Genomic DNA, 57671 nt, shown 5'->3' on the forward strand with positions numbered 1-57671 from the left:
AAATGAAGCTAAACCGCTTGAAACTATATTGAATGCTTTTGGCAGTGATTATCAAAAGGAATATTTGAATATGATGCGAAATAAACTCGGATTAAAAACAGCAAAAGCGAATGATGCTATTTTAATCGAAAGTCTGACGGAATTACTTCCATTAGTAGAAACCGATATGACAATTTTCTTTAGAAATCTGAGTAATGTTCAAAAAGGAGATACTCTAGAAGTTGCATTGGATAAAATTAAAGAAGCTTTTTATAATGAAAAAGCCTTTAATGAATCTATTCTGGATAAATGGCATCTATGGTTAGAACATTACAGCAATCGAATCAATCAAGAACTTTTTAGTGATAATGAAAGAAAAGAACAAATGAATTTAGTAAATCCCAAATATGTACTGCGAAATTATATGGCGCAGCTTAGTATTGATGCGGCGGATAAGGGAGATTATTCTTTACTGAATGAACTGTTTGAATTGCTTAAAAAGCCTTATGATGAACAATCCGAAAATCAAAAATGGTTTGCCAAAAGACCCGATTGGGCCAGAGATAAAGTGGGGTGTTCTATGTTAAGTTGTAGTTCGTGATTTTGTTTTTCCAAAAATAATTTTTGAAAATAAAAAAGGCCTGAACTCTCATTCAGGCTTCCATTTTATTATTTTCCAATCTCTTGAATCGAGTCCGATTCGTAAATTGTAAATCCTTTGTTGTTTTGTTGGGCTATTGTAAAAAGAGCCTTGGCAACTGTGGCACTTTCTATAGGCTTGTATTTTTTCATATTTCCAACAAACATAAAAGAGAATGCTTTCATGAAAAAAGTGCCTACTTTTTCACCCAATCTGAATTCTGTTCGATTGCCTAAAAGGAGTGAGGGTCGCAGAATACTCACTTTTTCGAGTGTTGAAGCTTTAAGGAAATTCTCAATTTCACCTTTCGTTTTCAAATAAAAATTAGATGAAGTTGCGTCCGCCCCAAGTGACGATATAATCAAAAACTGTTTTATTTTTTTCTCTGTAGCAATTTTTGCGAACTGCATTGGATACTCATAATCCACTCTTCGAAAAGCTTCTTTGCTTCCAGCTTTGTTTATGGTTGTTCCAATGGTGCAAAAGAAATCATCACCTTCAACCAAATCGTGATAATTTTCGGGTTTGTCAAAATCAATAATGTGTTGCTTTAATTTAGGGTGTTGAATGCCTGTATCTCTTTTTACGAAAGTGATAACCTTTGAATACTGATCACTTTTCAAAAGAAGCTGTAGTAGTTGTGAACCGATAAGTCCAGTGCTACCTATTATTAAAGCGGTTTTCAAAATGGATTACGATTTTTTGTTTTTTCCAAAATTGTATTTTACTTTCTCTACAACTGGTGTTTTTGAATTCCCTTTTGGATATTGTTTTTTTGCAGGTTTTTTTGCTGCAGTAGATTTTCCAGGAGCTTGATCACCTCTTGCTCTTTCTTCATCTTTTGCTTTTGGTTTAAATTCAGCTCTTTTTGAATCGCTTTCTTTTGCTGGAATTTGAGCTTTGTGTTTAGCCAAAACATCATTCGGGTTTTTAGGATTTTCTTTGGTCCCTCTCAAATGAATTACTAATCCGTTTAGAAAATTACGCAATACTTGATCGCCGCATTCCATGTAGTTTTCGTGTTTTTCATCACGAAAAAAAGCACCCAATTCTGATTTTGTAATTCTAAAATCTACTAATTCCAGAATTTCAACTATTTGATCATCGCGCAACATCAAGGCTACCCGAAGTTTTTTGAATATATCGTTGTTTGTCATTTTTATGTATTTAAAGTGCAAAGATAAGCATTTACAAAATGAATTTCCTGTTATTGTTTTTTTGTCAGTAAAAACACTTTATCAATAATTTGAAATTCAATTTAAATTCAATTATTTTTGGGTGTTGAAATGAGATTTAATCTTTTTTAAAAAATCTTTTATTATAAATGTCCCAAAGACTAGTGTTAATTATGAAGAAAATTATAGTAAGTTTCGTTCTCTTTTTTGGTTTAATGTTTGTGCAAGCTCAAACAGGTCACGAAATCAAAATTAATTTGAAGAATTGTAAAGATACAGTTGCTTATCTAGCCTTTTATCAATTCGATAAATTATATATATCTGATACTTGCAAAAAAGTGGTCAATGGGAATATTGTTTTTAGAGGAAAGAAAAATTTAGACAAAGGGGTTTATTTTTTGCTTAGTCAGGAAAAGGGTAATTATTTTGATTTTATAATAGATGATCAATCCCAAAGGCAACAAATTAATTCCGATAAATCCAATTTGCTTGACAATTTAAAAGCAGTTAATTCGAAACAAAACGATAATTTCTTTAACTATATTCGTTTTGTAACAACCAAAAACAAACAGTTTGATGCTTTTAAAAAGAATATAAAAGAACAAAAAAAGCCAGATTCTACAGCACTTTTGGCCAAGGAATTCAAAATTTTGAATGACGCGATTCTAGAAAATGATTTGAATTTTATTGACCAAAATAAAGGAACTTATCTTTCTGATATTATCAATTTAAAAACTGAAAAAGCAACCAAAGATATTCCAAAAGCTTCAAATGGTAGGCCAGATAGTATTTTTGCTTATCATTATTACAAAAAACATTTTTGGGATGGTGTCAACTTTCAAGATGATGCCATGTTATATAACCCATTTTTTGCCAATAAGGTTAAGCAATATTTTAATGCAGTGGTAGTGCAACACCCCGATTCGATTTGTGTGGAAATTGATCGCATGATGCTAAAAACCAAGCAAGGTACTAAAATGAATATGCTTTTGTTAGCCTATTTTACTTCGACATATGAAATACCAAAAATAATGGGCATGGATAAAGTGTTTGTTTATATGGTTAATAATTATTTTAAAACAGGCAAAGCCAATGGTGTTTATGACGATAGTGTAATCAAAATTATTATTAATAGAGGTAATGTTTTAGCGCCATTGCAACTCGGTAAAACCGCTCCAGAACTCTATATGATTGATATTCCAGGTCATGAAAAAATTTCAAAAATGGGTTTTGATAGTGCTAAAACTAGCGAAGAAATAACCAAAATCTATTATGAAAATAAATTAGAAATTGAAAAGTCCTACGTGACTTTATCTAGTATAAAAGCTGATTATTTGATTCTGCTTTTTTGGGATGTTGACTGTGGTCATTGTCAAAAAGAAGTGCCAAAAATACTGGAACTATATCACGATTTATTGAAGGAAAAGAAAGATGTCAAAGTTTTTGGGGTGTACACCCAAAACGAATTTGATAAATACAAGAAATACATCATTGATAATAAAATTGATTGGATCAATGTCTATGATGGGGTTCATATCAATAATCTCAAGGATAAATACGATGTTGTGACAACCCCCGTGATTTATATTCTAGACAAGAATAAAGTGATTAAGGCCAAAGGAATTGGTTCTGAAGCCATAAAAAGTATAATTACCCAAATGGAAAAAGAATATTCTAAAAAATAAAGTTTTAAGATTTTTGATTAACGATTTAAGATTTTTAGATGTTGTGAAAAGCTAAAATCGTTAATCAAAAGCAGGTCTCTACTAAAAAATTAAGATAAAATATAAAAAGTCTTTTTAGGTTTTGTCATTTCGACCTTTTGGGAGAAATCATATCATCTGAGTCACGTGATGAGATTTCTCCTTCGTCGAAATGACAAAATTGGGTAATTTTTATTGTTTTAAAATCAAAAATATCAATACCCCAGCCAAAGAATAGCATCTGCAAAGCCATCTCTCCATAACTTTTCATTGTGATGTCCTCCTTTTATAACTACTTTTTTGTTTAAATGCAGACAGTAGCAGCGGTTTGTATTTAACAGAGTTTCCATATGATTTAGGTCGGTTACCATACTGTCATCATCTCCTTCCGAATCACCGCAGAGAAAATAAATTTTGGCTTTTAGTTTTTTACTGTTTACCATATAATCATTTATATCTTTTCGGTTAATCCAAAAAGCAGGAGAGAAAATACCCGCTTTACCAAAAACTTGGGGGTATTTTATAACAGCGTAAAAAGAAGTCAAACCGCCCAAAGAACTTCCCATAATAGTCGTGTTTTTGGCATTTGGTTTTGTTCTGTACTTTTTGTCGATTTCAGGTTTTAAGGTATTAACAATAAATTCGAGGTATTTATCGGCATTTCCACCACCGTACTTTTCGTTTTTATATGGAGTTAATTCTTCCAGTCTTTTTTCGCCTCCATTTTCGATACCAACAACGATTACTTGTGTATTCAAACTATCTAACTTTTCATCCACGTTCCATTCGCCGGCAAACGAAGTTTTTGTATCAAATAAATTCTGAGCATCATGCATATAAATGACCGGATATTTTTTGGTTGAAGTTTCGTAATTTTTAGGTAAGTACAGCCAAATCTTTCTGCTTGTTTTCAGTTGGGGAGCTTCAATAATAAACGTGGAAACCTGTTTGGAAGCAGTGCTTTCTTGAGCTGTTGTTTTATTAAGAAATAGAAGAAGAGGGATTATGTAAATTAATTTCAAGATGATTTAATTTTTAGATTTAGAAAAAAAAAGAATATTTTAGCTAAAATATATAATTAGTATGGATACACATGAACAAAAAATCAATTTATTGGCAGAGATGATTGCATTTTCAGTTGTTGATGGAAGATTGCATGAACGAGAATACCAGTTTGTTTGGATTGTTGCTCAAGAACTAGGTATCAGTAAAAAAGAATTTAATGAGTTGTTTCATCAAGAATTACGAGCAGACGTTATAAAATCGGAATTTGAAAGAATTCAGCAATTTTATCGTTTGGCTCTATTGATGCACGTTGATGGGGTGTTGCATCAAAAAGAGGAAGAAGCTATTCGACAAATTGCTATCAATATGGGATTGAATCCAAGCGCCACTAATCGTATTCTTAAATTAATGAATACATCTCCCAGTACTATAATTTCTCCACAAGTGCTAATGAATCATTTTCAGGAGCAGCTTAATTAATGAATTTTTGCTTGTAGAGATTTAATCTCATCACGTAGTTTTGCGGCTTGCATAAAGTCTAAATCTTTTGCCGATTTTTCCATGGCTTTTCGTTTTTCACGAATGAGTTTTTCCAAATCGGGTTTTGATAGATAAGCTGTTTCAGGCTCGGCAGCAATATTCATAATATGTCCCAACTCATATTCTACCAATTTGTTATTGGTAAAAGCACTTTCTATTTTTTTGTTTAATGCTTGTGGAACTACATTGTTCTCGGTATTGAAATTGATTTGTTTGGTTCTTCGATAATTGGTTTCATCAATAGTTTTTTGCATGCTATTGGTGATTTTATCTGCATACATTATCGCTTTTCCGTTTAAGTTTCTGGCGGCACGACCTATGGTTTGGGTGAGTGAACGATGGCTTCTCAAGAAACCTTCTTTATCGGCATCCAATATGGCAACCAATGAAACTTCAGGTAGATCCAGACCTTCACGTAACAGGTTGACTCCAATCAAAACATCAAACAATCCTTTACGTAAATCTTGCATGATTTCAATGCGTTCCAATGTATCAACATCCGAGTGAATGTAGCGACAACGAATGGAAACTTTCGTCAGGTATTTGGCCAGTTCTTCGGCCATTCTTTTGGTCAGAGTGGTGACCAAAACTCGTTCGTCCAATTCGCATCGTTGCTGAATTTCTTCGATCAAATCATCAATCTGGTTCAAGCTAGGACGTATTTCAATTATAGGATCTAATAAACCTGTTGGGCGTATCACTTGTTCAACATACACACCATCACATTTTTGCAATTCATAGTCGGCAGGGGTGGCAGAAACATAAATGACTTGGTTTTGCATCGCTTCAAATTCGTCAAATTTTAAAGGACGGTTATCCATTGCAGCGGGTAAGCGGAAGCCATACTCCACTAAGTTTTCTTTTCGGCTTCTGTCGCCACCGTACATCGCTTGAACTTGTGATAAGGTTACGTGACTTTCATCAACAACCATCAAATAATCTTTTGGAAAGTAATCCAATAAGCAGAAAGGTCTTGATCCTGCTTCTCTTCCGTCAAGATAACGCGAATAATTTTCGATTCCGGAACAATAACCCAATTCTCGAATCATTTCCAAATCAAAATTAGTGCGTTCTTCGAGACGTTTGGCTTCCAAATGTTTGCCTATTTCTTTGAAATAATCAACTTGTTTGACCAAATCCTGTTGAATTTCCCATATTGCATTTTGTAACACATCCGGTGAAGTTACAAACATGTTGGCGGGATATATAGTAAGTTTTTCGAATTGCTCAATGACTTTGGATGTTTTTACATCAAAGCTTTCTATTTCTTCAATCTCATCCCCAAAAAAGTGGATACGGAAAGCATCATCGGCATAACTTGGGTACACTTCGACAGTGTCTCCCTTTATGCGAAAATTTCCTGGTGTAAAATCGGCTTCCGTTCTGGAGTAAAGACTTTGAACCAAACTTTTTAATAATCTGGTACGGGAAATCATTTGGTTTCTTTCTACGGCAATAACGTTTTTTTGAAATTCTACAGGATTTCCAATACCATAAATGCAAGAAACAGAAGCAACCACCAAAATGTCTCTTCGGCCGGAAAGTAGGGAAGAGGTAGTGCTTAAACGCATTTTTTCCAGTTCTTCATTGATGGATAAATCTTTTTCAATGAAAACACCTGTGACGGGCATAAAGGCTTCGGGTTGGTAATAATCGTAATAGGATACGAAATACTCTACGGCATTGTTGGGAAAAAACTGTTTGAACTCTGAATACAATTGAGCTGCCAAGGTTTTGTTGTGTGCCAAAACCAATGTAGGACGTTGTATTTCTTGAATAACATTTGCCACTGTAAATGTTTTCCCAGAACCAGTGACTCCCAGCAAAGTTTGAAATTGTTCTCCTGCCTCAAGGCCTTGAACTAATTTTTCAATGGCTTGTGGCTGATCGCCTTTAGGTTGGTATTCGGATACGACTTGGAAATTCATTTTATCTAGTTCTATGGTACTAAGTCGTAAAGATACAAAGTAAATGGCCTATTAAAAACCTAAAACTTCCAAGCTTTTTGTTGTGCTTCGGTCATAAAAGTCCAAGCGACGATTCGGCTTGTTTTCTGACCTTGAGCCATTTCTATTGTTCTATGGATGGCTGCCACATTGTTTAAGGTTTTGTAAATGGTATTCAAATTGGATTGTTTGGATACTAATGTTGTAAACCAAAGACATTGCATCGGATATTTGGCACTTTCAAAAATCATTTGCTTGATAAACCCCAATTCACCACCTTCACACCACAATTCTGCATTTTGTCCACCAAAATTGAGTACTGGTTTTGTGGTTTTGGGAGTATTTGGAGTCAGATTGTTTACTTTTCGAACACTGCTTTTTGTTGCTTCTTCGGATGAAGAATGAAAAGGAGGATTGCAAATCGTAAAAGTAAATCGATCTTCAGGAGCTATGATATTTTTGAAAATAAAACGAGAGTTAACCTGTAATTGCAGACTTATTGCTTCTGTCAATTTTGGATTTTGTTCTATGATTTTTTTGCAATTTTGAATCGCATTTTCATCAATATCAGTACCAACGAATGACCAGCCATAAATGGCATTACCGAGAATTGGATAAATGCAATTGGCTCCTATGCCAATATCGAGACCTACAACAGTTTCACCTTGAGGAATCACACCATTGTTTGTTGTTGCCAATAAATCAGCCAGATAATGAATGTAGTCAGCTCTACCGGGAATGGGCGGACATAGAAAATCCTTTGGTATATCCCAGTTTTGAATATCGTAGTTGGTAATTAATAATGCATTATTAAGCGCTTTTACCGCATCGGGATTGCTAAAGTCAATGGTTTGTATGTTGTGTTCATTAACAAAAACAAATTTTCCTAATTCGGGGTGATTTAGTGCTAATAGTTCAAAGTTATATCCAAATCGGTGAAGATTTCTTGGATGTAAAGTTGTCTTTTCGGTATTCTTTATTGATTTCATTTCCTAAATTTCGCTGCAAAGATAGTCAATCCTTTTTTGTAATCAGTAAAACACTTGTTTACAGTTGTTTTTGTTTGCATTTAAAATAATAGTAAATGAAAGTTATTGATATGTAATGGAATAGGCTTTTTGTTTTGGAGTAACAAAATTTGAGTTAATTTAAAAGAAGTCACTTTGTGCCATTATTTTAAAAGTAGTATGTTTTTTATTTTCAGCGTTTTGGAAATAACTGTCTTGCTAATCAATACATTCCATTAATAATAAATCACCATCGCTGTGGCTGATTGTAACGATACCATCCTGTGCTACTTCATTACTGCTTCCGGTTCTGTAACCCATGGTTAGGGTGTCATTTTCTAATGGATACACTAAATTTTTAGAGTAGATGCCATTTACAACTCCAATAGGAATTAATGAAATAGGTGTGCCTGCAGTATACCATTTTTCAAATGTATTAGGTAGCAAGAATATTTTGGAGTGATCGTCGAGGATGACAATTTTTATTAAATTTCTATAACGCACGATATTCGTGAGATTTGTAATGGTGTGATCGGCTCTTCTTCCGGTGGCCCAAACTACGTTTACGGCAGGGATTTTTCTTTCGATTAAATAATCTAAAGCTTTTTCTAAGTCGGTTTTGTTTTGATCCGGTGTGTGAACAATTTCTAATGGATATTGTGAAGTCAGGTATTTTTCAGGATTAAAATTTCTATCAAAATCTCCCAAAAGCACATCGATTTTGATGTCCAGTTCGATGACACGTTCTATTGCTGAATCCAGAACAATTACTAATGGAGACCATTCGAGTAGTTGTCCTAATAATTCTGGATGGCAAGCGGCTCCGTTTGCAATTATTAAAGCAGGTTCTTGGTCGTCGCGAACGATATGGTGTGAAGACATTTGATTTTTGATTTTAGAGTTCTGATTTTAGATTTCAGAATAAAGCGGATTGAATAGAAAAATTAGATTTTTTGTAAATGTATGAAAAATTTAAAATCAATAATTGTTAATCTTCAATCCTTAGCCCAGATGGGAATGAAAAGCCCGGAGTACAAAAAGCTAATTTTTCTTGTACTAAAAGAGCGACCAAAGGAAGCTCCTTTTAGGATTTAGAAAAATAGTTTTCTTGTACGAGGACTTGTAATGGAGAGCTGGATTGGCTTCTTATTGTATTACATAATTTTTGAAATCGACTTCACTTAGAGAAAAATAACCCAAAGCATAGTTATCGATATTATTTTGATTAACGATATTTCCTCTCACGGTTGCGGGAGGTGTTTGAAAAGGACTTCCTCCGCCGGAACTGCTGGCTATAGAAATTATTTTATTCATATAGTTGTAATAATCTTGCGAAATTCCATAATGGGTTATGGCAATGTTTGTTCCTTGCTTTAGATCAGAGTCGCTGAAATTCCATGCTTTTTCGTTCCCGTTTGTATATTGGTCGCCGATGACTTCGTAACTTGGTGCTTTATAGATATCGGGAAAAAATTTGACCATGTAATAATTTTTGGCCAGAGGATCTTTGAACGAAACTTCAATTTCATAATCTTTGCCCGAAAAGCCTCCATTGCTTTTTTGTGCAATGTTATCGATTGGAGTGACGGATTGCATTGTTTCGGTTGCCGTATAGGTTTCGCCTTTATAGATAATAGTTAAAACATAAGTTTCGCCAATAACAGGATCGAAATTAGTGCATTGGTATTCGCCTGCATTGGCTATTTCTGAAAAAACGAAATTAGTATTTTCGCTGTTTTTTATGGAAACACTGGCGCCGGACACTTTTGGAATTACAGCGCTGTAAAAATCGGTTGTGGTGGATAATACTATTTTTTGAGACGAACCATCAGTTCCTTTTTGCCAATTAATGGCTGCGTCGATTACCAATCTGGGAGCGGCGGTATTCAAATCGACATTGATAACATCCTCGCAACTGGCGAGAAAGAATAAGGTAAAAGCGAGGGAAATATATTTGGCGATTTTCATGACTTTAGAATTTGAAATTATAGCTTACAGATGGCACTGCTCCGAAAATAGACAATTTAACCGCTTCATTTGCACCAGTGGTTTGGTTTTCTCTGAAGCTTATAGATGCGGCGTTTTTTCGATTATAGACATTGTAAATACTGAAAACCCATTCGCTTTGCCAGTCTTTTCTTTTGTCGGGTTTAGGGACATAAGTTGCCGATAGGTCTAAATGGTGGTATAGCGGCAGGTTGTTTGCGTTTCTGGCACCATAACTGGGTATAACGATGTCTTGGTACTGGTATTGACCATTTGGAAAAGTTACAGGTTGTCCGGATTGTAAAATGAAATTCCCGCCCAATGTCCATTTTGGATTTAGGTTATATGTGGTGGTTACGGCCAAATTGTGTAATTTGTGATAACCGGATTTGTACCAATTTCCATTGTTGATTCCTGTTTCATTTGGAGTTCTTCCTGGAGTTTGTTGTTCTGAATTGGATAAAGTGTACGAAATCCAACCATTTAATTTGCCTGTGTTTTTGCGCAACAACAATTCTAAACCATAAGCCCTTAGTTGTCCATTGAGAATTACTTGTTCGATGGCATTGTTTGCAATTAAATCGGCTCCGTCTATGTAATCAATTCTGTTTTTTACTTTTTTATAAAAACTTTCCACTTCTAAGGAGTACATATCGTCCTTGAAATTTCGGAAGTAGCCTATTGCGACTTGATCTGCAATTTGAGGCTTGATATATTGGTCGCTCGGTGTCCAAATATCCAGAGGAGTTGGCGATGCCGTATTTGAAACCAACTGCAGGTATTGTACCATTCTATTATAGCTCGCTTTTATTGAGGACTTTTCATCTAAAACATAAGAACTAGAGAAACGGGGTTCAAGATTCGAAAAGGAGGTAATCACGTCGTTGTAACCGTAAGATTTGGTGCCAATAGGTACTCCTTTTTCGTAAATTTTAAGTTTGTCATTAAAAGTTACCGCTTGGTCGTTTTGGTATAAATTAACTGTGGAAGCTCCCAATCTGTAAAATAGACTGTAACGCAAACCATACATAAAAGATAGTTTTTGTGTGGCTTGGTGTTCTGCTTCCAGATAAAGGGAAGGCTCAAATGCATTTTTCTTGTCTAATTGATTGTAATTAATACTCGAATTGGCATCTGTTGGTTTGATGGTTCCTGGATTGAATTTATAATAAATAGAATTCAGACCATAGTTTAATTTTATTTTGTCGTTCAGATAGTATTTCAGATCGTATTTGAAATTGAAGTTTTTGATACTCGATTGCCAATCAAAACCAACTGACGACAAGGTTAAACCATAGTAATAATCACTAAAAATGGCGGATAGATTGGAGAAATGCCTTTCGGAAAATAAATGATTCCACCTCAAATTGAAGGTGCTGTTTCCATAAGTATTTTGAAACTCTTTGCTTATATTGAAAAAATCCCTTCCGAAATAACTGGAAACATAAAGGCTATTGTTAGCGTTTAATTTGTAATTCAATTTGGCATTCAAATCGTAAAAGGAAGCTGAGTTTTTATTGTCAGTCAATTTTAAGAATAGATGTGCGTAGGAAGTTCTGGCGCCTATCAGGAAAGAGCCTTTGTCTTTTACAATAGGTCCTTCAGCTAGTAATCGGCTTGAAATTAGGCCAATACCGCCATTCATGTGAAAAGAATTGCTATTACCTTCTTTTTGGTAAATATCCAAAACGGAAGAAGCTCTTCCACCATAATGTGCTGGAATGCCTCCTTTGTACAATTTTAAATCCTTGATGGCATCGGGATTAAAAACTGAGAAAAAACCAAAAACGTGAGAAGAATTAAAAATAGTGGCTTCGTCCAATAAAACCAAATTCTGGTCTGCACCACCACCGCGAACATTAAAACCGGATTGTCCTTCGCCAGCGTTTGTTACTCCAGGAAGCAATAAGATCGATTTCAAAACGTCAGTTTCTCCCAAGACTACCGGCATTTTTTTGATAGTTGTCATTGAGAGTTTGTTGACACTCATTTCAGGAGCTTTAATATTGGTGCTTTTTTTATTACTGGTCACCACAATTTCTTTCAATTGTTGCTCGCTGCTTACCAATTTAAAATTCTTTTTGATGTTTTGCGATAATTGAATTTTTTCATCCACATTTTGAAACCCCATAGAAGTAATTTGTATGGTATAATTTCCTTTCGGCAGGGTTATCGAATAAAATCCGTATTCATTGGTTGCTACACCTGTTTTTAATTCAGGGATTGCAATATTTACACCAATTAGCGTTTCATTACTGTTGGCATCGGTAATGGTTCCGCTTAGGGTGAATTTTTGTTTTGCCTGTTCGTTTGAGTCTTGCGAAAAGGAGGTTAATGATGTAAATAATAGCAGAAATAAATAAATAATTTTTCTTGAAATCATTGTTTTTGTTTTGAATTACAAATGTCATTAAATTAGGAGTCAATTCGTACATAACAAATGTTAATCTATCGTTAAGATAATGAAGCTTTTTTAACTAAAAAGAGTTTTTTTTGTGTCGTCTTTACAGAAATAAAAATTTAGATTAGGAACATTTTATACATTCACATTTAATAACTGATATTGCCTCTGTTTTTTTTTCAAGACTTTAAAAAAAAAGCACCCGCTTGTGACGGATGCTTTCAAATAAAAATTGGGTTGAATTTATCTTGAAGAAATTATTTTTTGAGTACTACTACCTCTGTTAGTAGTTAGTTTTACAATATAAACTTGCTCTTTGGTAGTATTTGAATTAAGATTTAGTGTGATTTCTTTGTTCAAATAACTGTTGCTGTCTTTTTTTGAAAGTACTAAAAGACCATGAACATTAAAAACTTCAATTAATACTTCAGAAGAATAATCAAAATTATATCTGAGAGTAAGTTGATCTTTGAAAGGAATAGGATAGGCAGTAAAACCTACTTCTTCAGCTTTTTGAGTAGCCAGTTCCTCTTTCGGAGCAATTGATTGAGTCATTTTTTCCGAAGATGATGTTCCGCATGTGTTCGCATCTGAATAACAGCCATTGTTTTGTACAGTAACCCAGTACCCAGATCCTGCAGGAAAACCATTAAATGTTATTCCATTAGTGGCATCTTGTGAAGTAGCTGTATAAGAAGAGGATACTAAAGGATTTCCATTTTTTGTTAATGTCGTAATCTCGGCTTCATTTTTATCTTTTACTATATAAGTGGCTCCACTAACTACACTTGAAAGAGTAATACTAAAAGTGTTTTCATCACAAGCAGGTGCATTATAAGTAACATTTGGTGCGGAAGGATTGCTGTTCACTGTTATTGTAGTTTCTGCTGATGAGGAACATGCATTAATGTCGGTGATAGTTACTGTGAATTTCTCATTATTAACGAATCCTGTTACTGTTGGACTATGTGAATTTGTACTAGTTATGGTAGCGCTTCCGTTGCTTGTCCAAGACCATGATGTAGCGTTGCCTCCAGTTTCATTTAACGTGAAACTTGTAGTACTTGAACAAACAGGGCCATTGTTCGTAGCCACTGCAGTTGGCAGCGGATTTACCACAATATTAATTGTACCCGTACAGCTGCCATCAGCACTAGTATAAGTAATCGTTTTTGTTCCTGCTCCGCCAGCATTGGAAGGTGTAAAATAGTAAGGGCCGGTACCACTAACTCCCGATCCACTAAAAGTACCTCCACTTGGTGTTGCAGACAAGAGATAGGCTGTTCCATCGTCAGCGCATTTTGCCGAAATTGGTGTAATATCGGTGGTGCCAAAATTTAGATCCACAGGAATAGGAGTTATGAAATCTTTGAGTGCAGCAGTTGAAGCAGCTGAAGCCTTTGTTTTAACCCATAGTGTTTTTATTTTGAGTCCACTGCAGCTTGAACCTCCGAGCGTTTGATTTATTAGGTAAGTGACATTGACTGCAGCTTCTACAAATGCGTATTGTTGGTATGTATTTGTACCGAATACGGAATATGGTACATTAGTTTCAGCACCCTGTCTGTTTGTTTCAGCAAATGCATTCGTTGCTAATTGTGGTAAAGTTACTAGTTGGTATGACCAAGTATTTCCGGTTAGTTCCCATTGATAAATATATACATTTGGTTTTGAACCTCCATTGGTATATTCCATTGAAATAATTATATCGTCTTTGGTTCTACCACCTCCATTTTGTTTACTTGCCAATGGAGTTCCCGTAAATGTTCCGTTGGTATTTTGTACAATGGTACCTTGCAATAATTCAAAGTCAATGTAGCTAGTTCCATTAGTAGACAAACGGTCACCAGATATAAAGATCCATTGATTATTACTGGGATCACGAGATACATGATACAATGCATTATCAATATCATTTTTATCAGGTGCCGAATTAGTAAACCATTTTAAAGCCGAAACATAATCATTAAATTTACTTCCATTTGTAAAAATATCATCATTGGATCCATAGGGTTCTTCTGAATCCACACGTCCACTGGTTTGGGAAGTAGCCGGTGCTATGGGATTGCCTGAAATGTCAAAAACAGATCCACCGGTACCATTAGATCCAGGATACCAATCCCCTTGATTGGCTGTAAATGGGCTAGGACTAGTAGGTGTATTAGCTCTTAAGCCTCCGTCAATAGCCAAACCTCCAGTTGGTGGATTCACATTGGCAAACTGTGCGAAAAGTTGTGTAGAAAAAAAGAGCAAAAATAGCAAAGTTTTCATTGCTATATTTTTAAAAGAGGGCAACATTCTTTCATACCACGTCGATTTTAGAACCCCGATATTTAAATACTGGTTTGCAGAGTGTTTGTTTTGTAGTTTAGGGCTGAAATGAAATGAATCAGGTTTAAAAAAAACTAAAGGAGAAATGTTGTTTCTTTTTGAAAAATAGCCTTTCATTTTATCGGATAAAATATCGAGAAACTCGAAAAATGTATTCTTTTTCATGATACTAAAGTTTTAACACCATACTTGTTAAAAAGCAGGAAACAAGTAGACTTGGAAATGCAAACTTGAAGAAATACCAAACATCTTCACAAATAGATTCATGAAGTACTCCATCATTAAAAGGTGTTTTATTTTGGGGGAATAAATAAACTTTTATTAACCGAAAGGGCTTTTAAAAAAAACCTTAGTTTAAATTAATAAATAAATATTGGAAAAACTGAAAGCTTACTGATTTGGGTGATATTGCTGTCAGACAACTTTAAACACCTTCATATAAATTTATGAAGTACTCCATCATCAAAAGGATATTCTACTGTGGGGAGCAATAACTAAATTCTTTTTTTACCAATGAACTGTTTTGTAAAACAGTTTTAAATTCAATTATTTTTGTAGATTAAAGTTAAGCAATTAGTTTGAAAACCGACAAATAGAGTCTCATAAATCTGATAAAAAACAGCAATATCCGATGAATAACTTTTAAATTAAGAAAACGCTGTTGTTTTTATTTTGTTGATTATAAGTAAGTTGTGTTTTATTTGTGTCGTTTTGTTGTTAAAAAACTAAAATTGTAATACAGAATTATTCCGTTGTCCACTATTTGCAATTCTAGGATTGTTAATCGAGCTATATTAAAATTGATATTTACTGTATTAGATAAATTTGTAAAAGGTATAATTTACAAAAAGGATTTTATGAAGCTATATTTTGTGAATTGTAAAAAGGTTTTCAGCCTTTTTCTTTATTTTTCATTTTGTTAATTTATTGATGTAATGTTCATAAATGTGGCAAATTTAAATTTTTGATAGGCTATAAAGGAGGTTGCTTTTATTTTTTGTTTCTTTATTTTTTCTGATTTATTCTAATACAGCGCATTCGAAATCTTGGCTGTAGATAAGATCAATTATTTGTACTTCGGATAAAGTGTTGCTCACGATCCTTAAAACACAATCAATATCTTCCTGGTCAATATTCCATTGATGGATTCCGGAATGATCATCCAGTAGATTGCTTACTTTTTGTTTGTCAACTTCTGTCTTTATATTGGTAGCAAATACCAATATGTTCTCTAAATGGTTTTCCATGGCTAAACTCTTTTTATAGTGTCAATGCTTTTAGTACCAATTCAAATGCTTCATCAGTTGTTTTTTGGGTGAGTTTAAATGGCCCTCCTCCAAAATTTTTACCTTCATTCTCAAAACGCAACAAAGAGTAGAGAGGTCCATAGGCAACACACCAGAATACTTCTGTTGAAATGGGAAGTAATTCTTTTTTATCAAGAGCATTTTTTAAAAAATCACTCATTATGATTTTAAAATCGGATAGACTTTCGTGCAAAATGTAGTCTCTATAACTGGAATGGCTCAGGAGTTCCCAACAGGCAACATTTGATGGGTATTTTAATGCAAATCGTGCTCTGTTTTCCCATTGTTTGCGTAAACCTTCTTTGAAAGGCATTGTTGGCGAGAAATCTTTGACCATTTCATTGAAAAAATTTTGTCCAATTTCAATGCCTATTTTTTTTATCAAGTCTTCTTTGTCTGTGTAATAAATATACAAAGTCGCTACCGATACACCACTTTCTTTTGCCAATCGATTCATTCCGAAGCCTTCTATGCCAAGTTTTACAAGCATTTCTATGGCTTTCTGTTTGACTAATTCTTCTTTATTTGTATCTCTTGTTCGCATTGTTTTATTTTATAACGAAGCAAATATATTATTTATAAATGAATGTTCGCTTATTTATGGATAAAAATTATAAAAAACACAAAACTGGTATTTGCAAAAAAAAAAAGACAACCGTTTCCAGTTGTCTTTTGAATATATAAAATAGAATGAACTATTTGAATTATGCTATTTTTGCTAAAATACCATTGAAAGTATCGCTTGGACGCATTGCTTTGTCTGTCAACACTGGATTTGGTTGATAGTAACCACCAATATTTTGAGGCTTACCTTGAGAACCAATTAATTCGGCATTAATTTTAGATTCGTTTGCAAAAAACTCAACAGCTATAGGAGTGAAGATTGCTTTCAATTCAGCGTCTTTGTCTTGAGCTGCCAAAGCTTCTGCCCAATACATTGCCAAGTAAAAGTGAGAACCACGGTTGTCAATTCCACCCACTTTACGTGAAGGCGATTTGTCAGTAGCTAAGAATTTTTCGGTAGCTACATCCAAAGTTTCGGCCAAAACCATTGCTTTAGCATTGTGTAAAGTCTGTCCTAAGTGTTCTAATGAAGCACCTAGAGCTAAAAATTCTCCAAGTGAATCCCAACGTAAATAACCTTCTTGAATAAATTGCTCTACGTGTTTTGGTGCCGATCCTCCTGCCCCAGTTTCAAACAATCCACCACCATTCATCAACGGAACGATAGAAAGCATTTTGGCTGAAGTTCCTACTTCCAGAATTGGAAATAAATCAGTCAAATAATCACGTAATACGTTTCCGGTTACCGAGATAGTATCCAATCCTTTAATGATACGCTCCAATGTAAAGTTAGTAGCCTCAATAGGATTTAGGATTTGAATGTCTAAACCAGTTGTGTCGTGGTCTTTTAAATAGTTGCGAACTTTAGTGATTATTTCTCTATCGTGTGCTCTGTTGTTATCCAACCAGAAAACAGCTGGAGTATTAGATAAGCGAGCTCTGTTTACAGCTAGCTTTACCCAGTCTTGAATAGGAGCATCTTTCGCTTGACACATTCTGAAAATATCGTTTGCTTCTACATCTTGTTCCATCAAAACGTTTCCGTTTGTATCGACTACACGAACAACACCATCTGCTTTCAATTGAAATGTTTTATCGTGAGAACCGTATTCTTCTGCTTGTTGCGCCATCAATCCTACGTTAGGAACACTTCCCATTGTGGTTGGTACAAAAGCACCATGTTTTTTACAAAAATCAATAGTAGCAGTATAAACACCAGCATAACATCTGTCCGGAATAATCGCTACAGTATCCTGTTGTTTGCCCTCTTTGTTGTACATCTGTCCAGAAGTACGAATCATAGCAGGCATAGAAGCATCTACAATTACATCCGAAGGAACGTGAAGATTAGTAATTCCTTTATCTGAATTAACCATTGCTAATGCCGGACCGTTCTCGATAGCTTGTGCAATTGCTGCTTCTACTTCGGCTTGCATTGGATTTCCTGCTATTTTTGCATAAACATCGCCAAGACCATTGCTGGTATTGATGTTTAATTCTGAAAATAAGGCAGCATATTTTTTGAATACATCCGCAAAATAAACTTCTACTATAGCTCCAAAAATAATCGGATCAGAAACTTTCATCATTGTAGCTTTCAAGTGAACCGAAAGTAAAATGTTTTGTTCTTTAGCCTCTTTGATTGTTTTGGCTACAAATGTTTTTAAAGCATTTAGGTGCAAAACAGAACTGTCGATAATTTCTCCAGATTTCAAGGGAGTGCTTGCTTTTAATACAGTGGTTGTACCATCTTTGGCTACAAATTCGATTTTCACATCGGTAGCATCAGCCAAAGTTAATGATTTTTCACTTCCGTAAAAGTCACCACTTTCCATAGAAGCTACATGAGTTTTTGAATCAGCAGACCAAGCGCCCATAGAATGTGGGTTGGCTTTTGCGTAATTTTTAACAGCTTTTGGCGCTCTACGGTCTGAATTTCCTTCACGTAAAACTGGATTTACTGCCGATCCTAAAATTTTAGAATATTTTGTTTTAATCGCTTTTTCCTCTTCGGTCTGTGGATCTTCTGGAAAATCAGGCAAAGCATAACCGTGTGATTGTAATTCGGCAATAGCAGCTTTCAGTTGTGGAATTGATGCTGATACATTTGGTAATTTTATGATGTTTGCTTCAGGGGTAGTAGCCAATTGACCCAATTCCAATAAAGCGTTTTTTGTTTTTTGATCTTCCTTTAAAAATTCCGAAAAATTTGAGATGATTCTTCCGGCAAGTGAAATGTCTCTAGTCTCTATTTCGATATCCGAAGTAGCAGTAAATGCCTGGACAATTGGTAGGAAAGAGTAGGTTGCCAATAAAGGAGCCTCATCTGTAAGTGTGTAAAAAATTTTAGCTTTTGTTGTCATTTTTTTATTTTTTTTAATCTAAATCACAATTTATTTAAGGCCTTTTGTAGAATTACATCGTTTGAGTTAAGGCGGGCAAAGATAAGAAATGCAGTTGTAATAGCGGTTTTATTTGTATATAAAAAAATAAATTTAAATATATATTCTGTGATATTTTTAATTTGATATTTTAAGTGCCATTTGATTCTTAAATTATAATTTTTTATACTATAAAATTATCAAAAAAAAAGTCCCAATCTCGATTTTCATCGGTTGGGACTTTTTTATCATTAAAGAAATAGCGTAAACTATCTTCTTTTATCTCTAATCTTAGCTTTTTTACCAGTAAGTTCTCTGAAGTAGAAAATTCTAGCTCTACGTACAGCACCTTTCTTGTTGATTTCAATTTTTTGCAAAGCTGGCAAGTTTACTGGGAAGATACGCTCAACTCCAATTGCTCCTGACATTTTACGAATTGTAAAGGTTTCTGTGTTAGCAGAACCTCTTCTTTGAATTACAACACCTTTAAAAAACTGTGTTCTTGTTTTTTCACCCTCTTTAATTTCGTAGTAAACTGTGATTGTGTCTCCAGCTCCAAATACAGGGAATTCTTTTCTTGTAACAAATTCGTCTTGAACGAATTTCATTAAATCTGCCATGATGTTTTTTTTATTATGGTTTTAAAAAGAGCAACATTCGCGGTTTTCGCCAGAGGTTGGTCTAATGAGGGTGCAAAAGTAAAAAATAAATATGAATTATAAATTATAAATTATAAAATATTTTGGGCGAAAACGCATAACTCATCATTATTTTTCTTCTAGTAAATCTGGTCTTCTGTTCTTCGTGTGTTCGTAAGCGGTATCTTCCCTCCACTTGTCAATTTTTGCAAAATGGCCACTCAATAAAACCTCGGGAACTTTCCAACCTTTATAATCAGCAGGTCTTGTGTAAATTGGGCCAGAGAGTAATCCATCCTGAAAACTGTCTGTCAATGCCGAAGTTTCGTCACTCAAAACCCCAGGGATCAATCGGATTAAAGCGTCAGATAAAACCAAAGCACCCAATTCTCCTCCTGATAAGACATAATCGCCTATTGAAATTTCTTTGGTGATAAAATGATCACGTACGCGTTGATCGACTCCTTTATAATGCCCGCAAAGGATGATAATGTTTTCATACATCGACATGGTGTTGGCCATTTTCTGGTTTAGCGTTTCGCCATCGGGAGACATATATATGATTTCATCGTAGGTTCTTTCGCTTTTCAAGTGCGTGATGCAAGCATCTATGGGCTGAACTGTCATCACCATTCCGGCCCCACCTCCAAAAGGATAATCGTCAACACTTTTTTGTTTGTTGGTAGTATAATCTCTTAAATTATGAAAATGAACCTCTACCAGTCCTTTGTCAATGGCGCGTTTCATGATAGAAGCTTCAAACGGACTTCTTAATAATTCTGGTAATACGGTAACGATATCAATTCTCATGTTGCTTTTTTATGAACAGCAAAGGTATAAATTTTTTAACCTAAAGCTACAAGTCTTTAACGCACAAAGCTTGGTATAATTCTTTGCGGACTTTGCGGTTAGATTCAAGCTAACTAAAACTCCATTCTTTATAACTCATCTCTTTTTCAATTTTTTCTTCAATTTTTTCAGAGAGTTTTTGGTTGAAATCAATTCCGGTGATTTGTTCAATTGTCTCGATTGTTGTTGCAAAAGTGTAAAGTGGAGCATCCGATTTTTCATTGGGAACCAAAAACGGAATCATAACCAATCCATCGTTTTGAACCCGAACCACGATTTTAAAAAAATAATCGGGAACCGAGACTTCTTCCGTGCCAATGGTCACCAAGTTATCGTGTAAAATACTTCCGGTTACTATAAACAGCGCTTTGTATTTATCAGCCCAATAGCGTATTTTCTGCTCGAGTCGATTCCAAATACCAGCATTAAATGCTCTGTTTTGAGGTGAAACGTTCGAGGTATAAAAAGTCTCATTGTATGCTTCTTCAGAGAATTTCATATCCGCTGCAGGAACCAAATGTCCTTTGTCGTATCCGGTATCTTTATAATTTCTCCAGTGTGCCGAGTCCGTATCAACCAAAGGATCTTGTTTGAAATAAGGTCTTTCAAAATGATGCTGATGTTGGGATTCTGCTACCAAATAATAGGCCGCCCACTCCGCTTGTTCGTGTTCTTCGGAATACGACAGAAAGAAATGTTTATGTCTAACTATAGTCATAGACGAATTTTTTTTTAAAGGTTTGTAAACTAAACTCCAAACTGTCTCAAATGATGATCCGTATGTCTCCACATCAATTTGTTCCAATCTTCATATGTCATTTTGCCCCAAAAAGGGTGATGCATAACTTTGATAACTTGAGTTCCTTGTGCAAATTGGGCAATACTTTCTGCAAACTCATTTCGACTTGATTCAAAATCATACGAGTTTTCAAATTTAAATTCGTTGGCCGTAGGGCTATTTTTTCCAAAGTCAGTATTAAAAGCTTTGTTTTTTAGCATTCTGCCCAAAAGACGCATCAGAAAATTGATTTTAAGCCCTTGTTTACCAAATGCAACTGGATGGTGGTGTTACAATGCTTGCACATTTGGTCCACCGTCATTTTACCCCACAGCGGTTTACTCTCTGCTGTAAGCGAATTTATTCGGGCAATCATAGCCGCATTATCTGCTTTGTCATATATTGAACCCATTTTTTTTCGGTTTAAAGTGTAAACAAATATAATCCATTGCGACCAAATATGCTATCAAAACACTATTGCCAAAAAGAATAAAGATCGTACTTATTAGGAGCAATTTCCTGCTGTTCGTTTCAAGCTTCCTAGTAGCCTTGTTTTTTCTAGGACAAAAAAGGAGCTTCCGTTGGTCGCTCTTTTTTGTCCAGAAAAAATTACAAGTCTCCTGCGCAAGGCTTTCCACTTCGATCAGGGCTAAGCTGTAGGGGAATTTAGAATTGTTAAAAAATATTTTCGTTTCATTGTCATGACTAGTATTTTTTTGTAGTTTAAATCCACTATATTTACTTTCGAATTATTATAAAAGTTCAATTAAAAGTTTTTTAACTTACGTTGAACTTCGATTATAAACAAAAATTTAAATCCTCATTTAATTAAATTCTTAAACTAAATCAAAATGACAAAGAGATTGTTTATTTCAATTGCATTAGTACTGATAGTAGGTTTGTCTTATTCGCAATCATCAGATGATTTTGCAAAGAGTATATACGGTAGGAATCCCAAAGCAGGACATTATGCCAAAATCAATGGATTCAATATGTATTATGAAACGTATGGAGAGGGAGAGCCTTTGCTTATTATTCATGGAAATGGGGGTTCGATTAATAATTTTATATACCAGATTCCCTATTTTGCAAAGCATTATAAAGTAATCATAGCTGATAGTAGAGCGCAAGGAAAATCAATTGACACAGGCGATGCCTTAAGCTATGAGATGATGGCAGATGACTTAAATACATTACTGGATTCACTTCACATAAATTCTTGTAATGTTATAGGGTGGAGTGATGGGGGAATAAATGGTTTGCTATTAGCAATTAAGCACCCTGATAAAGTAAAAAAACTGGCTGTTACTGGAGCCAATTTATGGCCAGATGCGACAGCTGTAGACTCCAAGGTCATAGATTTAGTTGTAAAAGAACAAGATATATTGTCTAAACAAAGTCCAACGGCCGAGACTAAGCATGCAATGAAATTAATGAATCTATTAATTAATGAACCGCACATTTCATTGGAACAATTAAATACTATTAAATGTCCGACTCTTGTTATCGGGGGTGATCATGATGTGATTCTTCCTATGCACACCTTGTTGATTGCTCAATCCATTCCAAAATCATATTTATGGATAATTCCTAATTCAGGACATTCAACACCTATTTTCTATAAAGATCAATTCAACAAAGCAGTTTATGATTTTTTTGAAAAGCCATTTAGAACTATAGATGGTCCAGATCGGTTTAATTAAATAATTTAAAGTAATTTATATTTTTTAGTGTGATATTATAAAAGACCAATAAATAAAATTAACATTTAAAAACTCATGATAATTACCATAGACAATACCCTTAAACTGGAATTAATAAATGAAATTCATGCACAACCCATATTTGAAATGGTTGATGCTAATAGAGCTCATTTAAGACCTTGGTTGCCTTTCGTAGACCGAATGCAAACGGTTGAATTTGCAGATAATTTTGTAAAAGGAACGATGCAACGCAATAACGATGGAAACGAATATGCTTTTGTTATTATTGAAAATGCAAAAGTAATTGGCCGAATAGGAGTGTATAAAATAGACAGTCAAAATAAAATTGGAGAAATTGGATATTGGATTATTGAAGGATTTCAAGGAAAGGGGATTGTCACCAAATCCTGTAAAGCCATTATCGATTTTTGCTTTTCGGATTTACAGCTGAACCGAATCGAAATTAAATGCGGTACAGGAAATTTCAAAAGCAAAACTATTCCGGAGAAACTAAACTTCACTAAAGAAGGAGTGATTCGACAAGGCGAATTGCTGCATGATAGGTTCATCGACTTGAATTTGTACTCCCTTTTGAAAGCGGATAGAAAATAATGAAAAGGATAATAATAATCTCAGCCACATTTTTGTCATTAAATGTTTTTGGACAGGGTAGGTTTCAATCTGAAAAGGAACCATTTCTTAAAGTTGTTTACCTAAATGAAAATTCTGTCGAAGAAAAGCCTGCTTGTTTTTTAAATGGAAAACACATTGACGAAAGTGTTCTTAATACTTTGCAACCAGAGGAAGTTGAAACTATAAAGGTTGAAAAGGAGGATGTTGAAATTGATAAAGTTAAATATTTTGGCAAAATTATTATTCAGACAAAAGAGAGTTACGAACCAATCTTTCTTTCATTAAATCAATTGAAGTCAAAATATACAAACTGTAAAGAAGGAGTAACTATTTTTGAAATTGACAATGAAGTAATCAAAGCAGATTATGATAAATATTCAGTTGATGCCAATTTTATATTGAAAATCACGGTAGATAAACTTGAGAACTCTATTGAAAATTTTAACTTAAATGTTGTAAAAATTTACACTAAATCGGAGGAGAATATTAAAAATGAAAGCCAAATAAAAATCCGCGGTTCTGAATAAGTATCAACAAGTAAATAATCATTAGTTTCATGTTGGGAACAACTCATTGTTTTAAAATGTATTTACCTTGATTCAAATCCTCAAATTTTCTCATTCTCTAAATTTATTCGTAAATTTGCACCTCAATAAAAATTAAATACAATGGAAAACGGAATATACGCTAAATTCAACACCGCAAAAGGGGCGATTTTGGTAAAACTAACACACGATTTAACTCCTGGAACAGTTGGTAACTTTGTTGCTCTTGCTGAAGGAAACATGGAAAACAAAATAAAACCTCAAGGACAAAAATTCTATGATGGTTTAAACTTTCACAGAGTAATTCCTGATTTTATGATTCAAGGAGGATGTCCTCTTGGAACAGGAACAGGAGATCCAGGATATAAGTTTGATGATGAATTCCATCAAGATTTGCGTCACGATGCACCAGGTGTTTTGTCAATGGCAAATTCAGGTCCAGGTTCTAATGGTTCTCAGTTTTTTATCACGCACATTGCTACTCCTTGGCTAGATGACAAACATACTGTTTTTGGAAATGTTGTAGAAGGACAAGATGTTGTTGATGCTATTGCACAAGGCGATGCATTAGAATCAGTTGAAATCATCAGAGTAGGTGAAGAAGCTCAAAAGTGGAACGCTATTGAAGCTTTTGTTGGTTTAAAAGGAGCTCGTTTGAAAAAATTGGCCGCTTTGAAAGCTGAATCTGAAGCAAAAATGGAAACATTAGCAGCTGGTTTCGAAAAAACAGAAAGCGGTTTGCGTTACCAATTCATCCAAAGAGGTTCTGGTAAAAAAGCAGAAAGCGGTAAAACGGTTGCTGTTCACTATGAAGGTTCATTGGAAAATGGTAAAGTTTTTGATTCATCGTACCCAAGAAAAAAACCAATCGAGTTCAGATTGGGTCAAGGTCAAGTTATTGAAGGTTGGGACGAAGGTATTGCTTTGTTGCAAGTAGGAGATAAAGCTCGTTTTGTGATTCCATCTGACTTAGGTTACGGACCAGCAGGAGCAGGTGGTGTTATTCCACCAAATGCTACTTTGATTTTTGATGTAGAATTGATGGACGTTAAATAGTCTTTATTTATATTCACTGATTATAAAAATAAAAAAAAATCCCAAAACGTGAGTTTTGGGATTTTTTTTATTGGTGTTGATTAGTTTTTTTAGTAAATACTATAACTTTAAAAAGGTAATTAGATCTTTGTTTAATTTGTCTTTTTCTGTGTAGAATAATCCATGGGGAGCATCTTCGTAGATTATATACGTATTGTCTTTTATCAGTTTTGAAGTTTTATCCGAAGATATTTCGATAGGAACAATTTCGTCTGCACTGCCATGAATGATTAGTGTGGGAACCTTTATTGTGTGCAGTTCGTCTCTAAAATCTGTTGTAGAAAAAGATTTTGCACACTCTAATGTGGCACGGGGAGATGCAAATGAACATAACATTCTATAGTACTCAAGCAATGGAGTACTTATAGGCTTGTTTGTAATGTCCATTGGTTTATTTGGAATGTTTACTCCAAAAAATAGTTTGCCGAAAATATCAATAAAACCAATTCTGTCGTCTTTAATTTTTTGTGCTGTCGCTTCGTTTTTTTCTTTTGGATGTCCTTCAGGATTGTCTTTTGTTTGTAGTAAAAAAGGAATTATAGAAGAAATCAATGCCGCTTTTACCACTTGTTTTCCACCATAACGACTAAAATATCGAACAACTTCTCCTCCTCCCATGGAGAATCCCACAAGTGAAACCTCTTTTAATTCTAATTGTTCAATTATTGAGTTTAGGTCATCCGTCAGCGTATCATAACTATAACTGTTCCAGGGTTGGGACGATTTGCCAAAACCTCGACGATCATAAGCAATTACTCTAAAATTATTTTCGACTAATGATGCAATTTGGTATTCCCACATTTCATTAGACAGAGGCCATCCATGAATTAAAATTACAGGTTTGCCTTCTCCGTAATCTTTCAGGTAAAGCTTTACATCTGGAGCAGTTTCTATATATTTATCCGTATTAAGAGTCAAAATAGAAGCATTGGATTCTTTTATGAACTCATCTGGTTTGATTTGAATATTTTCCATGTTTTATAAATTATAAAGAACCTATTTTGTTCTACGGTAAAATTAGAGCGTACTTTTAAAAAAAAGTTATATAATTTGGTTGTATAGTTATAAAATTGATATGTTTGTTTCTATTAAAAGTACAATCATGGATTTAAACTGGTCAGAATTTGAAAGGGTAGAAATGCGAGTGGGCACTATACTCGAAGTTAATGATTTTCCTGAAGCTAGAAAACCTGCTTTTCAACTCACCATAGATTTTGGTTCTGTCATTGGAATCCGAAAAACATCGGCGCAAATAACCAAGCGATACGCCAAGGAAGTTTTGGTGGGAAGACAGATTGTGGCTGTCGTCAATTTTCCTAGAAAACAAATCGGAAAGTTTATGAGTGAATGTTTGGTGCTTGGTGCGGTAGGCGAGGAGGGTGATGTGATTTTACTAGCGCCCGATTTTAAAATAGAAAACGGATTGCGAATAGGGTAGTGTTATGAAAATAAGACTACCCTTTTTATAAAAATTATTGTTTTTTTTACTTCTCAATAGGTAAATCAGTTGAACCCCATTCGGACCAAGAACCATCATAAATGGCTTTTGGATTATCCGAAATCAATTCGCAGGCCAATAAGACAATACAAGCAGTAATTCCTGATCCACAGGTAAAAAATAAAGGTTGATCGTTTATTTTTAGGATTTTCTTTAGCTCTTCTTTTGATTTGTATTTTCCATCTTGTTGTAACTCTGTGAAAGGAATATTAATGGAGCCGGGAATATGTCCGCTTCTTAAGCCAACTCTTGGTTCTTCGAGAGTGGCATGGAAACGGTCTGTTGATCTGGCATCCATCAATACTGCTTCTTTGGTAGTAATGTTTTTCAGAATCTGCTCTTTGTTTTTGATTAATTCAGGCTGAAATTTAGCTTCAAAATCTCCTTTTGGGTAAGTTGGCTGTTGTTGTTTTTCGGTTGGATATCCTTCTTTAATCCATTCCGGCAATCCTCCATCCAATACAAAAACATTGGAATGTCCCATCGCTTTGAACATCCACCAAGCTCTTGGGCTGGAATAAATTCCTAAAGTGTCGTAAACTACAATGATACTGTTTTTGTTGATGCCTAATTTTTGACTTTCGGCAGCGAATTGTGCTGCAGAAGGGAAAGTATTTGGCAACGGATTGCTGGTGTCACTAAAATTATTTTTGATGTCAAATAAGCGGGCACCTTTTATTTGTAAATCGGGATTTTGATTCTCTAGATTAGATTGGTTTTGGTCTAATCTTGCCTCAAGGATGATTAGATTTGAATCGTTTAAATGTTGTTGTAACCAAGCTGCGGAAACTATAGGATTTGTCATTTTAGTTGTTTGTTTTTGTAGTTATATTCTAAATAAACAGTATTTAATTTTAAACATATAAGTATAAAGTTATAGTTTGTCAAAACAGTGATTTAAAGGGAATATAAGCTAAAAAAATCTTTATAGGCTTAAGTGTCTTTGCTTAAATGAACTTTTGATTTAACTCGATTTTTTTAAAATTAAAAACTTATATGACTTATATGTTTACCAATATATTTGACGAAATGCTGTTACTTATAGAATTAAGCGATTTTTGCAATTAATTGTTGTAAATAGTTTTGTCCTTCTTCCCAATATTCAAGATTGGAATCAGAGTTGATGTGTCCTTTTTGGCCGACGTTTATAAAATCACTTCCCCAATAAGCGGCTAATTCTTTGGCTCTTTCGAGCGACATATACGTGTCGTTTTCGGTGCCAATAACCATTGATGGAAAAGGAAGTGCTTGTGTTGGAATGGGTGAAAAGTGTCTTAGGAAATCGGGTGTGTGTGCTGGAGAATCTACATCTGCGGGAGCGACAAGCATAGCGCCAATGATGTTTGGATTGTTATTTTGGGAAATCCAATGCATCACTAGGGAAACTGCCAGACTATGAGCCACTAAAATGGTTGGTTCATCTATTTGTTGAATGGTTTTTGAAAGTCTTTCAAGCCATTCCGCGAGTTGAGGTTCGTCCCAATTGTCTTGTATGACTTTTGTTGAATTGGTAAATTTTTGTAACCAAAAGCTTTGCCAGTGTTTTTCGCCAGAATCACCAAGTCCTGGAATGATTAATAAGTGCGGGGTCATTTTTTGAGTTCTTTTTTTAGGGAAACAATTCTTTGAATTTCTTTGACAACTAATGGGAAAGCGGGTTCGGTCATATTATGTCCAAAACCTTGTAATTCGTACAAAGTCGTCTGTTTATGACCTGTAAGTTTCATCATTCGCATCATATAAGCGTTTTCTTCGTAGCGTCCCAACATTTCTAATTCTCTATCGCCTGTAATTAGCAATAAAGGCGGAGCATCAGCGCAAACGTGATATAACGGTGCAAACTCATCAACTATGGGTTGAGTGTCTGGAATACCTCTTTCTTTTCGGATTTCAAAATGGGTTATAGTTTGAGCGCTTAACGGAATCAATCCTGCTATTGAATTGGCGTCAATTCCATCAGCTTTTAGCCATTTTTTGTCCAATCCCACCATCAATGACAAATACGCACCAGCTGAATGTCCCGAAACTATAATTAAAGAATCGCCCCCACCATAAGTGGCAATATTCTTGAATGTCCAAGCTACGGCTGCTGCAGCATCTTCAATGCATTTTTGAGCCTTTACTTTTGGGGATAGTCTATAATTTACCGAAACCACACAAAATCCTTTGTCTTTGAGTCCTTCGGGAAGTTCTTTGTTTCCTGAGGTTAAACCACCACCGTGAAACCAAATTACTGTGGTAAATCCTTTGGTGTTTTTTGGGTAATAGATATCGAGAACACAACGTTCCTTGATGTACGCATCACTATTGGCTGTGGCTTCGTTGTAATAAGGGATATTGGTAACGGTGGTATATTCTGTTTTTTGGGCAGAAATTAATGTTACAGAAAGTAATAATAGTAACGAAATAAATATTTTTTTCATTTTCATTTTTTATTTGAAACCATAAAAGTACAGAATTTTTTACGTTGTCTGTATTGGTTCTTATGAAAATGTAAAGCTGTTATTTAGCCCCGATAGTAGTGGCATCCCGATTTAGAAAAACAAGGCTTTTTTGCCGTAGTTTTTGTTAATCGGGAATATAACGGATAGCGGGACTGAACTTGATGAAATGCAAAAATGTCTGCTCCAAAAAAAATCCATCAACCGAGGCTGATGGATTTTCTATATTTATATGGACTGCTAAAAATTAAGCATCCAAATCTACTGTAGTTCTGCTGGCGATTTCTTTGTAGGTTCCGTTTACTAATTTCTCGCGGATGGCTTCAAAAGCTGTAAGTGTTTCAGCAATATCTTCCAATGTGTGGGAAGCAGTAGGAATAACGCGCAATAAAATCATTCCTTTTGGAATAACAGGATAAATCACGATTGACAAGAAAATACCATAATTTTCTCTTAGGTCGTTTACCATCACCATCGCTTCTGGTACACTTCCTTCCAAGTAAACTGGAGTAACACAAGTGTTTGTGTCACCAATATTAAATCCTTTGCTTCTCAAACCATTTTGCAAAGTATTTACGTTTTCCCATAATTTGTTTTTCAATCCTGGGTTGTCACGCAACAATTGCAAACGTTTCAAAGAACCAATAGTTTGAATCATTGGCAATGCTTTGGCAAACATTTGAGAACGTAAGTTGTATTTTAAATAATCGATAATATCTTTATCTGCAGCAACGAAAGCACCAATATTCGCCATTGATTTTGCAAACGTAGAGAAATAAACATCAATTCCGTCTTGGCAATTTTGCTCTTCACCAGCTCCGGCACCTGTTTCTCCAAGTGTACCAAAACCGTGCGCATCATCTACAAGCAAACGGAAATTGTATTTTTCTTTCATCGCTACAATCTCTTTCAGCTTTCCTTGTTGCCCGCGCATTCCAAAAACACCTTCGGTAATAAACAAGATACCACCACCAGTTGTTTCGGCTAATTTTGTAGCACGATCCAAGTTTTTCTCCATGCTTTCGATGTCGTTGTGCCTGTACGTAAAACGTTTTCCGCTATGCAAACGAACACCGTCAATAATACAAGCGTGAGCGTCAACGTCGTATACAATCACATCATTTCTGGTAACCAATGCATCGATGATAGATACCATTCCTTGGTAACCAAAATTCAATAAATAAGCAGATTCTTTCATTACAAAAGCAGCTAATTCATTTTCTAATTGTTCGTGATATTTAGTGTGACCACTCATCATACGCGCTCCCATTGGGGCTGCTGCACCATATTCTATCGCTGCATCCGCATCTGCTTTACGCACTTCCGGATGGTTTGCAAGACCTAAATAGTCATTCAAACTCCAGTTCAAAACCTCTTTTCCTTGAAATTTCATTCTCGGTCCTAAGTCTCCTTCTAATTTTGGAAATACAAAATAACCTTCTGCTTGTGATGCCCATTTTCCTAATGGACCTTTATTGTTCTGGATTCTTTCGAATAAATCTGTTACCATAATATATATCTGTATATGCTATTAATTTTAAGTCCCGTTCCGAAGTTTCGGAATCGGGAGCAAAAATAAATATTTATAATGTATTAGCACCTTGAAAGTATATTTATTTTTCTAAAACCAAACCATTATAAATAGCAAAGCCGTCATTCTGAGCCAAGTCGAGGAGGAGGAGCTTTTTCCTGCTGTGCATTACAAGCTCTCCGTCATAAACTTTTTTTTCTATTGTGCCGTAAGGAGCTTCTTCCAGTCGCTCTTGCGCCACAAGAAAAAATAGGTTTATTCCGTTGAGACTTTCCATTTCCATCAGGGCTAATGCGGTAATCAACCATTTTTTTTCAATAAAAACACGTATATTTGAATTAGGTATAATAGAAATGGCAATAACAATTGCAATATCAATTTGAAAATCTAAAATCTGAAGTCTAAAATCTGCAATCTAAAATTTAAATTAGGTATGTCCCAAAATACAAAAGAACTAAAACTTGCCGTACTTATTGATGCCGACAATGTTCCCTACAGCAATGTAAAAGGAATGATGGAGGAAATCGCCAAATACGGAACTCCAACCACCAAGCGTATTTATGCCGATTGGACAAAACCCAATGCAAACGGTTGGAAATCGGTTTTACTAGAACACGCCATTACACCTATTCAGCAATATAGTTACACAGTTGGTAAAAATTCTTCCGATTCAGCCTTGATTATCGATGCGATGGATTTACTGTATTCTGATAAAGTGGATGGTTTTTGTATTGTTTCCAGTGACAGCGATTTTACCAGGCTGGCTATTCGATTGCGAGAGTCGGGAATGAAAGTTATTGGTATGGGCGAGAAAAAAACACCGAATCCCTTTATTGTTTCCTGTGACCGATTTATTTTTATTGAGGTCTTGGAAGGAGCAATCAAAAAGAAAAAGCCTAAACAAATGGCTTCAGCTTCTTCAGTTGAGACTAAAGGCATTAAGAAAACTTCTGAAAAAGAAATTCCCGAAAAAGAGACTGCCATTAAAATCGACAATAAAACCATCGAACTGATAGAAGATACCATCGATGCCATTGGAGACGATGACGGTTGGGCTTTCTTAGGGGATGTAGGGAATCTAATCGTGAAGAAAAAACCAGAGTTTGACCCAAGAAGTTACGGTTTCAATAAACTTACACCTATGCTCAAATCGCTAACCGATATTTTAGAAATAGACGAAAGAGATTCCGATAAAAAAGGAATCAAACATGTGTATGTAAGATTGCGTTACACTTAAAAATAACCCACAAAAAAAAGGAGAGCTTTTCAAGGCTCTCCAATTTGTAAGTTCTGATTTATCATTATCTAGCTTATACTTAAATTCGGTATAGCTGACTATTGAGATGCTTTTTCTAATACTGTAACAGTTGTGATATTATACCTCAAGTAATTAATCAAAACTACATTCAAAGTTACAATTTATTTTAGTTAAAATATTTATATTCAGTATTTTAACTTTATTTTAACGCCTCTTATTTTATCCGAAAAAACAATTCTTTCTTAATTCTTAAATTATTAATTGAATCAGTTGTTTATTAGAGCGTGGTAAACCAATATATTTGCACTCTTGGATACTAAAAAACACCAACAAATGAAAATTGTTTTCGCCACCAATAACAAAAATAAAATCAAAGAAATACAAAGTCTGCTCCCCCAAAGCATTGAAATCATTAGTTTGCAGAGTATCGGATGTTATGAAGAAATTCCTGAAACCGCAGATACGATTGAGGGAAACGCTATTATGAAGGCCAATTATGTGACCGAGAAATACGGCTATGATTGCTTTGCGGATGATACTGGACTTGAAGTAGAGTCACTGAATGGTGAGCCTGGAGTTTTCTCAGCTCGATATGCGGGTGAACAAAAGTCTACTGAAGACAATATGGATAAATTGCTTCTAAATTTAGAAAATTCAGCGAATAGGAATGCTCAATTTAAAACCGTAATTACTTTAAACTTGAAAGGAAAGCAATATCTTTTTACCGGAATTGCCCGTGGCGAAATCACTTTGAAAAAAAATGGCAATCAAGGTTTTGGTTATGATCCCATCTTTAGACCCGAAGGCTATCAGGAAACCTTTGCCCAACTTTCCTTAGAAACCAAAAACACTATAAGTCACAGAGGAAAAGCGACTCGAGAATTGATTGATTTTTTGGACCAAATTTCGCGATAAAATCTGTTTGGAATATTGAATAAAAGCTGGGGGTATTTTTTTAAAATGAATATTCTGAAGAAATTTTTAACCAAATGATAGTTACAATAAAATATAGTACATTTGAAATGCGTTATAACTTTTCACTCAAATAATTCATTATGTTCAATGTCAAAACTTTAATTGCAATTTCTTTTTTTTTAATTCCAACAATTCATTATGGACAACACACAGATGAGATTAATTCGAATAGACCGGGCGAATCCATGTCGGCTTTTGCAGTTGGAAAAACAGTTTTGCAAATTGAGACAGGGGTGTTTGGTATTCAAGAAAGTCATAGTTTGTCAAAGTATGATGCCAATGGTTTTGGGATTGATATGGAAGTTAGATATGGTGCTTTTCTTGAAAATTTAGAGTTCATCGCAGATGTTCAATATGTAAATGAGACTTTTACGTATCCTATGCAAGTTGATGAAAGAGCCGATTTTAAGCAATCTGTTTTGGGAGCTAAATATTTGATTTATGATCCAAATAAAGGATATAAAAAAGAAGTGAATCTATACAGTTGGAAGGCCAACCATAAATTCAATTGGCATCAAGTAATTCCTGCAGTTGCTGTTTTTGCAGGAGCCAATTTTACAGGAGCTGATAATCCATTTTATTTTTCTCCTGAATCAGCAATCTCTCCAAAAGTGGCTGTTATTTTGCAAAACCATTTAGGTGACGGTTCTTGGGTTTTTGTAACCAATATCATTTCCAATTACATCACGACAGATTATCCTAGTTTAAGTTATATCTTAACTTTGACCAAAGGGATTAATAAAAAATGGTCTGCTTTTGTTGAAAACCAAGGAATAAAAAGCGATTTTTACAGTGATGCCATCGTTAGAGGTGGAGCAGCTTATTTGATTAACAGAAATATGCAGGTTGATGCTTCCATAAGTACTAATTTTAAAGATACTCCTTCGGTTCTTTATGGAGGTGTCGGAATTTCATGGCGATATGATGGACGATACAAAGAGGTGCATCTTTTGACAAAAGAAGAAGAAGCTGCCGAAAAAATAGCAAAAAAAACCAAAAGTAAAAAAGGGTTTAAAAAAACAAAGAAGTAATAGCAACTCCCCATAAATACAACAATGATTACCATTCAAGAAGCCAAAACTAAAAACGAGTTAATCGAGTTTATAAGATTCCCTTTTTCATTATACAAAGACAATCCATATTGGGTTCCACCCATAATTGCCGATGAATTGGAAACATTTGATAAAACCAAAAATCCAGCTTTTAATAGCGCCGAAGCCAATTTTTATGTTGCTTACAAAAACAATCAGATTGTAGGTAGAATTGCAACAATTATCAACTGGGATGAGGTTAATCATCAACAGAAAAAGAAAGTTCGTTTTGGTTGGTTTGATGTTATTGACGATATTGAAGTTACCAAGGCTTTACTTGAAAAAGTATATGAATTGGGACAAAAGAATAATCTGGAATATGTAGAAGGGCCAATGGGATTCTCGAATCTGGACAAAGTAGGTGTTTTAACCGAAGGTTTTGACGAGCTGGGAACGATGATAACTTGGTACAATCATCCTTATTATGCTAACCATTTTGAAGAATTAGGTTACGTAACCGAGAAAGAGTATGTCGAAAATAAATTCCCTTTTGCAAATGCAAAACCAGAATTTTTTGAAAAAATAAATGAATTGGTCAAAAAAAGATACCAACTCAAGCCAATCAATTTTAAATCGACCAAAGCGGTAATGCCGTATGTCGATAAAATGTTTGATTTGTTTAATGAATCCTATGCTAGTTTGTCTTCGTTTGTAGCGATATCTGATGTTCAAAAAGAGTATTTCAAGAAAAAATACATCAGCTTTATAAACCCAGAATACATAAAATATGTGGAGGACAAGGATGGAAATCTTGTAGCTTTTGCAATTGTGATGCCTAGCTTTTCGAAAGCGCTTCAAAAAGCCAATGGTAAATTATTCCCTTTTGGATTTCTTCATTTATTAAACGCAAGACGTAATAGTAAGGATGTCGTTTTTTACCTTATCGGAGTACATCCAGAGTATCAAAACAAAGGGGTGACTGCAGTAATTTTTAGTGAATACCACAAGACTTTTACTGAGAAAGGAATTGAAAACTGTTTCAGAACTCCTGAATTGTCCGACAATATTGCTATTCAATTGATTTGGAAAAATTTTAATCCAGTGATCCATTGCCGAAGAAAAACGTTTAGAAAAGAACTTTAAAATAAATACTTAGATTTCCGTTTTAAATAACAAAACCGACAGAGTTTCCTTTGTCGGTTTTTTGTTTTTTATCTTAATCTTATTTTAAATATCGTCAAATTCGATATCGGTAAAACTGGAGGTGCTAGGGATAATGTCTTCACTGTTTTTATCTAAAGCATATTCTTTTTTGAAATCTTTTTGGTGTCTTTCAGAAATTACTTCTTCTCCTTTGTGGTTTAAAACGTAAGAAGTCATTTCTTCTAAAATTTCTGAGAACGCTGTAAAATCTTCCTTATACAAGTAGATTTTATGTTTTTTAAAATGAAAAGATCCATCTTCTTCAGTGAATTTTTTACTTTCGGTAATCGTAATATAATAATCATCAGCTTTGGTAGCTCTTACGTCAAAGAAATAGGTTCTTCTTCCAGCTCTTAAAACTTTTGAAAATATTTCTTCTTTTTCTAACATATCATTTTCTCTCATAATCTTATCGTCATTTTTTTATTTAATAGCAATCAAAAATCTTAAAAATATATGTATTATACAACAATTAGAGCAATTCTTTTTCTGAAAGTTGCTTTAAATAAAGCGCTGCATAATATCCTTCTTGGTTTATTAATTGATTATGAGTGCCTTGTTCAATTATTTTACCGTCTTCAAGAATGATAATTTTATCGGCATTTTTTGCTGAAGAAACCCTATGACTTACAATTATAGTGGTTTTATTCTTGCATATTTCATAAAGATTATTCAGAATTGCTTCCTCGGTTTCGGTGTCTACAGCAGATAAACAATCGTCAAAAAGTAAAATAGCTGGATTTTTTATAATCGCTCTTGCTATCGAAACCCTTTGTTTTTGACCTCCGGAAAGTGTTATTCCTCTTTCTCCTAAAATAGTATCATATCCTTTGTTGAAGCCAATGATGTTGTCGTGAACGACTGCACTTTTTGCGGCAGCTTCAACTTCTGAATCAGTAGCGTCTTCTTTTCCAAACTTGATGTTATTCTTGATGCTATCCGAGAATAAAAAGGCATCTTGTGGGACGACACCAATGCTGTTTCTTAAATCAAATAAGTTGAGTTGACTTATTTCTTTATTGTCAATCAAAATTTGGCCGTTGTTAATGTCATATAGTCTTGAGATTAAAGAAATAATAGTCGATTTTCCAGAGCCCGTTTTTCCTAAAATAGCCAAAGTTTCCCCTTTATTTACTGTGAAAGTTACACTTTGAAGCGCTTTGATGTGAGTGTCTTCATAAGTGTAACTCACATTGTCAAACGAAATACTTCCTTCTATTTTTGATCTATTGGTATTCTTGTTTTGTATTTCAGGTACTATTTTCAAGAACTCATTGAGTCTTTTTTGTGAAGCTTCGGCTTCTTGAACCATAGAGGAAACCCATCCTAAAGAAGCCACAGGCCAAGTAAGCATGTTGACATATAAAATAAATTCGGCAATGGTTCCAATGCTTTTGATGGTTCCGTGAATGTACATTAGACCTCCAAAATAAATTACCACTAAGTTGCTGACTCCAATCAAAGCAATCATCAGTGGTCCGAAAAGCGATTGTACTTTGGCTAAACTTAAACTTTTACTTTTGCTTTCGTTGGCCAAATCGGTGATTATGGCTTGGTTTTGATTTTCCAATGAGTACGCTTTTACAACTCGAATTCCAGAGAAAACTTCTTGGGTATAACTGGAAACTTTGGATAAAAACTGTTGGAATGTAGTTGACCTTTTGTTGATTTCAGAACTCAATTTAAAAATACAATACGATAAAACAGGTAATGGTAATATCGTGTATAATGTAAGACGTGGAGACACATTGTACATATAACCAATTACAATGGAAAAACGAATAAAGGTGTTAATAGTGTACATAACAGCTGGACCAACATACATTCTAACTTTCGAAACATCCTCGCTGATGCGATTCATTAAATCACCAGTTCGATTTTGTTTGTAAAAGTTTTGGGAAAGATTTTCGTATTGACGAAAGACTTCGTTTTTTAAATCAAATTCTATGTGACGCGACATAACGATTAGTGTTTGTCTCATCAGGAAAGTTAGAAATCCTGCTATTATGGTTGTGGCAATAATCAAGAGAATATTCGAAATTAATTGCTGACTTATAATGCTGGTGTCTAAAGCTTTACTTTTTGAAAATGCTTCAATTTCATTAAATGATTTGCTGATCAATTTAGGGGTAAACAGAGAAAATATTTGTGCGATTATGGTGATGATTATGCCAAGTAAAAAGCTGTATTTGTACTTAATGAAATATTTGTTTAAATAGCGTAATTCTTTCATGTTTCTGAGGATTCGGTATTGAATTGATTTTGTTTTTTGTTTAATGTTTAAATTTTAACAATTATTTTAAAAATTCTTTCATCGTGTTTTATTATTGAATTTTTATTTTTTGATAAATTTAATATGGTATATTTATTTTTTATGTATGTTTGGAATGTCTTTTTGATAAATTCGTAATTTTTAACTAAATAAAATAGTACTATGAATGCTACTGTTACCACTGGGAAAGAACTTCAAAAAATGGATCCGGTTTTTGGACAATTGTCTTTTAATGATCACGAGCAAATTGTTTTTTGTAACGACAAAGATACAGGTTTAAAAGCAATTATTGGTATTCATAATTCGGTTATGGGGCCAGCATTGGGGGGAACTCGTATGTTTAATTATGCTAACGAATGGGAAGCTTTGAATGACGTTTTGCGCCTTTCCAGAGGGATGACTTATAAAGCTGCCATTACAGGATTGAATATTGGTGGGGGAAAAGCAGTTATTATGGGTGATGCCAAAACCCAAAAAACTCCTGAATTGATGCGTAAATTTGGAGAATTTGTTCATTCTTTAAGTGGAAGATATATTACGGCTGAAGATGTAGGAATGGAAACATCTGATATGGATTTGGTAAGAGATGTGACTCCTTATGTTACCGGAATCTCTGAAGAAAGAGGTGGAGCAGGTAATCCTTCTCCTATTACTGCTTTTGGAGTGTATATGGGAATGAAAGCAGCCGCAAAACAACAATTTGGTTCGGATAAATTAGAAGGTAAAAAAGTATTGGTTCAAGGTATTGGCCACGTAGGTGAAACTTTGGTTGAGTATTTGACAAAAGAAGGAGCTCAGGTTTTTATAGCTGATATCAATGAGGAAAAATTATACCAAGTAGCGGCAAAATATAACGCAGAAGTATTTACAGGTGACGATTTGTATAGTGCTGATGTCGATATTTACGCCCCTTGCGCCATGGGAGCAACAATTAATGATGTTACCGTGAATAAAATCAAAGCAAAAGTGATTGCAGGTGCTGCGAATAATCAATTAGCAAATGAGAATACACATGGTTTGCTTTTGCAGGAAAGAGGGATTCTTTATGCTCCTGATTTCTTGATAAATGCTGGTGGAATCATTAATGTTTATGCTGAATTGGCTCATTATGACAAAGCAGAAATTATGCGTAAAACCGAGAATATTTTCAATACAACATTGGAGATTTTTGAATACGCTGTTGCAAATGGGATTACAACTCATCAAGCGGCATTGACTATTGCTCAAAATCGCATTGATTTAAGAAAAATAGAAAACGCTAAATAGTTTCTAATTTTTAATATTAAAGTCTCAGTTTACATTCTCATTTTGGGACTGCAAACTGGGGCTTTTATTTTGTATCCGTTAAAACCTGAGATAGGTACTGAAAACTATATCAAATAAAGCAGCTATAAATTTTCATTTAAGCGATGGAATTCTTAGTTTTGCAAACTAATTTAAAAAGTTCTTATAAGGTGGTAAATAGAAGACACATTCGCGTTAAAGTCATGCAATCCATTTATGCAATGCACCAAAATGGTTCTGATAATCTAGAAAAAGAAGAAAAGTTCCTTTTTCATAGTATTGATGCCATCCAAGATTTATACCTAATTATGGTTTCTTCGCTAATAGAAATTTGCAAAAAAGAGACGGTTTTTTTGCATTTGTCAAGTCAAAAGCATTTGGCGACCAAAGAAGAACGTAACCCAAATGAAAAATTTATCAAAAATAGTATTTTTCAAATTCTTGCCGAAAACAATTCCCTTAGTATCGCTTTAGAAAATCGTTCGATTAACAATTGGACATTAAACGATGATTATATTATCCTATTGCTTAATGCTATAAAAGAAAGTGATTTGTATGCTAAATATATGAGTAATACAGTAAATACTTTTGAGGAAGATAAAGATTTTGTTGTTAATATATTTACTGATGTAATTGTTCCTAATGAAAAATTATATGAGTATTTAGAAGACGATAAATTGACCTGGATTGATGATATTCCTTTAGTAAACACTCATGTTATTAAGCAATTAAAGGCTATAAAGCAAGGTGAGGACGATAATTTTAGAGTTCCAAAATTGTACAAAGACAATGAAGATAAGGCTTATGTCAAGGATTTGTTTAGAAAAACAGTTTTAAACGAGACAGAATTGGCAAAAGAATATGTCGATAAAACGCCAAATTGGGATAGTGATCGAATTGCCGAAATTGATACGATCATCCTTAAAATGGCTATTTGCGAATTCTTGAAATTTCCTTCTATTCCTGTAAAAGTAACGTTGAATGAATATTTGGAATTGGCCAAAGAATATTCAACTCCAAAAAGTAGTATTTTTATCAATGGTATATTAGATAATTTGGTTAAAGAACTTGAAGAGAACAAGAGGATTATTAAGATTGGAAGAGGATTGATGTAAAAGCCATTTGGAAAAATGAATTTCAAATTTTTAAAAAAGAATTAAATCTAAATTTCACAATAAAACAAAAAGATAATTAACAAAAACTAAAATTTAAATTATGGGACAATTGCAACAGTTTTTACCGTTTGTATTAATGTTTGTAGTCATTTATTTCTTTATGATCAGACCACAGCAAAAAAGAGCTAAAAACGAAAGAGAATTTGAAAGCACATTAAAAGTAGGAGATAAAATAATTACTAAAAGTGGTATTCACGGAAAAATTGCTGAACTAGGTGATTCTACAGTAATTATTGAAACTATGGCAGGTAAATTAAAAATGGAACGTTCTTCTATTTCTATGGAATTTAGTGCTACTTTGAATAAAAAAGCATAGTTAGAAGTTATAAAAATTAAAATCCCAAATTCCAATAGTTAAGGAATTTGGGATTTTTTTATTAGGCTATTTTTTGTTTTTTTTAGCTTTTTTAGCTTTAGCCTTAGCTTTTTTCTCTTTTGCTTTAGCTTTTACCTTTGCTTTTTTTGCTTTGTCTTTTTTTGCTTTCTTAGCCTTTTTCGCTTTTGCTTTCGCTTTTTCTTTTGCTTTCGCTTTTTTGGCTTTTTCTTTTTCTTTTTCTTTCATCTTTGATTTGTTTTTTTTCTTCTTTTTATTTTTTTCTCCCTCTTCAGAAACTGTTAAATCTTTTGCAGTATTAATTTCTTCTATTTTTGGGTCTTTAGCGTCACTTTTTACGACTCCAGTTGTAGGGGCAGTAACTTTGGCTCTGCTAGGTCTTGTTGTTGTTCTGGTCGCACTGGATTTTGAAACAGTTGACTTTGTAGCAGCAGTAGCTCTTGTAACTGTTGGTTTTGAAGCTGCTGGTTTTGAAGTTGCTGATTTTAAAGGAGTTGGTTTAACAATGGGGGCTTTTACCGCAGTCGGTTTTACAACGGCAGGCTTGATAACTTCACTTTTTATAGCATCTGGATTTACTGCTTTTTCTGGAATTACCTTTTCGTCTTTTTTTTCTATCATAATTGTAATTATTAATATGTTGTTTATTGTATTGACAATATAGAAAAACAAGGGGGCGTCTTTCGTAAATCTTTCAATGTTATTAAATTGTTAGATTTATATTAACAAATATAATGAATTATTTTATGCAGCAATGTTAAGGTTTTGCTGATTTTTAAATAGATACGGGATTCTTGAGAATGAAAAGCGCAGTATTTGGATGAAAAAATCCCAAATTCCGGTACGGTTGGAATTTGGGATTTGAGTTTTTATTAGAATTTTAAATTTACGGATTTACCTGTATTTGCCATTCAAACCGATGTTGTCTAAAATCATTGGTTTTATCTTTTCAATTCTGGAAAGTTTTGTTTCTTGTCGTTTTGCGGTTTCACTATCTATGAATTCCTTTTGTTTATATGGACTTAATTCTTAAAAAGCTTCTTTCATGTTGCTGTTGTTATTCAGTTCATTTTGCAGAATAGTTGGGATTATAATTGTCCCTTTTGATTTTTCGGGTTTAATTATTGTTCTCTGTTTTTCATTTTCGATAGCTTCCTTTATGTAGGCTAGGATTTCCGTTTCATTGATTTTTTCTGCGGATGTAAAACGGCATTTTCGTAATGATCTGGCTACTCCTTAATTAGCATTGGCCAAATGTTTTTTTTCGTCTTTTTAAAACACTCCATTGAAAAACAATAGAGTAAAGAAATTTTTGAATCCTCCAACGCCAATCACATTTTTATTATTCAGTGTAAAAACACAAATGCCACATTTGGTAGTTTCACCCAGGTTGGTTTTAGTTATTATTGCTTTTAAAATATCCAATCCAGTGTCCCAATGATTGACTTTGTTCATGTAGAAGGTGGGTTATCTACTTTTTGGTGTAGCTTCTTTTTTTAAATAGTTACCCTTGGCAGTCAATTCGGCAATTCTTACAATTACATTTACTGCTTTTTGCATGCTTTCTACTGGTACATATTCATATTTTCCGTGAAAATTATGGCCTCCAGCAAAAATATTAGGACATGGCAAGCCTTTGTAAGATAATTGACAACCATCGGTTCCGCCTCTAATAGGTTTTATAAGGGGTTTAATTCCTAGTTCTTTCATGGCACTTTCAGCAATGTCTACGATATGTTTTACAGGAAGAACCTTTTCTTTCATATTGTAATATTGATCTTTTACCTCTGTAATAACAATATCTTCTCCAAATTGTTTGGCAAATTGCTTATTGAATTTTTTAGTGATTTTGCCGATTAAATCTTTTCGTTTTTCGAATTTTTTCTTGTTGTGATCGCGAATGATTAATTCCAAAGTTGTTTCTTCAATACTACCGGTTAGATGGTGTACATGGAAAAAACCTTCGTAACCTCTTGTGTCTTGAGGAGTTTCATCTTTTGGGAGTTCATTGATAAAATCGTTGGCGATAAGCAGAGAATTGATCATTTTTCCTTTTGCATAACCTGGATGAACACTTTTTCCTTTAAAAGTAATTTTGGCTCCAGCAGCGTTAAAATTTTCATATTCTAATTCTCCTACTTGACTTCCGTCCATGGTATAAGCCCAATCGGCTGCGAATTTTTCTACGTCAAAATGATGGGCACCACGACCAATTTCTTCATCGGGAGTAAAACCAATTCTGATTTTTCCGTGTTTGATGTCGGGATTGTTGATTAGGAATTCCATAGCTGTTACAATTTCGGTAATACCCGCCTTGTCATCGGCTCCTAATAGTGTTGTTCCGTCTGTAGTGATTAAGGTTTGTCCTTTGTATTGTAATAAATCTTTAAAATAGTTAGGGGATAAAATAATATTTTGTTCTGCATTCAGGATGATGTCTTTACCGTCATAATTAGGAATAATTTGTGGTTTTACATGGGCTCCCGTAAAATCTGGAGTGGTATCAAAGTGTGAAATAAAGCCAATTGTAGGGACTTCATGATCTACGTTGCTTGGTAATGTTGCCATAATGTATGCTTTGTCATCAATGATAACGTCTTGTAATCCTATGGTTTTTAATTCTTCGACTAGTTTATTGGCTAAATCCCATTGTTTTGCTGTACTAGGTGTAGTTTGCGAGCTTGCGTCTGATTCGGTATCTATGGTTACATAACTTATAAAGCGATCTATTATATGTTGCATGGTCTTTTTTGGGTAAAGATAAACATTTTTAAAAAAGAGGTTGTTGCTTTTTCATGGACTTGTTGTAAATGTCTTTAAATAAAAAAATCTGCCTTTCGACAGATTTTTTTATTTAAAACGGTTAGGATTTGGTTTGGTTTATTTATTGGGGGATTAGTTTTATTTGGTTGCTTTTTCTGCTGCTATTTTTGCTTCAGCAGCAGCTTTTTTTTCTGCTTCGGCTGTTGCTTTTGCGATTTGCTCATCTAACATTGTTGATTTTTGCAATGCTAATTTTGCTGATTCAGCAAGTTTTGCGTCAGCTTCGGCTTTTTCTTTTTTAAGTTTCTCAACGTCTCTCGTTAACTTGTCTTGCGCTTCTTTAGCTTTTTCGGCTTCTTTTTGGTAAGCAGCTATTTTTTCTTTGGATATTTTTTCAGCCTCTTCAGCAGCTTTTTTATCAGCTTCAGCTTTTGCTTTAGTAGCTATGGCTTCTTCTTTTGCAACTTTTTCTTCAGCTTCAGCTTTTGCTTTTGCTTCGATAGCTGCTGTTTTTGCAGCTTCTTTAGCTTCAGCAGCACCTTTAGCTTCCGCTTCTGCTTTTACCTTGGCAGCTATTGCTGCTTCTTTTGCTGCTGTTATTTTAGCTTGCTCTGCTGCTTTTTTGTCAGCTTCGGCTTTTGCTTTAGCAGCTTTTTCTTCGGCTACTTTGGCTTCGGCTATTGCTTTTTTTTCGGCTTCGATTTTTGCTAAATACGCTTTTTCTTGATCCTTTAGATCTTGCATTTGCTTTTTAAAATCAATTGGAGCTGCTGTTGTAGCTGTAGAGCTTTCAGAATTGACTGTTTCATTTTTGGCTTCTTGGGCAAAGAAATTTTGAGAAATTACAAGAAGTACAATTGCAAATGGTAGTTTTAAATTCATGATTTAGTGGTATTTGGTTAGATTTTGGTTTAGTTTAAGAAAGACAAATATAACTTTTTTTTCATTTTTTTAACTTTTTTGTTAAAAAAATTTTTATTTTTTGTTAAGATGTGTTTTTTGTGATTTTAAATGTTTTTAGTTAAAAATTTGATTAGTCTATATTAATGCGATAAGTGCTCTTGAAAGTAAAAAAAAATCTGCCAGTTACGGCAGATTTTTGATAAAAAGGAAATGAGATTTATTCTCCTTTTTTAGAATTTTCTTTGCTTTTATTGGTATCCATCATTTCCATAAGTTTTAGTCCTAATAAACCACTCATGGATCCATCAGTACCGTTGCTTCCGGATATAAGTACGTCTGGAATGACTTTGATTTTTCCTTTTCCTATTTCTTCGGTGATTTTGTATTTAGTAAAGTTGTCACCACCCATTGCTGAAACTTGCAGTTGATACGCTTCGGCAGTTGATTTTCCAATAGCCATGATTTTCTCAGCTTCAGCTAGACCTGTTTTAGAGATTCTTTCAGCTTCAGCACTAGCAGTAAGTTTGGTTGCTTCGGCTTGTGCTCCGGCTCTTGCTTTAGTTGCTTCGGCTTCTGCATTGGCGCGCATTTTAGTTGCTTCAGCTTCTGCATTTACATTTAGTTTCAAACTTGTTGCATCTCCTTCAGCTTTTTTAACGGTCGCATCGGCAGTTCTTTGTGCAATTTCTACGCTTTGTGACGCTTTAACAATTTCTTTTTGCATATCGGCAATTGCTGTTTCTTTTTCCATTCCTTGACGTTGTTCTTGCGCCATTTTTTGGGTTTGATAGGTTTTTTGCTCTTCTTCGGCAATTTTTCTATCGGTCAGCGTTTTCATTAACGATTCAGGCGGAACTATATCCCCAATTAGGGTATCGACAGCATTGACATTATATTCGTCCAAAACAACTTTGATATGATTTTTGGCTGATTCCTGGCGTTCTTTTCTCGTGGAAAGAAACGAAATTACATCACTTTCCTGAGCTGAGTTTCTAAAGTAATTTCCAATGGTAGGCTCCAGAACTTGCGAAACTAAATTATTCATGCTTCCAAAACGGGCAATCACTTTAGGTGCTTCATTAGCAGGTACGTGGATGATTTGGGATACATCCAGATTAAAAGGGAAACCATCTTTGGAACGTACCGTAATGGTTGATAGGTTTTGATCTAGATTATGTGATTCACTTCTTGCATCGGCCCAATTTAATACTAAGTTAGTTGTAGGAACAGGTTCTAGTTTTGTAGTGTATTTATTGAGAGCGTATTTCCCAGGTCCAAAAGGTTCCATCCAAACACCTCGTTGTCCTTTTGAAACTATATTTCCATGCTTGAAGGTATCGCCGGTGACATCCTGTCCATCTTCACCAATATAGGAAATTACAACGCCAACATAACCAATAGGCACGTCGGTCATAGGGGTTTGTTCAATTTGAATGGCCCATGAGTTAATGTAATACGAACCGGCAAGCATTACTTGAGGTTGTAATCCACGGTTTCCTCCTTTTTTTAGGAATTGGTCAAAATCTTGAAAATTATTGTGCCCTTCTACAAATTTACCCGCAATTTGTCCAATTGGAATTGGCTCTCCATCCATTGCGGTTACAATCCCGACCATGTTTTCGGAGATAACAATTTGTGGGGAAATAACCACTTCAAATAAATGAGTGTTAATTCTATAGGATCCTGTAGTTACAAAGGCTGATTGTCTTCCTTTTTGACCACCATTATCTAAAAACATTGTAGCGTCCTGGAAATTATCTGAACTTACTTTTTGAGCAAGAATGCGACCTGTTGGGATTTCGGCGCCATCTTTACTCAATAACAATCCAATATTTCCTTCTGGAATGATAGTAAATGAAGCCATGTCTATAGCATATTGCCAAGGCCACATCGCCCAATACAATCCAGGGGCAAGTGTTTTGGCTTGGTATCCTGCTTCGCCTTTGGTGGCGATTATTCTGCCATCCGGCAACGATTTATCAGTACCAAACAGAACGAATTTTTTGGTAACTAACCCGATTTTATTTTCTGGAACGATAACCATTCCAAAGAAAACACGTAAAACAAATTTGTAAAAAAGGAAGGATAAAACAATTAAGAATATCCACCAATAGGTAAGAAAAAATAGCATGTTGGTTAAGGTTTAGATTACAAACATAATTTATTTTTCTCGTAGTTTGATTCTTATTTGGAACTATTTTTTGCTTTTTTTGGATTAAATTTTGGATTCTTTTCTTTAGTTTTTAAACATAATCAAATTCGAATTCATGTTATTGTTAAGTGGAATTTATTATCTAATTTGCACTTAATTAGGAATTAGTATATGGCGTTGTTTAATCGATTGAATTTAAAAGCAAAATCCCTTATTAATACAGGATTTGGTGCCAGTGCATCCAGTTATGGAGGGCGATTCATTAATAAAGATGGATCAGTGAATGCGGTTAAAAAAGGGATTGGATTTCTGGATAGAATCAGTTGGTATCATACCATGTTGGATATGTCTTCTTGGAAATTTCTTTCAATTCTTTTGTTGTTTTATATTACCATCAATTTTGTGTTTGCTTTACTTTATTTTGGCATTGGAATTGAGCATCTTAACGGTATCCAAACGACAGATAATGAATGGGTACAGTTTGGACAAGCGTATTTTTTTAGTGCTCAAACTTTTACCACAGTCGGTTATGGACATATCAGTCCAACAGGTTTTTATACAAGTGCGTTATCTTCTGCCGAGGCATTGATGGGTTTGTTGAGTTTTGCTATTGCTACTGGTTTATTTTTTGGAAGATTCAGTAAGCCTTCTATTTTCTTGAAATTTTCTCACCATGCCATCATTGCGCCTTTTAATGATGGGAAAGCGTTTATGTTTAGGCTAGCTCCTTATAAAAACACTAATTATATTGATGCCGAAGTGAATGTAACTCTCGGAATGCGAATTGAAGAGAATGGGGTTATGACAAATAAGTTTTACACTTTGGATTTAGAATATCAAAGAATAAATTCATTGGCGCTAAGCTGGACATTAGTTCATCCAATAACGAGTGAAAGCCCTTTGTGGGAATTGTCAGCTGCTGATTATGAGTCGATTTTGGGTGAAATTATTGTTATTATTAAAACATTTGATGATATGTTCAGTACTACCGTTGCGACTCGTACTTCTTATACTTTTAATGAAGTTGTTTACGGAGCTAAATTTAAAGCAATGTATTCCCAAAGTGAAAATCACCAAAGTACTGTCTTGGACTTAGGTTTGTTAAGTGCCTTTGATAAAGTTGCTATGGATTAGTTTTTAATTTTTCTTTTAAAATACGCACTCCTTCAGAAGCGATATTCGGAATAACCACGAGTGGATTCCTTAGATTTGGTATTTGAATTGGTTTTGGATCGATATAATAAATGGAAGTTTGTTTTTTTGTAAAATCAATTAGACCTGCTGCAGGATAAACTTGGAGAGAAGTGCCAATGACTGCGAAATAATCCGCTTGTTCTGTTATTTCTATTGCTTCTTCCAAAGCAGGTACTTGTTCGCCAAACCATACTATATGAGGTCGAAGTTGATTTCCTTGTTGATCAACATCTCCAAAATTTAAGTCATCTTGCCAGTCCAAGATATAGTTTTCATTTTTGGAACTACGTACTTTTAATAGTTCACCATGCAAATGAGTTACATTCGAACTTCCTGCGCGTTCGTGTAAATCATCCACATTTTGGGTGATGATGTAAACGTCAAAATTGTTTTCTAATTCGGCTAAAATTTGATGTCCAATATTGGGTTGTACTTGTTTTAATTGCTGACGTCTTTTGTTGTAAAAATCAAGAACCAACGTAGGGTTTTTTCGCCAGCCTTCGGGAGTGGCGACATCCATTACATTATGACCTTCCCATAATCCATCACTGTCACGGAATGTTTTGATACCGCTTTCTGCACTAATTCCAGCTCCGGTAAGAACTACTAATTTCTTTTTCATCTATAAATTGCATTAGAGTATAAAACTACTCTTTTTTAGTATTTTTGCCAAAAAAAGAATGTGCAATGATTGATACTGATTATCTAGATTTTTTGGAAAATATTTTAACTGATAACCGTAGAGAAAAATTTTTGAAAGTATTGAAAGACAGGACGAAACATTTCACCATTGCGGTTGAAGATGTTTTTCAGATGCATAATGCCAGTGCGGTGATGCGCAGTTGCGAGGTTTTTGGCATTCAGGAATTGCACGTTATCGAGGAGCGTTACGGTAAAAATATTGATAAAGAAATTGCGATGGGCGCACAAAAATGGGTTGATATTTCGACTTACGACAGTGTTATCAATTGTATTGATACTTTAAAAAATAAAGGCTATCAAATTATTGCCACCACACCACACGAGAATGACTGTTTGCTGGAGGATTTTGATATTTCGATACCAAGTGCGTTGTTTTTTGGAACTGAAAGAGATGGATTGTCAGAAGAAATTCTCAGGAGAGCGGATGGTTTTCTTAAAATTCCGATGGTGGGTTTTACGGAGAGTTTGAATATCTCGGTTTCGGCGTCGATTATTATTCAGAATCTAACGAATCGATTACGTGATTCAGATATTGATTGGCAATTGACGGAAGAAGAAATTCTAGTGAAACGGTTGGATTGGGCCAAGAAGTCGATTAAGGATATAAAGCGGATTGAAGCAAGATATTATGAAGAGAATCCGCAAAATTAAAATTCTATTTCAAATGTAAATTCAATTTCAAGGGCAATTACAAATTCTAAAACTTATAAAACTGTTTTAGTTTGAAGTGCGTTTTAGTTTTGCATTGAAATTTTAGGGCTGGTATTGTCAGTTTTATTTGTATTTTTGTTAAGGAAACAATACTAAGCGATAAGTTTCCAGTTTTTCCAAAATTGACAATTCGAATTAAATAAATTGAAAAAATATTTTAAATATCTGATTTCTCTCTTTCTGGTTTTTGGCCTGATGGTTAATGATTGTGATTTATATTCTCAATCCAATTCGGTAGATTATTATCAATTTTCGAGCGTAATTCTCAGAAGTGAATCAATTAATAAAGATTCCGAATTATATGTGTTCGGTGAGGTAAATTCGTCCAAAAAGGCTTCGTCTCCAATTTTATTTGCTTGCCTTGAATTTCAGGATATTCATAGTTTTCAAATTCCGGTTCTTTTAAAAACAAGAACACTACTTTATCAAGAAGTAAGTTCAATTGCATATCAATCCATCTTTATAAGTGAGGTGGTTACTTCGAGAAGCTTATATAAAAGTTTATACATAGTCTAGAAAACTAATTTTTCTAGATATTTATGCAATTCAATGCGTAAGATGTTAAGAAAAATGTATAATCATTTATCATTTACAAAATGTATAAGCCTAACAAAACACGTTTGGAGAAATCTAAACTGCCTATTCTTTGGGCAAAAAGAAAATTTATTCTAGTTATTACTGCACTTATGGTTGGAATGTCAAACGGTATGAATGACGGAGATGCTAGGATTAACGGTAATCAAAGCCACATTGAACAACAACATAAAAAAGATTGATTTTTAATGTTTCTAAAAACGCTGTAGAACACTTATGGAGAATATTCAAAATAAAGTTCTTGGTTTAGGTACGTGAGGGATTACTTCACTATACATTTATTTTCATAGTAGTTCAGTGAATTTCATTTGAAGCAAGCTACCGAAGTAGCGCGGATAGCCCGACAGCATAAAGAAAAGGGACCAACTCCAGCGTAACGGTGAGTAGGTCCCTTTTTTTATGGTGGCACGCCCAAATATAAGAGTAATTGTTTTTTATTTTTTCTTCAAGATTTTGTATTGTTCGTAGCAACCGCTTATGGCATCCATGATTTGAAGGTCGTTTGCGGATTTGATAAAAGCTTCGGAGTAGCTGCAACGGGTCAATATTTCGGCAATTTCATCTTGGGAAACACCCAATAATAATGAAATAGTTTCTCTGTCGTATCTGGTTTCCATAAGGTTTCTTACAGTGTCGTCCTTTCGCATTTCCCTTAGTTTTTTGAGCTGCTGTGGCCTTTTTCCAAAGAAATTATAAAGCATATCGGCGGGGTTGAAGATGGATCCTAATACTTTTCCAAAAGCATCGGGGGAGTATTGTCCAGCTTCATAACCTTGACCTAAGCCAGAAATGCTATAGCGGTAGTCCTCTTTTATTGGAATTAATTTAGAATCGATTTCGAGGTAGCCCGTTAAATAATAAGGACTAATGACTACTTCGTTTAGAGGGATTGCTTTTTGGGTAAGTTGGATGGTGGTTTTTTTGTTTTTAATCCAGTCATTGGTCACGCGAACACGCAAGGATTGAAAGCCAAGTAAGGTAATATGTAAGGTGTCGCTTTGGGTTACTGCTAGTTCAAAGTATCCTTTATTATCTGTGGTGGTTCCTGTAACTTGATTGATATTGATGATGTTAACATTCGCTAAAGGAGTACCGGTATTGTCGCTGATAATGGTACCAGAGATTTTTGTTGGGGTTCCAGTGGTTTGAGCAACTGAACTTATGGAGGTAACTAAAAATAAAAAAACTACAAAATATTTCATAAACTGATTTAAAACTTTAAAAGTAGTAAAACAGGATTAAATATTTTGTAGTTCCAGTATAATTATAAGAAAATTAACAAACTGAATTGTTAGTCTCTTCTTGGTCTTCTTGGTCTTGGTGAATCACCAAAGCTTTCAGAACGTCTTGGAGCTCTGTCAGATGAACCTTCTCTTGGAGCTCTTTCTGAAAAGCCACCTGTTCTTGGAGCCGATGCGCTTCTTGGTCCGAAACCACCTTCTCTAGGAGCAGAACCTCTGTCGCTTCTAAATCCGCCTGATCCTTCTCTTCTTGGGGCAAAACTTCCTTCTCTTCTTGGAGCAGAACTTCTTCCACCACCAAATCCACCACCAGAGCTTCTTCCGTTATGATCACGTCTTCCGCCACCGTCGTTTTTAGAAATTTCAACATTGATACGACGTCCTTCTAATTGTACGTTGTTTAATACTTCCATAACTTTGTCCGTATGTTCTGGATCTGTGTTAAAGAAAGAGAAACCTTCTTTTACATCTACTTTGAAAACGTCATCACGACCTAAGTCCAATGTTTCTTTCAAATAGTCTTTTAACGACATCCAATCGAAATTGTCTCTAGAACCAATGTTTACAAAGTATCTTGTAGCACCGCCATTGTTGTTTTCTCTTGGAGCACCGTCTCTATCGTCACGGTCACGTCTTTCTGATCCAGAAGATTGATTAGAGATATCTCTGTTTTTCTTGTAGTAAGCAATAAAACGATTAAATTCTACTGATACCATTTTCTTGATCAATTCTTCTTTTGTTAAACCTTCAAGAACATTGTTAATTGCTGGTAAGTAGTTGTCAATTTCATGATCAACTTCAGTGTCTTTAATCTTATTTGCTAAGTGCAGTAATTGAATTTCGCAGATTTCAATTCCAGAAGGGATTGTTTTTTCTTCGAATTTTTGCTTGATGATTCTTTCGATAGAAGAAATCTTACGCAATTCACTTTTTGTAACGATTACGATAGAAGTTCCTAATTTACCAGCACGACCTGTACGACCTGAACGGTGATTGTACGTTTCGATTTCGTCAGGAAGTTGGTAATTTACTACGTGAGTAATATTATCAACGTCAATTCCACGAGCTGCAACGTCAGTCGCAACTAGCATTTGTATTTGTCTTCCTCTAAAAGATTTCATAACACCATCACGTTGCGCTTGAGATAAATCTCCGTGTAAGGCAGCGGCGCTGTATCCATCTTCGATTAATTTTTCGGCAACCGCTTGGGTATCACGTTTTGTTCTACAGAAAACTACTGAGAAAATATCAGGGTTACAATCTGCTAATCTTTTCAAAGCTTCGTAACGATCACGGGCATTTACTAGGTAAAATTCGTGTGATACGGTAGCTGAACCAGAATTTTTTGTACCTACTGTAATTTCAATAGGATCCGTCATGAATTGTTTTCCAATTCGTGCCACTTCAGCAGGCATAGTTGCAGAAAACAACCATGTGCTTTTTTCATCAGGCGTAGTAGAAAGGATGTTTACGATATCTTCGTAAAATCCCATGTTCAACATTTCGTCTGCTTCGTCAAGGATGCAATAATTGATCTGAGAGATGTTTACCAATCCTCTGTTAATCATATCTTGCATTCTACCCGGAGTCGCTACTATAATTTGTGCGCCTCTTTTAATGTCTCTCGCTTGTTCTGTAATGCTAGCCCCACCGTAAACCGCTACCACATTAATACCTTTTTCGTATTTAGAGTAGTTTTTAAGTTCGTTGGTAATCTGCAAACACAATTCGCGTGTTGGAGATAAAATTAACGCCTGTGTATTTCTATTGTTGGCATCAATTTTCTGAATAACTGGAAAACCAAATGCTGCCGTTTTCCCTGTCCCTGTCTGAGCCAACGCAACTAAATCTGTGTCTTTTTCCAATAATAGGGGAATCGCTTTCTCCTGTACTTCGGTCGGATTCTCAAATCCTAGATCTAAAATCGCCTTCAGTAACGATTCACTCAATCCTAATTGTTCAAATTTATTCATATATATTTTTAAAATAGGGTGCAAAATTACTGTTTATAATCCATAAAAACTAATGCTATTTTAAGAATTGGGTTTTTATTAGCTTTTGATAATCAGAATATTAGATTTTATAATTTGCTTTTTTAATTTTAAAATTAATTTTTACTGTGAAATTATGTCGCGATTTAGGTCCTTTTGTTAAAAAAATATCTTAAAAATTGTTTTTAAGTTGTATAGACTTTAAATATTAGTGATTTTAATTCGATTAAAATCTTCGTTTACTCCCTTTTGACCACTTTATCCTTATATTTTATCATTTCTTTAAGAATGATATTTTCAAATTGCTCTGAAGTTTCGATATTGATTTATTAATTTTGCCTAAAAATTATTTGATTATGCAAACAGCCTCTTTTTCGGGTTTTATAGAAATGGTATTCTACATGATAGCTTTCTATTATATATTTAAATTTTTAGCTCGACTATTTTTGCCTTTAGTAGTAAAAAAGGTAGTGGAAAAAGCGGGACAAAATTTTCAGCAACAGCAACAACGTACTCAACAAACGACTTGGAAGAAAACGCCAAGTAATGATGAAATAATAATTGATACTGCCAATAGTAAAAATCCTCGCGAAACCAAAAAAGTGGGTGATTATGTCGATTATGAAGAGATTGATTAGTCTCTTGGTTTTTAAATAAGAAAATCCAAAATATAAATAACCCAAAACCATATCGAGTATTTAGTTTTTTTTTGTCGTAATATTAGACTTTAAAATCTAAACTCTAAAATCTAAACCCATATAATGAAGCAACTTCAAAAGTTCTTTCCGCACGCATTAGCCATACTTGGTTTTGTTATCGTTTCTACACTTTATTTCTTTCCTGTTTTGCAGGGAAAACAAATTTTTCAATCGGATATTGCCCAATACACGGGGATGGCCAAAGAACAAAATGATTTTAGAGCGACGCATCATGAAGAGCCTTATTGGACAAACTCTGCTTTTGGTGGAATGCCCACCTATCAATTGGGAGCCAAATATCCTCATGATTATGTGGGTGTTATCGATGACGTATTGCGTTTTTTACCACGCCCAGCGGATTATTTATTTTTATATTTTCTTAGCTTTTATGTTTTAATGTTGGTTTTAAAAGCCGATCCATTAAAAGCCTTTTTTGGTGCTTTGGCTTTTGGTTTTTCTACCTATTTAATTATAATACTGGGAGTGGGACATAATGCCAAGGCGCATGCAATTGCTTATATGCCAATGGTAGTGGCTGGTTTTGTAATGGTTTTTCAACGAAAGTATATTTTGGGAGGTTTGCTCACGATGTTTGCATTGGCATTGGAAGTAAATGCCAATCACTTTCAAATGACATATTACCTTCTGATATTGTTATTAATTCTTTCTGGATATTTCATTTATGAAGGAATCAAATTTAAGGAATATAAAACTCTATTATATTCACTAGGAACACTTATTGGAGCCGGAATTATTGCGATTGGTGCCAATGCTACTAATTTATTGGCAACATTGGAATATGCAAATTTTAGTATCAGAGGAAAAAGCGAATTGACGTTCAACGCTGATGGTTCCAAAAGTACTAGTGATGCAGCTATGACCCGAGATTATATTACAGAATATAGTTACGGTATTGCCGAAAGTTTTAACTTGATTGCACCGCGATTATTTGGAGGTTCCAATAATGAAAAGGTGGGGACGGACAGCAGTATGTTTGAGTTTATGATTTCACAAGGTGTGCCGGAAGCGCAGGCGACCGATTTTGTTTCGGCCATGCCAACGTATTGGGGAGATCAACCCATGGTATCTGCACCTGCATATATAGGGGCAGTGGTTTTTTTCTTGGGAATTTTAGCTTTGTTTATTGACGAAAGAAAAATTAAGTATGCATTCCTGGGGGGAGCAATATTAACCTTAATCCTTTCTTGGGGAAAAAACATTCCGGCATTGACCGATTTTTGTATCGATCACATTCCTATGTACAATAAATTTAGAGCAGTATCGTCTATTCAGGTTATTTTGGAATTGTGTTTTCCAGTTTTGGCTATCATGGGTTTGCAGTCTTTTTTTAAATTAGAAAAAGAAAAACAAACAAAAGCTTTGTTGCAATCTGGTGCGGTTGGTTTAGGGCTGATTATAGTTTTGTTTTTGTCTAAAAGTTTGTTTCAATTTTCTGGAGCCAACGATAGTTATTTTTTAGAAAGTTACGGTCCTAGTTTTGTAGATGCCTTAAAAGCAGACAGAAAATCATTGTACAGCGCTGATTTATTGCGTTCAGGATTTTTTATTCTAATTTCTGCAGGAGCTCTATGGTTGTTTGTGAAAAATAAAATTGCCCAAAACACTGCCATTATTTTGGTTGGTTTATTTATGGTTTCTGATTTGTTTTTTGTTGATAAAAATTATGTATCCAACAAAGATTTTATAAGTGCCAGAGAAGTTGAAGTACCTTTTCAGGAGACTCCTACTGATGCTGAGATTCTAAAAGACCCAACAAATTATCGTGTTTTTGATATTCAAGGATGGATGCAAGGAAGAACTTCGTATTTTCATAAAGCGATTGGTGGATATAGTGCGGTGAGACCAAAAAGAATGCAGCAATTATTTGATTATCAAATTGCGAAAAACAACACTGAAATTCTTAATATGCTGAATGTTAAGTATGTCATTCAAACGGATAAAGAAGGCAAGGAATATCCAATTATTAATCCGGATGCCAATGGAAATGCTTGGTTTGTAAGTCAGGTCGAATTCGTAAAAAATTCTGATGCAGAGATGAAAGCTTTGAATAAGTTGAATACTAAAAATACGGCTGTAATCAATGATAATGAGTTTAAGGGAATTAAAAATAAGACTTTCGTCAAAGACAGTTCGGCTACCATAATCCTGGATTCGTACTTGCCAAATGATTTGAAATACACTTCAAACAATTCAAAAGAAGGTTTAGCCGTTTTCTCTGAAATGTATTATGAGAAAGGATGGAAGGCACTTGTAGATGGCAAAGAGACAGAGATTATGAGAGCCAATTATGCTTTGAGAGCGATTGTGGTGCCGGCAGGAAAACATAGTATCGAATTCAAATTTGATCCTCAAGTTGTAAAAACGGGAAGTGTAATTACACTTGTCAGTTCTATTGGAATGTTATTTCTTTTAGTTGGTGGGATCTATTTTGAGAGAAAAAAAAGTAAAGAGGTGTTATAAAGATACATTGTCGAGATGCACTGTGGTAAATCTGTACTATAATCAACAAAATAAAGAATTGAAACCAGAATCAAAAAAAGTCCTTATTATAACTTATTATTGGCCACCGGCAGGAGGACCAGGTGTTCAGCGATGGCTTAAGTTTGTGAAATATTTACCTGATTTTGATATTCAGCCAATTGTTTATATTCCAGAGAATCCAACTTATCCAATAGTTGATGCAAATTTAGAAAAAGAAGTTTCAGAGAATGCTATTATTTTAAAGCACACTATTTTCGAACCGTATCAACTGGCTTCTTTTTTTTCAAAAAATAAAACCAAAAAAATTAGTTCAGGTATTATTCCAAACCAAAAGAAACAAACATTTCTGGAAAAGACATTGTTGTGGATTCGAGGAAACTTGTTTATCCCTGACGCACGAGTTTTTTGGGTAAAACCATCGGTTTCCTATTTGGAAAAATACATTGCCGAAAATAATATAGATACTATAATCACTTCGGGGCCACCTCATAGTTTGCATTTGATTGGACTGATTTTAAAACAAAAAATAAAACTGACTTGGTTTGCCGATTTTAGAGATCCATGGACCACCATAGGGTATCATAAATCATTGCGATTATCAACTAATTCGGAACGAAAGCATAAAGCACTTGAATATAGAGTTTTGAATACAGCTGACACCATTATTGTTACCAGTAAAACAACCAAAACCGAATTTGAGGCAATAACCAATAAACCCATAGCGATTATTACCAACGGTTATGATACGGAGCCTGTAACAAAAGTTACTTTGGATTGCAAGTTTAGTTTGGCTCACATAGGCTCGTTTCTTTCAGAACGAAATCCAATTATTTTATGGGAATCTTTGAATGAATTGCTTCAGGAAATCCCTGATTTTAAGTATCATTTGGAGCTAAAATTAATTGGAGCCGTTAGCCAAGAGGTATTGGATACCATTTCACAATTTAATTTGAATTCGTATCTAAATAATCTTGGATATGTCTCTCATTCGGAGGCAGTGGCACATCAAAGAAATTCTCAGGTTTTATTACTTATCGAAATAAATTCAGAAGAAACGAAAAGTATTATTCCTGGCAAATTATTTGAATATATGGTTTCCAATAGACCAATTATTGCCATTGGTCCAAAAGATTCTGATTTTGCCGAGATAATAACGGGAACAAACACAGGAGTTTTTTTTGAGTATACTGAAAAAGTAAAATTGAAAAATACGATTCTCTCTTATTATAATCAGTTTTTGGAAGGGAAATTACAATCCTATGGTGTAGGTTTGCAAAAATATTCCAGAAAGAATTTGACCAAAGATTTGGCACAATTAATTAATTCAAAGATTTAAGGTTTTCCAACTTTAAACTTTTAAACCTTAAACTTTAAATTCCTATTAATGGGCATAGTATTAAATCAGTCATTAAAAAATACCATAATAACGTATATAGGTTTTGGAATTGGCGCCATTAATACGCTGTATTTATACCCAATTTTTTTGGGTGCGACTTATTATGCTTTGACTAATTATATTCTTTCGGCAGCCAACGTCATTATGCCTTTGTTTGCAATAGGTATGCAAAATACGCTGGTGAAATTTTATGCACAATACCAGACAGAGAAAGAGCGTTCTCAGTTTTTGTCTTTCACGGTTTTGTTTCCGTTGTTGATGTGTATTCCATTAGCCATACTTGGTTTTTTTTTCTTTGATGATATATTAAATTTTGTTTCAAAGAAAAATCCTGTTGTCAAAACTTTTATTTTGCTGATTCCGTTCACGGGTTTGTGTATGGCGTATTTTGAAATATTTTATGCGTGGGCAAGAGTTCACATGCATTCTGTTTTTGGGAATTTCATTAAAGAAGTGGGCTTACGTTTGTTTTCATTGATAACTTTAATAGGTGTATATTATCATTGGATAACTGTAGTGCAGTTTGTTTATGTTACTGCAGGTATTTATTTATTAGCATTAATAGTTACCATGTTATATGCTTTTTACATAAAAAGACCTGTTTTTCAATTTGTTA

Annotated in this window: 55 protein-coding genes (2 of these 55 cut by a window edge); 22 read left to right on the forward strand and 33 right to left on the reverse strand. The window is 34.4% G+C overall.

The features are described from left to right. Window positions 1-580, forward strand: partial view of a protein adenylyltransferase SelO gene (locus tag KZH69_RS05810; protein WP_219316507.1) — the end only. The gene continues 986 nt to the left of window position 1, outside the view; only the last 580 of its 1566 coding nucleotides appear in the window; its start codon lies off the left edge, out of view; its stop codon occupies window positions 578-580. Between the two features lie 68 nt (window positions 581-648). On the opposite strand, the gene KZH69_RS05815 is transcribed toward KZH69_RS05810, so the two are convergent. Beyond that, the gene (locus tag KZH69_RS05815) at window positions 649-1305 is read right to left on the reverse strand and encodes an NAD(P)H-binding protein (protein ID WP_219316508.1); all 657 of its coding nucleotides are present in this window, start codon (window positions 1303-1305) and stop codon (window positions 649-651) included. Window positions 1306-1311: 6 nt separating this feature from the next. Further along, entirely contained in the window at window positions 1312-1776 is a 465-nt protein-coding gene (locus tag KZH69_RS05820) for a DUF1456 family protein (protein ID WP_219316509.1), read from the reverse strand. Between the two features lie 191 nt (window positions 1777-1967). Between KZH69_RS05820 and KZH69_RS05825 the strand changes: the two genes are divergently transcribed. Further along, window positions 1968-3479, forward strand: a complete 1512-nt coding sequence (locus KZH69_RS05825; protein WP_219316510.1) for a redoxin domain-containing protein — start codon at window positions 1968-1970, stop codon at window positions 3477-3479. 233 nt (window positions 3480-3712) lie between these two features. On the opposite strand, the gene KZH69_RS05830 is transcribed toward KZH69_RS05825, so the two are convergent. Further along, on the reverse strand, window positions 3713-4519 hold the full coding sequence (locus KZH69_RS05830; protein ID WP_219316511.1) for an alpha/beta hydrolase: 807 nt from the start codon (window positions 4517-4519) through the stop codon (window positions 3713-3715). Window positions 4520-4580: 61 nt separating this feature from the next. On the opposite strand from KZH69_RS05830, the gene KZH69_RS05835 reads away from it, so the two are divergent. After that, window positions 4581-4982, forward strand: coding sequence for a TerB family tellurite resistance protein (locus KZH69_RS05835; protein ID WP_219316512.1), 402 nt, complete (start codon window positions 4581-4583; stop codon window positions 4980-4982). Here the strand turns inward: KZH69_RS05835 and uvrB are convergent. From uvrB to KZH69_RS05905, 14 genes are all read right to left on the reverse strand, one after another. Beyond that, window positions 4979-6970: an excinuclease ABC subunit UvrB gene (gene uvrB / locus KZH69_RS05840; protein WP_219316513.1), complete on the reverse strand. Its 1992-nt coding sequence runs from the start codon at window positions 6968-6970 to the stop codon at window positions 4979-4981. The genes KZH69_RS05835 and uvrB overlap by 4 nt on opposite strands. A gap of 59 nt (window positions 6971-7029) precedes the next feature. Then, window positions 7030-7977 (reverse strand): 23S rRNA (adenine(1618)-N(6))-methyltransferase RlmF, encoded by a 948-nt coding sequence (gene rlmF / locus KZH69_RS05845; RefSeq protein WP_219316514.1) that lies wholly within the window; start codon window positions 7975-7977, stop codon window positions 7030-7032. A 237-nt stretch (window positions 7978-8214) separates the two neighbouring features. Beyond that, entirely contained in the window at window positions 8215-8877 is a 663-nt protein-coding gene (locus KZH69_RS05850; protein ID WP_219316515.1) for a thiamine diphosphokinase, read from the reverse strand. A gap of 264 nt (window positions 8878-9141) precedes the next feature. Continuing rightward, window positions 9142-9963 (reverse strand): DUF4249 domain-containing protein, encoded by an 822-nt coding sequence (locus KZH69_RS05855; RefSeq protein ID WP_219316516.1) that lies wholly within the window; start codon window positions 9961-9963, stop codon window positions 9142-9144. A 4-nt stretch (window positions 9964-9967) separates the two neighbouring features. Beyond that, entirely contained in the window at window positions 9968-12364 is a 2397-nt protein-coding gene (locus tag KZH69_RS05860) for a TonB-dependent receptor (protein WP_219316517.1), read from the reverse strand. A gap of 261 nt (window positions 12365-12625) precedes the next feature. Next, entirely contained in the window at window positions 12626-14878 is a 2253-nt protein-coding gene (locus KZH69_RS05865; RefSeq protein ID WP_219316518.1) for a T9SS type A sorting domain-containing protein, read from the reverse strand. A gap of 854 nt (window positions 14879-15732) precedes the next feature. Continuing rightward, the gene (locus KZH69_RS05870) at window positions 15733-15960 is read right to left on the reverse strand and encodes a hypothetical protein (RefSeq protein ID WP_219316519.1); all 228 of its coding nucleotides are present in this window, start codon (window positions 15958-15960) and stop codon (window positions 15733-15735) included. 13 nt (window positions 15961-15973) lie between these two features. Then, window positions 15974-16564 (reverse strand): TetR/AcrR family transcriptional regulator, encoded by a 591-nt coding sequence (locus KZH69_RS05875; protein ID WP_219316520.1) that lies wholly within the window; start codon window positions 16562-16564, stop codon window positions 15974-15976. A 160-nt stretch (window positions 16565-16724) separates the two neighbouring features. Then, the gene (locus KZH69_RS05880) at window positions 16725-18947 is read right to left on the reverse strand and encodes an NADP-dependent isocitrate dehydrogenase (protein ID WP_219316521.1); all 2223 of its coding nucleotides are present in this window, start codon (window positions 18945-18947) and stop codon (window positions 16725-16727) included. Between the two features lie 287 nt (window positions 18948-19234). Further along, entirely contained in the window at window positions 19235-19585 is a 351-nt protein-coding gene (rplS, locus tag KZH69_RS05885; protein WP_219316522.1) for a 50S ribosomal protein L19, read from the reverse strand. Window positions 19586-19732: 147 nt separating this feature from the next. Then, complete coding sequence (gene trmD / locus KZH69_RS05890) at window positions 19733-20413, reverse strand: tRNA (guanosine(37)-N1)-methyltransferase TrmD (protein ID WP_219316523.1); 681 nt, start codon at window positions 20411-20413, stop codon at window positions 19733-19735. Window positions 20414-20522: 109 nt separating this feature from the next. Further along, window positions 20523-21242 (reverse strand): DNA/RNA non-specific endonuclease, encoded by a 720-nt coding sequence (locus tag KZH69_RS05895; RefSeq protein WP_369410640.1) that lies wholly within the window; start codon window positions 21240-21242, stop codon window positions 20523-20525. Beyond that, on the reverse strand, window positions 21200-21469 hold the full coding sequence (locus KZH69_RS05900) for a DUF1569 domain-containing protein (RefSeq protein ID WP_219316525.1): 270 nt from the start codon (window positions 21467-21469) through the stop codon (window positions 21200-21202). The genes KZH69_RS05895 and KZH69_RS05900 overlap by 43 nt, the downstream gene beginning before the upstream one ends. Then, the gene (locus tag KZH69_RS05905) at window positions 21469-21642 is read right to left on the reverse strand and encodes a hypothetical protein (protein ID WP_219316526.1); all 174 of its coding nucleotides are present in this window, start codon (window positions 21640-21642) and stop codon (window positions 21469-21471) included. The genes KZH69_RS05900 and KZH69_RS05905 overlap by 1 nt, the downstream gene beginning before the upstream one ends. Window positions 21643-22081: 439 nt before the next feature. Here KZH69_RS05905 and KZH69_RS05910 point away from each other — a divergent pair, with 439 nt between their 5' ends. The 4 genes from KZH69_RS05910 to KZH69_RS05925 all read left to right on the forward strand — a co-directional run bounded on the left by KZH69_RS05910 (window position 22082) and on the right by KZH69_RS05925 (window position 25167). Further along, the gene (locus tag KZH69_RS05910; protein WP_219316527.1) at window positions 22082-22933 is read left to right on the forward strand and encodes an alpha/beta fold hydrolase; all 852 of its coding nucleotides are present in this window, start codon (window positions 22082-22084) and stop codon (window positions 22931-22933) included. Between the two features lie 75 nt (window positions 22934-23008). Continuing rightward, window positions 23009-23545, forward strand: coding sequence for a GNAT family N-acetyltransferase (locus tag KZH69_RS05915; RefSeq protein ID WP_219316528.1), 537 nt, complete (start codon window positions 23009-23011; stop codon window positions 23543-23545). Then, complete coding sequence (locus KZH69_RS05920; RefSeq protein ID WP_219316529.1) at window positions 23545-24093, forward strand: hypothetical protein; 549 nt, start codon at window positions 23545-23547, stop codon at window positions 24091-24093. Before KZH69_RS05915 ends, KZH69_RS05920 begins: the two co-directional genes overlap by 1 nt. A 141-nt stretch (window positions 24094-24234) precedes the next feature. After that, window positions 24235-25167, forward strand: coding sequence for a peptidylprolyl isomerase (locus tag KZH69_RS05925; RefSeq protein ID WP_219316530.1), 933 nt, complete (start codon window positions 24235-24237; stop codon window positions 25165-25167). 99 nt (window positions 25168-25266) lie between these two features. Here KZH69_RS05925 and KZH69_RS05930 read toward each other — a convergent pair whose 3' ends face one another. Then, a complete protein-coding gene (locus KZH69_RS05930; protein ID WP_219316531.1) occupies window positions 25267-26181 on the reverse strand; it encodes an alpha/beta fold hydrolase in 915 nt (304 codons plus the stop codon). A 127-nt stretch (window positions 26182-26308) separates the two neighbouring features. Between KZH69_RS05930 and KZH69_RS05935 the strand changes: the two genes are divergently transcribed. Continuing rightward, window positions 26309-26644: a tRNA-binding protein gene (locus KZH69_RS05935; protein ID WP_219316532.1), complete on the forward strand. Its 336-nt coding sequence runs from the start codon at window positions 26309-26311 to the stop codon at window positions 26642-26644. 46 nt (window positions 26645-26690) lie between these two features. Here KZH69_RS05935 and KZH69_RS05940 read toward each other — a convergent pair whose 3' ends face one another. The 5 genes from KZH69_RS05940 to KZH69_RS05960 all read right to left on the reverse strand — a co-directional run bounded on the left by KZH69_RS05940 (window position 26691) and on the right by KZH69_RS05960 (window position 30980). After that, complete coding sequence (locus KZH69_RS05940; protein ID WP_219316533.1) at window positions 26691-27509, reverse strand: sulfurtransferase; 819 nt, start codon at window positions 27507-27509, stop codon at window positions 26691-26693. Window positions 27510-27751: 242 nt separating this feature from the next. Beyond that, window positions 27752-28297 (reverse strand): RBBP9/YdeN family alpha/beta hydrolase, encoded by a 546-nt coding sequence (locus KZH69_RS05945; protein ID WP_219316534.1) that lies wholly within the window; start codon window positions 28295-28297, stop codon window positions 27752-27754. Continuing rightward, a complete protein-coding gene (locus KZH69_RS05950; RefSeq protein WP_219316535.1) occupies window positions 28294-29127 on the reverse strand; it encodes an alpha/beta hydrolase in 834 nt (277 codons plus the stop codon). The genes KZH69_RS05945 and KZH69_RS05950 overlap by 4 nt, the downstream gene beginning before the upstream one ends. 265 nt (window positions 29128-29392) lie before the next feature. Next, window positions 29393-30655, reverse strand: a complete 1263-nt coding sequence (gene capB, locus KZH69_RS05955; protein ID WP_219316536.1) for a cysteate-C-fatty acyltransferase — start codon at window positions 30653-30655, stop codon at window positions 29393-29395. Window positions 30656-30758: 103 nt separating this feature from the next. Next, entirely contained in the window at window positions 30759-30980 is a 222-nt protein-coding gene (locus KZH69_RS05960; protein WP_219316537.1) for a hypothetical protein, read from the reverse strand. A gap of 129 nt (window positions 30981-31109) precedes the next feature. Between KZH69_RS05960 and KZH69_RS05965 the strand changes: the two genes are divergently transcribed. The 4 genes from KZH69_RS05965 to KZH69_RS05980 all read left to right on the forward strand — a co-directional run bounded on the left by KZH69_RS05965 (window position 31110) and on the right by KZH69_RS05980 (window position 35083). Next, entirely contained in the window at window positions 31110-31913 is an 804-nt protein-coding gene (locus KZH69_RS05965; RefSeq protein ID WP_219316538.1) for an NYN domain-containing protein, read from the forward strand. A 354-nt stretch (window positions 31914-32267) separates the two neighbouring features. Next, a complete protein-coding gene (locus tag KZH69_RS05970; protein WP_219316539.1) occupies window positions 32268-32849 on the forward strand; it encodes a non-canonical purine NTP diphosphatase in 582 nt (193 codons plus the stop codon). 140 nt (window positions 32850-32989) lie between these two features. Then, window positions 32990-33940 (forward strand): transporter, encoded by a 951-nt coding sequence (locus KZH69_RS05975; RefSeq protein ID WP_219316540.1) that lies wholly within the window; start codon window positions 32990-32992, stop codon window positions 33938-33940. A 24-nt stretch (window positions 33941-33964) separates the two neighbouring features. Continuing rightward, window positions 33965-35083: a GTP cyclohydrolase gene (locus KZH69_RS05980; protein WP_219316541.1), complete on the forward strand. Its 1119-nt coding sequence runs from the start codon at window positions 33965-33967 to the stop codon at window positions 35081-35083. An 84-nt stretch (window positions 35084-35167) separates the two neighbouring features. On the opposite strand, the gene KZH69_RS05985 is transcribed toward KZH69_RS05980, so the two are convergent. Further along, the gene (locus tag KZH69_RS05985; protein ID WP_219316542.1) at window positions 35168-35548 is read right to left on the reverse strand and encodes a PUR family DNA/RNA-binding protein; all 381 of its coding nucleotides are present in this window, start codon (window positions 35546-35548) and stop codon (window positions 35168-35170) included. A 67-nt stretch (window positions 35549-35615) separates the two neighbouring features. Further along, the gene (locus KZH69_RS05990) at window positions 35616-37376 is read right to left on the reverse strand and encodes an ABC transporter ATP-binding protein (RefSeq protein WP_219316543.1); all 1761 of its coding nucleotides are present in this window, start codon (window positions 37374-37376) and stop codon (window positions 35616-35618) included. A 201-nt stretch (window positions 37377-37577) separates the two neighbouring features. On the opposite strand from KZH69_RS05990, the gene KZH69_RS05995 reads away from it, so the two are divergent. The 3 genes from KZH69_RS05995 to yajC all read left to right on the forward strand — a co-directional run bounded on the left by KZH69_RS05995 (window position 37578) and on the right by yajC (window position 40190). Next, a complete protein-coding gene (locus KZH69_RS05995; RefSeq protein ID WP_219316544.1) occupies window positions 37578-38681 on the forward strand; it encodes a Glu/Leu/Phe/Val family dehydrogenase in 1104 nt (367 codons plus the stop codon). A gap of 221 nt (window positions 38682-38902) precedes the next feature. Further along, on the forward strand, window positions 38903-39814 hold the full coding sequence (gene nusB / locus KZH69_RS06000) for a transcription antitermination factor NusB (protein WP_219316671.1): 912 nt from the start codon (window positions 38903-38905) through the stop codon (window positions 39812-39814). Between the two features lie 100 nt (window positions 39815-39914). Then, window positions 39915-40190 (forward strand): preprotein translocase subunit YajC, encoded by a 276-nt coding sequence (yajC, locus tag KZH69_RS06005; RefSeq protein WP_219316545.1) that lies wholly within the window; start codon window positions 39915-39917, stop codon window positions 40188-40190. 66 nt (window positions 40191-40256) lie between these two features. Here yajC and KZH69_RS06010 read toward each other — a convergent pair whose 3' ends face one another. The 5 genes from KZH69_RS06010 to KZH69_RS06030 all read right to left on the reverse strand — a co-directional run bounded on the left by KZH69_RS06010 (window position 40257) and on the right by KZH69_RS06030 (window position 46005). Further along, on the reverse strand, window positions 40257-40829 hold the full coding sequence (locus KZH69_RS06010) for a hypothetical protein (protein WP_219316546.1): 573 nt from the start codon (window positions 40827-40829) through the stop codon (window positions 40257-40259). Window positions 40830-41480: 651 nt separating this feature from the next. Next, on the reverse strand, window positions 41481-41663 hold the full coding sequence (locus KZH69_RS20440) for a DUF1801 domain-containing protein (RefSeq protein WP_255557651.1): 183 nt from the start codon (window positions 41661-41663) through the stop codon (window positions 41481-41483). A 12-nt stretch (window positions 41664-41675) separates the two neighbouring features. After that, entirely contained in the window at window positions 41676-42950 is a 1275-nt protein-coding gene (gene pepT / locus KZH69_RS06020) for a peptidase T (protein ID WP_219316547.1), read from the reverse strand. A gap of 159 nt (window positions 42951-43109) precedes the next feature. Beyond that, window positions 43110-43853 (reverse strand): hypothetical protein, encoded by a 744-nt coding sequence (locus KZH69_RS06025; protein WP_219316548.1) that lies wholly within the window; start codon window positions 43851-43853, stop codon window positions 43110-43112. Window positions 43854-44091: 238 nt separating this feature from the next. After that, on the reverse strand, window positions 44092-46005 hold the full coding sequence (locus KZH69_RS06030) for an SPFH domain-containing protein (protein WP_219316549.1): 1914 nt from the start codon (window positions 46003-46005) through the stop codon (window positions 44092-44094). A 192-nt stretch (window positions 46006-46197) separates the two neighbouring features. On the opposite strand from KZH69_RS06030, the gene KZH69_RS06035 reads away from it, so the two are divergent. Then, complete coding sequence (locus KZH69_RS06035) at window positions 46198-47160, forward strand: ion channel (protein WP_219316550.1); 963 nt, start codon at window positions 46198-46200, stop codon at window positions 47158-47160. Here KZH69_RS06035 and KZH69_RS06040 read toward each other — a convergent pair. Continuing rightward, window positions 47150-47842 (reverse strand): SIR2 family NAD-dependent protein deacylase, encoded by a 693-nt coding sequence (locus KZH69_RS06040; protein WP_219316551.1) that lies wholly within the window; start codon window positions 47840-47842, stop codon window positions 47150-47152. The two genes, KZH69_RS06035 and KZH69_RS06040, sit on opposite strands and share 11 nt — an antisense overlap. 65 nt (window positions 47843-47907) lie before the next feature. On the opposite strand from KZH69_RS06040, the gene KZH69_RS06045 reads away from it, so the two are divergent. Both KZH69_RS06045 and KZH69_RS06050 read left to right on the forward strand, forming a co-directional pair. Continuing rightward, window positions 47908-48573 carry a TrmH family RNA methyltransferase gene (locus KZH69_RS06045; RefSeq protein ID WP_219316552.1) on the forward strand — a complete coding sequence of 222 codons (666 nt, stop codon included), beginning with the start codon at window positions 47908-47910 and terminating at the stop codon, window positions 48571-48573. Window positions 48574-49229: 656 nt separating this feature from the next. Further along, window positions 49230-49409 (forward strand): hypothetical protein, encoded by a 180-nt coding sequence (locus KZH69_RS06050; protein ID WP_219316553.1) that lies wholly within the window; start codon window positions 49230-49232, stop codon window positions 49407-49409. A 252-nt stretch (window positions 49410-49661) separates the two neighbouring features. Here KZH69_RS06050 and KZH69_RS06055 read toward each other — a convergent pair whose 3' ends face one another. Both KZH69_RS06055 and KZH69_RS06060 read right to left on the reverse strand, forming a co-directional pair. Next, on the reverse strand, window positions 49662-50429 hold the full coding sequence (locus tag KZH69_RS06055; protein ID WP_219316554.1) for a carboxypeptidase-like regulatory domain-containing protein: 768 nt from the start codon (window positions 50427-50429) through the stop codon (window positions 49662-49664). Window positions 50430-50518: 89 nt separating this feature from the next. Beyond that, complete coding sequence (locus KZH69_RS06060; protein ID WP_219316555.1) at window positions 50519-52441, reverse strand: DEAD/DEAH box helicase; 1923 nt, start codon at window positions 52439-52441, stop codon at window positions 50519-50521. Window positions 52442-52815: 374 nt separating this feature from the next. On the opposite strand from KZH69_RS06060, the gene KZH69_RS06065 reads away from it, so the two are divergent. The 4 genes from KZH69_RS06065 to KZH69_RS06080 all read left to right on the forward strand — a co-directional run. After that, a complete protein-coding gene (locus KZH69_RS06065; protein ID WP_219316556.1) occupies window positions 52816-53097 on the forward strand; it encodes a DUF4834 family protein in 282 nt (93 codons plus the stop codon). Between the two features lie 123 nt (window positions 53098-53220). After that, the gene (locus KZH69_RS06070) at window positions 53221-55638 is read left to right on the forward strand and encodes a YfhO family protein (RefSeq protein WP_219316557.1); all 2418 of its coding nucleotides are present in this window, start codon (window positions 53221-53223) and stop codon (window positions 55636-55638) included. Window positions 55639-55696: 58 nt separating this feature from the next. After that, window positions 55697-56995 (forward strand): glycosyltransferase family 4 protein, encoded by a 1299-nt coding sequence (locus tag KZH69_RS06075; RefSeq protein WP_219316558.1) that lies wholly within the window; start codon window positions 55697-55699, stop codon window positions 56993-56995. Between the two features lie 48 nt (window positions 56996-57043). Next, window positions 57044-57671 carry the 5' end (the start) of an oligosaccharide flippase family protein gene (locus tag KZH69_RS06080; protein WP_219316559.1) on the forward strand. 842 nt of this gene lie beyond the right edge of the window, so the window shows 628 of its 1470 coding nt (coding positions 1-628); it begins with the start codon at window positions 57044-57046; its stop codon lies off the right edge, out of view.

Source organism: Flavobacterium taihuense (genome assembly GCF_019351435.1).
GTDB lineage: Bacteria > Bacteroidota > Bacteroidia > Flavobacteriales > Flavobacteriaceae > Flavobacterium > Flavobacterium taihuense.

Excerpts from the sequence above, each read along its gene's own strand:
- KZH69_RS05820 (WP_219316509.1), bottom strand. The coding sequence starts at position 1,776 with ATGACAAACAACGATATATTCAAAAAACTTCGGGTAGCCTTGATGTTG.
- KZH69_RS05825 (WP_219316510.1), top strand. The coding sequence starts at position 1,968 with ATGAAGAAAATTATAGTAAGTTTCGTTCTCTTTTTTGGTTTAATGTTT.
- KZH69_RS05835 (WP_219316512.1), top strand. The coding sequence starts at position 4,581 with ATGGATACACATGAACAAAAAATCAATTTATTGGCAGAGATGATTGCA.
- uvrB (WP_219316513.1), bottom strand. The coding sequence starts at position 6,970 with ATGAATTTCCAAGTCGTATCCGAATACCAACCTAAAGGCGATCAGCCA.
- rlmF (WP_219316514.1), bottom strand. The coding sequence starts at position 7,977 with ATGAAATCAATAAAGAATACCGAAAAGACAACTTTACATCCAAGAAAT.
- KZH69_RS05850 (WP_219316515.1), bottom strand. The coding sequence starts at position 8,877 with ATGTCTTCACACCATATCGTTCGCGACGACCAAGAACCTGCTTTAATA.
- KZH69_RS05855 (WP_219316516.1), bottom strand. The coding sequence starts at position 9,963 with ATGAAAATCGCCAAATATATTTCCCTCGCTTTTACCTTATTCTTTCTC.
- KZH69_RS05860 (WP_219316517.1), bottom strand. The coding sequence starts at position 12,364 with ATGATTTCAAGAAAAATTATTTATTTATTTCTGCTATTATTTACATCA.
- KZH69_RS05865 (WP_219316518.1), bottom strand. The coding sequence starts at position 14,878 with ATGAAAAAGAATACATTTTTCGAGTTTCTCGATATTTTATCCGATAAA.
- KZH69_RS05870 (WP_219316519.1), bottom strand. The coding sequence starts at position 15,960 with ATGGAAAACCATTTAGAGAACATATTGGTATTTGCTACCAATATAAAG.
- KZH69_RS05875 (WP_219316520.1), bottom strand. The coding sequence starts at position 16,564 with ATGCGAACAAGAGATACAAATAAAGAAGAATTAGTCAAACAGAAAGCC.
- KZH69_RS05880 (WP_219316521.1), bottom strand. The coding sequence starts at position 18,947 with ATGACAACAAAAGCTAAAATTTTTTACACACTTACAGATGAGGCTCCT.
- rplS (WP_219316522.1), bottom strand. The coding sequence starts at position 19,585 with ATGGCAGATTTAATGAAATTCGTTCAAGACGAATTTGTTACAAGAAAA.
- trmD (WP_219316523.1), bottom strand. The coding sequence starts at position 20,413 with ATGAGAATTGATATCGTTACCGTATTACCAGAATTATTAAGAAGTCCG.
- KZH69_RS05900 (WP_219316525.1), bottom strand. The coding sequence starts at position 21,469 with ATGCGTCTTTTGGGCAGAATGCTAAAAAACAAAGCTTTTAATACTGAC.
- KZH69_RS05905 (WP_219316526.1), bottom strand. The coding sequence starts at position 21,642 with ATGGGTTCAATATATGACAAAGCAGATAATGCGGCTATGATTGCCCGA.
- KZH69_RS05910 (WP_219316527.1), top strand. The coding sequence starts at position 22,082 with ATGACAAAGAGATTGTTTATTTCAATTGCATTAGTACTGATAGTAGGT.
- KZH69_RS05915 (WP_219316528.1), top strand. The coding sequence starts at position 23,009 with ATGATAATTACCATAGACAATACCCTTAAACTGGAATTAATAAATGAA.
- KZH69_RS05920 (WP_219316529.1), top strand. The coding sequence starts at position 23,545 with ATGAAAAGGATAATAATAATCTCAGCCACATTTTTGTCATTAAATGTT.
- KZH69_RS05925 (WP_219316530.1), top strand. The coding sequence starts at position 24,235 with ATGGAAAACGGAATATACGCTAAATTCAACACCGCAAAAGGGGCGATT.
- KZH69_RS05930 (WP_219316531.1), bottom strand. The coding sequence starts at position 26,181 with ATGGAAAATATTCAAATCAAACCAGATGAGTTCATAAAAGAATCCAAT.
- KZH69_RS05935 (WP_219316532.1), top strand. The coding sequence starts at position 26,309 with ATGGATTTAAACTGGTCAGAATTTGAAAGGGTAGAAATGCGAGTGGGC.
- KZH69_RS05940 (WP_219316533.1), bottom strand. The coding sequence starts at position 27,509 with ATGACAAATCCTATAGTTTCCGCAGCTTGGTTACAACAACATTTAAAC.
- KZH69_RS05945 (WP_219316534.1), bottom strand. The coding sequence starts at position 28,297 with ATGACCCCGCACTTATTAATCATTCCAGGACTTGGTGATTCTGGCGAA.
- KZH69_RS05950 (WP_219316535.1), bottom strand. The coding sequence starts at position 29,127 with ATGAAAAAAATATTTATTTCGTTACTATTATTACTTTCTGTAACATTA.
- capB (WP_219316536.1), bottom strand. The coding sequence starts at position 30,655 with ATGGTAACAGATTTATTCGAAAGAATCCAGAACAATAAAGGTCCATTA.
- KZH69_RS05965 (WP_219316538.1), top strand. The coding sequence starts at position 31,110 with ATGTCCCAAAATACAAAAGAACTAAAACTTGCCGTACTTATTGATGCC.
- KZH69_RS05970 (WP_219316539.1), top strand. The coding sequence starts at position 32,268 with ATGAAAATTGTTTTCGCCACCAATAACAAAAATAAAATCAAAGAAATA.
- KZH69_RS05975 (WP_219316540.1), top strand. The coding sequence starts at position 32,990 with ATGTTCAATGTCAAAACTTTAATTGCAATTTCTTTTTTTTTAATTCCA.
- KZH69_RS05980 (WP_219316541.1), top strand. The coding sequence starts at position 33,965 with ATGATTACCATTCAAGAAGCCAAAACTAAAAACGAGTTAATCGAGTTT.
- KZH69_RS05985 (WP_219316542.1), bottom strand. The coding sequence starts at position 35,548 with ATGAGAGAAAATGATATGTTAGAAAAAGAAGAAATATTTTCAAAAGTT.
- KZH69_RS05990 (WP_219316543.1), bottom strand. The coding sequence starts at position 37,376 with ATGAAAGAATTACGCTATTTAAACAAATATTTCATTAAGTACAAATAC.
- KZH69_RS05995 (WP_219316544.1), top strand. The coding sequence starts at position 37,578 with ATGAATGCTACTGTTACCACTGGGAAAGAACTTCAAAAAATGGATCCG.
- nusB (WP_219316671.1), top strand. The coding sequence starts at position 38,903 with ATGCAATCCATTTATGCAATGCACCAAAATGGTTCTGATAATCTAGAA.
- yajC (WP_219316545.1), top strand. The coding sequence starts at position 39,915 with ATGGGACAATTGCAACAGTTTTTACCGTTTGTATTAATGTTTGTAGTC.
- KZH69_RS06010 (WP_219316546.1), bottom strand. The coding sequence starts at position 40,829 with ATGATAGAAAAAAAAGACGAAAAGGTAATTCCAGAAAAAGCAGTAAAT.
- KZH69_RS20440 (WP_255557651.1), bottom strand. The coding sequence starts at position 41,663 with ATGAACAAAGTCAATCATTGGGACACTGGATTGGATATTTTAAAAGCA.
- pepT (WP_219316547.1), bottom strand. The coding sequence starts at position 42,950 with ATGCAACATATAATAGATCGCTTTATAAGTTATGTAACCATAGATACC.
- KZH69_RS06025 (WP_219316548.1), bottom strand. The coding sequence starts at position 43,853 with ATGAATTTAAAACTACCATTTGCAATTGTACTTCTTGTAATTTCTCAA.
- KZH69_RS06030 (WP_219316549.1), bottom strand. The coding sequence starts at position 46,005 with ATGCTATTTTTTCTTACCTATTGGTGGATATTCTTAATTGTTTTATCC.
- KZH69_RS06035 (WP_219316550.1), top strand. The coding sequence starts at position 46,198 with ATGGCGTTGTTTAATCGATTGAATTTAAAAGCAAAATCCCTTATTAAT.
- KZH69_RS06040 (WP_219316551.1), bottom strand. The coding sequence starts at position 47,842 with ATGAAAAAGAAATTAGTAGTTCTTACCGGAGCTGGAATTAGTGCAGAA.
- KZH69_RS06045 (WP_219316552.1), top strand. The coding sequence starts at position 47,908 with ATGATTGATACTGATTATCTAGATTTTTTGGAAAATATTTTAACTGAT.
- KZH69_RS06050 (WP_219316553.1), top strand. The coding sequence starts at position 49,230 with ATGTATAAGCCTAACAAAACACGTTTGGAGAAATCTAAACTGCCTATT.
- KZH69_RS06055 (WP_219316554.1), bottom strand. The coding sequence starts at position 50,429 with ATGAAATATTTTGTAGTTTTTTTATTTTTAGTTACCTCCATAAGTTCA.
- KZH69_RS06060 (WP_219316555.1), bottom strand. The coding sequence starts at position 52,441 with ATGAATAAATTTGAACAATTAGGATTGAGTGAATCGTTACTGAAGGCG.
- KZH69_RS06065 (WP_219316556.1), top strand. The coding sequence starts at position 52,816 with ATGCAAACAGCCTCTTTTTCGGGTTTTATAGAAATGGTATTCTACATG.
- KZH69_RS06070 (WP_219316557.1), top strand. The coding sequence starts at position 53,221 with ATGAAGCAACTTCAAAAGTTCTTTCCGCACGCATTAGCCATACTTGGT.